43 protein-coding genes and 2 pseudogenes are annotated in these 49,192 nt (G+C 61.4%); 14 read left to right on the top strand and 31 right to left on the bottom strand.

What is annotated here, in order from left to right; all coding sequences use genetic code 11:
* From DIE08_RS32640 to DIE08_RS35835, 13 genes and pseudogenes are all read right to left on the bottom strand, one after another.
* On the bottom strand, window positions 1-164 hold a 164-nt coding region (locus tag DIE08_RS32640; protein ID WP_124905849.1), incomplete at its 3' end, for an FAD-dependent oxidoreductase.
* Window positions 165-254: 90 nt separating this feature from the next.
* Window positions 255-482 carry a hypothetical protein gene (locus DIE08_RS32635; protein ID WP_124905847.1) on the bottom strand — a complete coding sequence of 76 codons (228 nt, stop codon included), beginning with the start codon at window positions 480-482 and terminating at the stop codon, window positions 255-257.
* A gap of 65 nt (window positions 483-547) precedes the next feature.
* Window positions 548-2,005: an NAD(P)(+) transhydrogenase (Re/Si-specific) subunit beta gene (locus DIE08_RS32630; protein WP_124905845.1), complete on the bottom strand. Its 1,458-nt coding sequence runs from the start codon at window positions 2,003-2,005 to the stop codon at window positions 548-550.
* 5 nt (window positions 2,006-2,010) lie between these two features.
* The gene (locus DIE08_RS32625; protein WP_059623733.1) at window positions 2,011-2,328 is read right to left on the bottom strand and encodes an NAD(P) transhydrogenase subunit alpha; all 318 of its coding nucleotides are present in this window, start codon (window positions 2,326-2,328) and stop codon (window positions 2,011-2,013) included.
* An 8-nt stretch (window positions 2,329-2,336) separates the two neighbouring features.
* Window positions 2,337-3,497, bottom strand: coding sequence for a Re/Si-specific NAD(P)(+) transhydrogenase subunit alpha (locus DIE08_RS32620; RefSeq protein WP_124905843.1), 1,161 nt, complete (start codon window positions 3,495-3,497; stop codon window positions 2,337-2,339).
* Window positions 3,498-3,682: 185 nt separating this feature from the next.
* Entirely contained in the window at window positions 3,683-4,888 is a 1,206-nt protein-coding gene (gene pcaF / locus DIE08_RS32615; protein WP_124905841.1) for a 3-oxoadipyl-CoA thiolase, read from the bottom strand.
* 306 nt (window positions 4,889-5,194) lie between these two features.
* A pseudogene (locus tag DIE08_RS32610) lies at window positions 5,195-6,406 on the bottom strand (ABC transporter substrate-binding protein).
* An 86-nt stretch (window positions 6,407-6,492) separates the two neighbouring features.
* Window positions 6,493-8,010 (bottom strand): 3-hydroxyacyl-CoA dehydrogenase, encoded by a 1,518-nt coding sequence (locus DIE08_RS32605; RefSeq protein ID WP_409360426.1) that lies wholly within the window; start codon window positions 8,008-8,010, stop codon window positions 6,493-6,495.
* 537 nt (window positions 8,011-8,547) lie between these two features.
* Window positions 8,548-9,495: an electron transfer flavoprotein subunit alpha/FixB family protein gene (locus tag DIE08_RS32595; protein WP_124905859.1), complete on the bottom strand. Its 948-nt coding sequence runs from the start codon at window positions 9,493-9,495 to the stop codon at window positions 8,548-8,550.
* A gap of 31 nt (window positions 9,496-9,526) precedes the next feature.
* Window positions 9,527-10,276 carry an electron transfer flavoprotein subunit beta/FixA family protein gene (locus tag DIE08_RS32590; RefSeq protein WP_124905837.1) on the bottom strand — a complete coding sequence of 250 codons (750 nt, stop codon included), beginning with the start codon at window positions 10,274-10,276 and terminating at the stop codon, window positions 9,527-9,529.
* Between the two features lie 66 nt (window positions 10,277-10,342).
* Window positions 10,343-12,418 carry an acetate--CoA ligase family protein gene (locus DIE08_RS32585; RefSeq protein WP_124905835.1) on the bottom strand — a complete coding sequence of 692 codons (2,076 nt, stop codon included), beginning with the start codon at window positions 12,416-12,418 and terminating at the stop codon, window positions 10,343-10,345.
* Between the two features lie 30 nt (window positions 12,419-12,448).
* A complete protein-coding gene (locus tag DIE08_RS32580) occupies window positions 12,449-13,237 on the bottom strand; it encodes an enoyl-CoA hydratase/isomerase family protein (protein WP_124905833.1) in 789 nt (262 codons plus the stop codon).
* Between the two features lie 10 nt (window positions 13,238-13,247).
* Window positions 13,248-13,670: a hypothetical protein gene (locus DIE08_RS35835; RefSeq protein WP_185715935.1), complete on the bottom strand. Its 423-nt coding sequence runs from the start codon at window positions 13,668-13,670 to the stop codon at window positions 13,248-13,250.
* Window positions 13,671-13,701: 31 nt separating this feature from the next.
* On the opposite strand from DIE08_RS35835, the gene DIE08_RS32575 reads away from it, so the two are divergent.
* From DIE08_RS32575 to DIE08_RS32545, 7 genes are all read left to right on the top strand, one after another.
* Complete coding sequence (locus tag DIE08_RS32575; protein WP_170296374.1) at window positions 13,702-14,688, top strand: NADPH:quinone oxidoreductase family protein; 987 nt, start codon at window positions 13,702-13,704, stop codon at window positions 14,686-14,688.
* Window positions 14,689-14,814: 126 nt separating this feature from the next.
* A complete protein-coding gene (locus tag DIE08_RS32570; protein ID WP_124905829.1) occupies window positions 14,815-15,609 on the top strand; it encodes an enoyl-CoA hydratase/isomerase family protein in 795 nt (264 codons plus the stop codon).
* 507 nt (window positions 15,610-16,116) lie between these two features.
* Window positions 16,117-16,896, top strand: coding sequence for an enoyl-CoA hydratase-related protein (locus DIE08_RS32565; protein ID WP_124905827.1), 780 nt, complete (start codon window positions 16,117-16,119; stop codon window positions 16,894-16,896).
* A gap of 27 nt (window positions 16,897-16,923) precedes the next feature.
* Window positions 16,924-18,594, top strand: a complete 1,671-nt coding sequence (locus DIE08_RS32560) for a class I adenylate-forming enzyme family protein (RefSeq protein ID WP_124905825.1) — start codon at window positions 16,924-16,926, stop codon at window positions 18,592-18,594.
* Window positions 18,595-18,714: 120 nt separating this feature from the next.
* Window positions 18,715-19,458 (top strand): SDR family NAD(P)-dependent oxidoreductase, encoded by a 744-nt coding sequence (locus DIE08_RS32555; protein ID WP_124905823.1) that lies wholly within the window; start codon window positions 18,715-18,717, stop codon window positions 19,456-19,458.
* A 428-nt stretch (window positions 19,459-19,886) separates the two neighbouring features.
* Entirely contained in the window at window positions 19,887-21,065 is a 1,179-nt protein-coding gene (locus tag DIE08_RS32550) for a porin (protein ID WP_124905821.1), read from the top strand.
* A gap of 458 nt (window positions 21,066-21,523) precedes the next feature.
* Entirely contained in the window at window positions 21,524-23,785 is a 2,262-nt protein-coding gene (locus DIE08_RS32545; RefSeq protein WP_124905819.1) for a beta-glucosidase, read from the top strand.
* Window positions 23,786-23,879: 94 nt separating this feature from the next.
* On the opposite strand, the gene DIE08_RS32540 is transcribed toward DIE08_RS32545, so the two are convergent.
* The 4 genes from DIE08_RS32540 to DIE08_RS32525 all read right to left on the bottom strand — a co-directional run bounded on the left by DIE08_RS32540 (window position 23,880) and on the right by DIE08_RS32525 (window position 27,582).
* Window positions 23,880-25,058 (bottom strand): thiolase C-terminal domain-containing protein, encoded by a 1,179-nt coding sequence (locus tag DIE08_RS32540; protein ID WP_124905817.1) that lies wholly within the window; start codon window positions 25,056-25,058, stop codon window positions 23,880-23,882.
* Between the two features lie 10 nt (window positions 25,059-25,068).
* Window positions 25,069-25,482, bottom strand: a complete 414-nt coding sequence (locus DIE08_RS32535) for a Zn-ribbon domain-containing OB-fold protein (protein ID WP_124905815.1) — start codon at window positions 25,480-25,482, stop codon at window positions 25,069-25,071.
* A 38-nt stretch (window positions 25,483-25,520) separates the two neighbouring features.
* Window positions 25,521-26,999 carry an NAD-dependent succinate-semialdehyde dehydrogenase gene (locus DIE08_RS32530; RefSeq protein ID WP_203249548.1) on the bottom strand — a complete coding sequence of 493 codons (1,479 nt, stop codon included), beginning with the start codon at window positions 26,997-26,999 and terminating at the stop codon, window positions 25,521-25,523.
* A 94-nt stretch (window positions 27,000-27,093) separates the two neighbouring features.
* Window positions 27,094-27,582 (bottom strand): MaoC/PaaZ C-terminal domain-containing protein, encoded by a 489-nt coding sequence (locus DIE08_RS32525; RefSeq protein ID WP_124905813.1) that lies wholly within the window; start codon window positions 27,580-27,582, stop codon window positions 27,094-27,096.
* A gap of 272 nt (window positions 27,583-27,854) precedes the next feature.
* Between DIE08_RS32525 and DIE08_RS32520 the strand changes: the two genes are divergently transcribed.
* Both DIE08_RS32520 and mdtD read left to right on the top strand, forming a co-directional pair.
* Entirely contained in the window at window positions 27,855-28,451 is a 597-nt protein-coding gene (locus DIE08_RS32520; protein WP_170296373.1) for a DUF2889 domain-containing protein, read from the top strand.
* Between the two features lie 131 nt (window positions 28,452-28,582).
* Window positions 28,583-29,977 (top strand): multidrug transporter subunit MdtD, encoded by a 1,395-nt coding sequence (gene mdtD, locus DIE08_RS32515; protein WP_203249547.1) that lies wholly within the window; start codon window positions 28,583-28,585, stop codon window positions 29,975-29,977.
* 70 nt (window positions 29,978-30,047) lie between these two features.
* On the opposite strand, the gene DIE08_RS32510 is transcribed toward mdtD, so the two are convergent.
* From DIE08_RS32510 to DIE08_RS32475, 8 genes are all read right to left on the bottom strand, one after another.
* Entirely contained in the window at window positions 30,048-31,169 is a 1,122-nt protein-coding gene (locus DIE08_RS32510; RefSeq protein WP_124905807.1) for a CaiB/BaiF CoA-transferase family protein, read from the bottom strand.
* Entirely contained in the window at window positions 31,166-31,849 is a 684-nt protein-coding gene (locus tag DIE08_RS32505; RefSeq protein ID WP_124905805.1) for a 3-hydroxyacyl-CoA dehydrogenase family protein, read from the bottom strand. The genes DIE08_RS32510 and DIE08_RS32505 overlap by 4 nt, the downstream gene beginning before the upstream one ends.
* A gap of 2 nt (window positions 31,850-31,851) precedes the next feature.
* A complete protein-coding gene (locus DIE08_RS32500; protein ID WP_124905803.1) occupies window positions 31,852-32,727 on the bottom strand; it encodes a 3-hydroxyacyl-CoA dehydrogenase family protein in 876 nt (291 codons plus the stop codon).
* Between the two features lie 9 nt (window positions 32,728-32,736).
* Window positions 32,737-33,987, bottom strand: a complete 1,251-nt coding sequence (locus DIE08_RS32495; RefSeq protein ID WP_239007393.1) for an acyl-CoA dehydrogenase family protein — start codon at window positions 33,985-33,987, stop codon at window positions 32,737-32,739.
* 7 nt (window positions 33,988-33,994) lie between these two features.
* A complete protein-coding gene (locus DIE08_RS32490; protein ID WP_124905801.1) occupies window positions 33,995-34,765 on the bottom strand; it encodes an enoyl-CoA hydratase/isomerase family protein in 771 nt (256 codons plus the stop codon).
* 225 nt (window positions 34,766-34,990) lie between these two features.
* On the bottom strand, window positions 34,991-36,541 hold the full coding sequence (locus tag DIE08_RS32485; protein WP_124905799.1) for a tripartite tricarboxylate transporter permease: 1,551 nt from the start codon (window positions 36,539-36,541) through the stop codon (window positions 34,991-34,993).
* Complete coding sequence (locus DIE08_RS32480; RefSeq protein ID WP_124905797.1) at window positions 36,538-37,005, bottom strand: tripartite tricarboxylate transporter TctB family protein; 468 nt, start codon at window positions 37,003-37,005, stop codon at window positions 36,538-36,540. Before DIE08_RS32480 ends, DIE08_RS32485 begins: the two co-directional genes overlap by 4 nt.
* 219 nt (window positions 37,006-37,224) lie before the next feature.
* Window positions 37,225-38,454: a CaiB/BaiF CoA-transferase family protein gene (locus DIE08_RS32475; RefSeq protein ID WP_124905795.1), complete on the bottom strand. Its 1,230-nt coding sequence runs from the start codon at window positions 38,452-38,454 to the stop codon at window positions 37,225-37,227.
* Window positions 38,455-39,193: 739 nt separating this feature from the next.
* Between DIE08_RS32475 and DIE08_RS32470 the strand changes: the two genes are divergently transcribed.
* On the top strand, window positions 39,194-39,541 hold the full coding sequence (locus tag DIE08_RS32470) for a carboxymuconolactone decarboxylase family protein (RefSeq protein ID WP_124905793.1): 348 nt from the start codon (window positions 39,194-39,196) through the stop codon (window positions 39,539-39,541).
* Between the two features lie 393 nt (window positions 39,542-39,934).
* Here the strand turns inward: DIE08_RS32470 and DIE08_RS32465 are convergent, their stop codons facing one another.
* The gene (locus DIE08_RS32465) at window positions 39,935-40,822 is read right to left on the bottom strand and encodes a LysR family transcriptional regulator (protein WP_239007392.1); all 888 of its coding nucleotides are present in this window, start codon (window positions 40,820-40,822) and stop codon (window positions 39,935-39,937) included.
* Window positions 40,823-41,159: 337 nt separating this feature from the next.
* Entirely contained in the window at window positions 41,160-41,861 is a 702-nt protein-coding gene (locus DIE08_RS32460; protein WP_059679966.1) for a TetR/AcrR family transcriptional regulator, read from the bottom strand.
* A 167-nt stretch (window positions 41,862-42,028) separates the two neighbouring features.
* On the opposite strand from DIE08_RS32460, the gene DIE08_RS32455 reads away from it, so the two are divergent.
* Together DIE08_RS32455 and fahA are read left to right on the top strand one after the other, a co-directional pair.
* On the top strand, window positions 42,029-42,856 hold the full coding sequence (locus DIE08_RS32455; RefSeq protein WP_124905789.1) for a cyclase family protein: 828 nt from the start codon (window positions 42,029-42,031) through the stop codon (window positions 42,854-42,856).
* A gap of 13 nt (window positions 42,857-42,869) precedes the next feature.
* Window positions 42,870-44,192, top strand: coding sequence for a fumarylacetoacetase (gene fahA, locus DIE08_RS32450; protein WP_124905787.1), 1,323 nt, complete (start codon window positions 42,870-42,872; stop codon window positions 44,190-44,192).
* A 203-nt stretch (window positions 44,193-44,395) separates the two neighbouring features.
* On the opposite strand, the gene DIE08_RS32445 is transcribed toward fahA, so the two are convergent.
* On the bottom strand, window positions 44,396-45,478 hold the full coding sequence (locus DIE08_RS32445) for a porin (RefSeq protein WP_124905853.1): 1,083 nt from the start codon (window positions 45,476-45,478) through the stop codon (window positions 44,396-44,398).
* A gap of 375 nt (window positions 45,479-45,853) precedes the next feature.
* Entirely contained in the window at window positions 45,854-46,567 is a 714-nt protein-coding gene (locus DIE08_RS32440; RefSeq protein WP_244108029.1) for a hypothetical protein, read from the bottom strand.
* 175 nt (window positions 46,568-46,742) lie between these two features.
* Between DIE08_RS32440 and DIE08_RS32435 the strand changes: the two genes are divergently transcribed.
* Window positions 46,743-47,345, top strand: a complete 603-nt coding sequence (locus tag DIE08_RS32435) for a TetR/AcrR family transcriptional regulator (protein ID WP_124905785.1) — start codon at window positions 46,743-46,745, stop codon at window positions 47,343-47,345.
* A 315-nt stretch (window positions 47,346-47,660) separates the two neighbouring features.
* On the opposite strand, the pseudogene DIE08_RS32430 reads toward DIE08_RS32435, so the two are convergent.
* Together DIE08_RS32430 and DIE08_RS32425 are read right to left on the bottom strand one after the other, a co-directional pair.
* A pseudogene (locus tag DIE08_RS32430) lies at window positions 47,661-47,767 on the bottom strand (IS5/IS1182 family transposase); the annotation flags it as partial.
* Window positions 47,758-48,390, bottom strand: coding sequence for a TetR/AcrR family transcriptional regulator (locus tag DIE08_RS32425; protein WP_124905783.1), 633 nt, complete (start codon window positions 48,388-48,390; stop codon window positions 47,758-47,760). The pseudogene DIE08_RS32430 and the gene DIE08_RS32425, both read right to left, overlap by 10 nt.
* Before the next feature lie 280 nt (window positions 48,391-48,670).
* On the opposite strand from DIE08_RS32425, the gene DIE08_RS32415 reads away from it, so the two are divergent.
* The coding region (locus DIE08_RS32415) for an NAD(P)/FAD-dependent oxidoreductase (RefSeq protein WP_148096091.1) at window positions 48,671-49,192 on the top strand (522 nt) is incomplete at its 3' end.

The following is a 49,192-nucleotide window of genomic DNA, read 5'->3' as shown; positions in this document are numbered from 1 at the left end:
TCGAGCACGCACACGCCGATCTCGGTGCCTTTCTCGGCGGCCAGCTGCTTGAGCCGGATCGCCGCCGACAGCCCGGCCGGGCCGCCGCCGACGATCACGACGTCGTATTCCATGGATTCGCGCTGTTGCGCTGCGTCACTATGCACGACAGCTGAATTTGTCATCGATCTCTCTGAATAAACGGTCGAACTGCGCGCAGGCGAGACGGCGCCCCATGCGACGCGTAACCCGGAATCGCAGACCGCCGTCTCGCGTCATCCGTCGAACTGCTCGAGGACATGCAGAAGGTCTGTCTTGCTCGGGCGCGTGCCCCAATTGCTTGCACCGGCGCTCGTGGCCACGATCATCCATGACTGGGGCGGAAAAAATTCGTGCGACAGCACGCCGTTCGACGATATGCGAAGTCGTCCCGAGCCTTCGTGAAATTCGGCCGTCAGCGACGTGTTGCCGACATGCCTTTGTACCAGCGTCGAACCAAACATTTTCCCCTCCCCGATCACTCGGACACGGACGCGGACCGGAGCGTGGTCCGTGTCCGTCGGCCCGTTTAGTCGATGGCCTTCACCATGTCCTCGACGACCTTCTTCGCGTCGCCGAAAACCATCATCGTCTTGTCCATATAGAACAACTCATTGTCGAGCCCCGCATATCCGGCAGCCATCGAACGTTTGTTGACGATGACCGTCCGCGCCTTGTATGCATCGAGTATCGGCATACCGTAGATCGGACTGCCCTTTTCCAGCGCGACCGGGTTCACCACGTCGTTGGCACCGAGCACGATCGCGACGTCGGCCTGCGAGAATTCGCCGTTGATCTCCTCCATCTCGAACACCTGGTCATACGGCACCTCGGCTTCCGCGAGCAGCACGTTCATGTGACCGGGCATGCGCCCCGCGACCGGATGAATCGCGTACTTCACCGTCACACCCTTTTCCGTGAGTTTCTGAGACAGCTCGTTGATCGCATGTTGCGCACGCGCGACCGCCAAGCCATATCCCGGAACGATGATCACGGATTCCGCGTTCGACAGCATGTATGCGGCGTCGTCCGCGCTGCCGCTCTTGACCGGACGCTGTTCCTTGGCCCCGCCGGCAGCGGCATTGGCCTCGCCGCCGAACCCGCCCAAAATCACGTTGAAGAACGACCGGTTCATCGCCTTGCACATGATGTAGGACAGAATCGCACCGGAGCTGCCCACCAACGAGCCGGCAATGATCAGCATCGGATTGCTGAGCGAAAAGCCGATGCCCGCGGCTGCCCAGCCGGAGTAGCTGTTCAGCATCGACACCACCACCGGCATGTCCGCGCCGCCGATCGGGATGATGATCAACACGCCCATCACGAACGCGAACGCCAGCATCAACAGAAACACGGACCAGCTTTCGGTCGCCATGAACGTCAGGCCGAGCGCGATCGTGGTTAGTCCCAGCACGAGGTTCAGAAAATGCTGCCCCTTGAACTGGACCGGCGCGCCCCGGAATACGCGCAGCGTGTACTTACCGCTGAGCTTGCCGAACGCGATCACCGATCCGCTGAACGTGATCGCGCCAATCGCCGCTCCGAGGAAAAGCTCGAGCCGGTTGCCGGTCGGGATCGACGGGTGCGCGAGACCGTCTAGCCCCGCGCCCGCAGCCAACGGCGCAGGCGTAATGCCGAACGCCCAAGGCTCCGTCACCGCGGCCACCGCGATGAAGACGGCTGCCAAGCCGATCATGCTGTGCATGAACGCCACCAGCTCCGGCATCTTGGTCATTTCCACGCGATACGCCATCACGGCGCCGACGGTTCCCCCCAGGAGCAGACCGAGCAGCACGAGCCCGAGTCCGGTCGGCGTGGCGGCGAGCTTCACGATCAGAGCCGCGGTGGTGAGTACTGCGATTGCCATGCCCGTCATGCCGAATGCGTTTCCGCGAATGGCCGTCGTCGGGTGAGACAGCCCCTTCAGCGCCTGAATGAAACAGATGCTGGCCAGCAAATACAACAAGGTAACGAGGTTCATGCTCATGATCGTTACGCCCCCGCCTTTTCAGTCGTCTTTCTTTCTTTCTTCCTGAACATTTCCAGCATCCGTCGCGTGACGAGGAAGCCCCCGAACACGTTGACCGCCGCGAGCGCAACCGCGAGCACGCCAGCGGTTCTGCCGAGACCGCTCGATGTCAGTCCCGCCGCGAGCATTGCACCGACGATGACGATCGCCGAGATCGCGTTCGTCACGGCCATCAAGGGCGTATGCAGTGCGGGCGTCACATTCCAGACGACGTGATAGCCGACATAGATGGCCAAGGCAAAGATGATCAGGTTGGTGATGATGTGGCTGACAGCTTCCATGGCAATTCTCAGTTCGTGGTCGAAGCTTCCGCCGTTGACCGGACGGGAGCAGGTTGATCGCGCATGACCATTCCGTCCCGGGCAACCAGGCAGGCGGTAACGATGTCATCCTCGAGATCGATCGTCACGCCGCCGCCCTTCGGCAGAATCAGTTTCAGGAAATCGAGTACGTTGCGCGCATACAGGTTGCTGGCGTCCGTGGCGACCAGAGCAGGCAGGTTCGTTTCGCCGACGATCGTCACCCCGTGCCGAACCGCAGTGCTGCCCGGCTCGGTCAGCGGGCAATTGCCACCCTGGGCCGCCGCGAGATCCACTATGACGGAACCCGGCTTCATCGATTCCACCATCGCCTCGGTCACCAGCACCGGTGCGGGCCGCCCGGGAATCAGCGCCGTGGTGATGACGATATCGGCGGCCGCGACACGCCTGGCCACTTCGACCTGCTGACGCTGCAGCCACGAGGCCGGCATCGGCCTCGCGTATCCGCCGACACCCTCCGCGGCCTCTTTTTCTTCAGCCGTTTCGTAGGGCACGTCGATGAACTTCGCCCCCAGAGACTCCACCTGCTCCTTGACGCTCGGACGCACGTCGCTCGCTTCGATGACAGCGCCCAAGCGTTTTGCCGTCGCGATGGCCTGCAACCCGGCAACCCCGACACCGAGAATCACGACGCGCGCCGCCTTCACGGTCCCCGCTGCCGTCATCAACATCGGGAAGATGCGCCGATATCGATCGGCGGCGATCATGACGGCCTTGTAGCCGGCGATATTCGCCTGGCTCGACAGCACATCCAGGCTTTGCGCGCGCGTCGTTCGCGGTGCGGCCTCGAGCGCGAACGCCGTGATGCCCGCCTTGGCGAGCCGTTCGAGACCGGCTGCATCAAACGGATTGAGCATCCCGACCAGCGCGGCCCCCATGCCGAAAGCGGCGAGTTCGCTGTCGAGCGGCGACCTGACTTTCAGCACGACCTCGCAGCCGAGCGCAGTCGCCTGATCCACGATCTCGGCGCCGGCGGCCCGATAAGCGTCGTCGGTATAGCTGGCCCCCAGCCCCGCACCCGAAGCCACGCGCACCGTGTGTCCCTGATCCTGCAGTTTCCCGGCCGTCTCCGGGGTAACGGCGACGCGGGCTTCGCCCGGCGTTGTTTCGACGGGCACACCTATCAGCATGACTTCTGCTCCTTGAGAAAAATGATCGTTTGTTGCCGCGCACCGGATACGCGGACCAACGCTCGATGTCACGCCGGCGATGAACCAACGATGAGCGGCGCGTGTGTTACATGAACGCCGAGCGGCCGGCTCGCGAAATGAACTCGCCGGTTTCAGCAGAATTCATTACGCGTATCCGATCGCACTCAGACGCGCTCCAGGATCAATGCGATGCCCTGGCCCACCCCGATGCACATCGTGCACAATGCGTAGCGACCGCTCGTGGCGTGCAACTGATTGATTGCCGTCGTCACGAGACGCGCGCCTGATGCACCGAGCGGATGACCGAGTGCTATCGCCCCGCCGTTGGGGTTGACCCGGAGATCATCGTCCTTCAGACCCAGCAGGCGCAACACGGCCAGCCCCTGTGCGGCAAATGCCTCGTTGAGTTCGATCACGTCGATCTCGTCGAGCCGCAATCCGGCCAGTGTCAGCACCTTCTCCGTCGCCGGCGCCGGACCGATACCCATCACGCGCGGCGGCACACCCGCGGTTGCCATCGCGACCACCCGCGCACGCGGCGTGAGACTGTGTTGGGCGATTGCGCGCTCGTTGGACAGCAGCAACGCACAGGCTCCGTCGTTGACGCCGCTCGCGTTGCCGGCCGTCACGCTGCCGTCAGGCCGCACGACACCCTTGAGCTTCGCAAGGGCTTCGAACGACGTCTCGCGAGGATGCTCGTCCTGCTTCACGACCAGCGGCTCGCCTTTTTTCTGCGGGATGTAGACAGGCGTGATCTCGCTATCGAAGAACCCACGCTTTTGCGCGGCCAGCGCTTTCGTCTGCGAAGCCAGTGCCATCCGATCCTGAGCGTCGCGCCCGATCTTGTAGTCGACCGCGACGTTCTCCGCCGTTTCAGGCATCGCATCGACGCCGTACTGCTCCTTCATCAGCCTGTTGACGAATCGCCAGCCGATCGTCGTGTCGTAGACCGCATTCGCACGGCTGAAAGCCGACTCCGCCTTCGGCATGACGAAGGGCGCGCGACTCATGCTTTCCACGCCGCCCGCAATCATCAACGCCGTTTCGCCGGACTTGATCGCGCGCGCCGCGCTGCCCACCGCATCAAGGCCCGAGCCGCACAGTCGATTGATCGTTGCGCCCGGTACGCCGAGCGGCAGGCCGGCGAGCAAGCTCGCCATGCGCGCGACGTTGCGGTTGTCCTCACCGGCCTGATTCGCACAGCCGAGCAGCACGTCGCCGACCGCCTCCCAGTCGACGCCAGGATTGCGCACCATCAGCGCCCTGATCGGAATCGCGGCCAAATCGTCGGCGCGCACGGAAGAAAGCGAGCCGCCATAGCGGCCGAATGGCGTACGGATTGCATCGCAAATATAGGCTTGTGTACTCATGACGTGGCGTCGCATCGAGAAGTTGAAATCGCACTCTTATTGCAATGAACATGCCAGTCACGCCCGGATTCGGCTTTCGCGTTCCAATGCGGTCGGCGCAGACATGCGTAACGGGCTTTCACCGACGTGCGACGCCCGCTCCTCGCGCCACGACATGATCACGTTCACGCGACAGCGATGCATCGTTGTATGCGGTCTCTACACCAGATGTCGTTTTGACAGACATGTCCCGAGTCGAGTCCGACACGATGTGCGGTGCGGCATCCTGATCGGCATGCCCGGCACGCGCCTGCAACGTACGCTCGCTCAATGTGTGGTGAATAGGCACCCGCTCTGCTGGAGCGTCTGGAACGCCGTTTCCTTCGGGATCACCGATCGAATCTTCAGCAGGTCCCACTCGCCTTTCGATTCCGACGGCTTCTTCGCCTCGGCCAGATACATGTCGTGCACCATCAGGCCGTTTGCCAGAATACGGCCGTCCCGGGCAAAGAAATCGTTGATCGGCATCGCCTTCATATTTGCCATGACCGCATCGCTGTCCACCGTTCCCGCCGCCTGAACGGCCTGGAGATAGTGAGTCATGGCGGAGTACATGCCCGCCTGGACCATCGTGGGCATCTTGCCGGTCTCGGCGTTGAATGCCTTCGCGAACGCGCGCGTCCGATCGTTGTAGTCCCAGTAGAACGCGGTGGTGAACTGAAGACCCTGAGCCGTCTTCAGACCGATGCCCTTCAGATCGCCGTCGAAAATCAGCAGCGGTGCAACGATCTGCTTGCCGGTCATCATGCCGAACTAGGCGGCCTGACGGATCGCATTTTGCGTGTCGCGCCCCGCGTTCGCGAGCCCGATGACCTGGGCCTTCGACGACTGGGCCTGCATCAGGAAAGACGCGAAGTCCGATGTCGCCAGAGGGTGGTCGACACTTCCCACGACCTGTCCGCCCATCGACTTGACGACCTGCGTGGCCTGCGACTGCAACGAATGACCGAATGCGTAGTCGGCCGTGATGAAGAACCAGCGCTTACCACCTTCCGATACCACCGCACGGGCCGTCCCGTTCGCGAGCGCATAGGTGTCGTACACATAGTGCACGCCGTACGGGGAACACTGCTTGCCGGTCAGATCCGTCGTTGCCGAGCCGGCAAAGATCGTCACCTTGCGCTTTTCCATGCCAAGCTTCTGCAGCGCGAGCGCCGAGGCAGAATCGGTCGATTCGATCACCATCGACACGTTATCCCTGTCGTACCATTGCCGCGCGCGCGTCGCCGTAATATCGACCTTGTTCTGGTAGTCTGCAGACAGCACTTCGACCGGTCTGCCGAGCACCTTGCCTCCGAAATCGCGCACGGCCATCTTGACCGCCGCCACCCCACCCGTTCCGCCGATGCCCGAGTAGACACCGGACATATCGACAATCACGCCGACCTTCAGCGGCTCTCCCGATGAAGCCGCAAAGGCGCCCGGTATCGCCACGGCGACGGCGAGCGTCCACGTCAGCGCAAATCGCAGTTTCATCATCAGTCTCCTCCCGTTGTATTTCCGGCTGCCCGACGCACGGTACGCGGAACGGCCGGAGCAGTCCGTCGTCCGTCAATCGATGTTCGTCAGGCAGCGGCCCGCTCCGGTGACGTCAACGGCAGACCGAGACGTGCACGCCGAACGAGCCACGGCGACGGTCGGTATCGCTGATCCCCGAAGGTCTCGTAAAGCCCCCTGAGGATGTCGAGCACCCGATGCGTGCCGAGCGCATCGCCCCACTCGAACGGACCCGTCGGATAACCGAGGCCGAGACGTACCGATACGTCGATATCCTCCGGTGACGCGATGCCCTGCTGGGCCATTTCGCAAGCGAGATTGACAATGCACGCCACCACTCGGGGAGCAACGAATCCAGGGGAATCCGAAATGACAAACGCGGGAATCGATTGCGTTGCAAATATTGCCTGCGCGCGATCTACCGTCAACTTTGCCGTTCCCGGGCATGTCATCAACGTCACGCCCGACGGCCCGCAGAACACGGGGTCGATACCGACGACCTTGCTCGGATCGAGCCGCAAATTCTCGATCGCGGTTGAAAGGTCCGTGTCCAGTGGTGCAATCAGCACCACGTCGGCGGCTTGCAAGTCGGCCGCACGCGTCACCTGCGACAGCAACGGCACGACCGCTTCGGGCAACGCCGCCGCCCCCTCCGTCAGCCACCACACCGCAACGTCGACCACCGGCACCGCCTGCTGCGCCGGCGCATGCGCCGCCACCGGCTTGCCGTCATAGCTGTAAAACCCTTGTCCTGCCTTGCGGCCCAACAGACCCGCGTGAAGGCGTGTGCGTGCGAGCATCACCGGTCGGTAGCGATCGTCGCCGTAGTACTGCGCATGAATCGATTCCATCACTGGAACGGATACGTCGAGTCCGGTCAGATCCAGCAGCTCGAACGGCCCCATGCGGAACCCTGCGCACTGGCGCAGGATCGCATCCAGCACCGAGTGCTCGGCGTTTTTTTCCGCGAGCAGCTTCAGCCCTTCGGTGACGAAGGCACGGCCCGCATGGTTGACCACGAAACCCGGCGAATCCGGCACAACGATCGGCCGATGTCCGATGCGCCGCGACAGCTCGACCAGCGCATCGATCGCTTCTGTTGCCGTTCGGGGCGCCTGCACGATCTCGACCAGTCGCATCCGCGTGACGGGATTGAAGAAGTGCCACCCGGCCACGCGAGATGGCTGCACACAACCGGATGCGATCGACGTCACGCTCAACGACGACGTGTTGGTCGCCAGAATGCACGACGGCGACACGATCGACTCCAGATCCCGCAACAGCCGCTGCTTGATATCGAGGTTCTCGACGATCGCTTCCACGACCAAATCACACCCGTCCATTTCTGTCAGACTGGTTGCCGCGGTGATCCGCCGCAACGCGGCGTCCGCGTCGCGCTGCTCGATCCGCCCATGTTCGACCGACCGCACCAGATCGTTGCGTATCGCCGAAACGGCCCGTGTCACTGCGCCGTCATTCACATCGAACAAATTCACGTCGCAGCCGGCCACCGCGCAAACTTGTGCGATACCGCGCCCCATCGCGCCTGCGCCTACTACGCCAACGCTATTCAGAGATTGTTCCAATCTCGATCTCCCATTCAATTTGCGCTTCATTCAATCGACAAACATCAGTCATCCGGAAGTGTTTCGTGTGCCGCCGACGCGCTAAACGCGTGCGAGATTTTTTCCTGGTTCGTGTACGTCAAAGAGAAACTGGCCGGCATAGGGCGATCCGCCGATCGCCGCCCGCCTTCTGTCGGGGGGAAAACGTGCCACGAACCGTCGTCATGACGAAAGAACACGAGCGACAAGGGCCCGGACGGGCAATCGACGTCGATTCGCACGCAACGCCACCGGCTTTCATCCGATCGACCGATACGCGAGAGACGAAAACGCCCGGCAACTCCGCTGCCCAACCATTTTCCGATTGCTGCTCGCAGAGAACGTTTCGGTACAGTCATCTCGGTTCCTCCACGCGGTGGGTGACGCGACCGCATATCGCGGCATTGCGTGGCTCGTGATAGGTGCGTTGGCCTGAACGATGGCCGGTGGCAGCGCCGCCTGTTCATGAAGCAAGGCCGCGTTGCGTCACCAAAATTCGACGTTACGATATTGCGCGCTTCAGCCCAGTTCGCCGACGAGTTCCGGCACGAGCGCGAACAGATCGCCGACGAGGCCGTAATCTGCCATGCTGAAGATCGGTGCTTCCGGATCCTTGTTGATCGCGACGATCACCTTCGAATCCTTCATGCCGGCCAGGTGCTGGATCGCACCCGAGATGCCGACCGCGATGTACAGCTGCGGCGCAACGATCTTGCCGGTCTGGCCGACCTGATAGTCGTTCGGCACGTAGCCGGCGTCGACTGCCGCGCGCGATGCGCCCAGCGCTGCCGACAGCTTGTCGGCCAGCGGCTCCAGCACCTTCGTGTAGTTTTCACCGCTGCCCAGACCACGGCCGCCCGACACGATGATGCTCGCCGACGTCAGCTCCGGACGATCCAGCTTCGTCACTTCACGGCTCACGAACTGCGACTTGCCTGCATCGGCCGCCGCTTCGATCTTCTCGACCAACGCGCTGCCGCCTTCCGCCGCCACCGGATCGAAACCCGTTGCACGCACCGTGATCACCTTGATCGGATCGCTCGACTGAACCGTCGCGATCGCGTTGCCTGCGTAGATCGGACGCTCGAACGTGTCGGCCGAATCGACCGCCGTGATGTCCGAAATCTGTGCAACGTCCAGCTTCGCGGCGATGCGCGGCGCGATGTTCTTGCCGTAGGCGGTTGCCGGCGCGAGGATGTGCGAGTAGTCCTTCGCGATGTTCAGCGCGGTCGCTTCGACGTTTTCCGCCAGGCCCGCTTCGAGCTGCGGCGCGTCGGCCAGCAACACCTTCGACACGCCTGCAATCTTGCCTGCGGCATCGGCCGCGCCCTGCGCGTTGTGCCCCGCGACCAGGACGTGAATGTCACCGCCAATCTTCGCTGCCGCCGCCACCGTGTTCAGCGTCGCGGCCTTGATCGACCCGTTGTCGTGTTCTGCAATCACCAGAGTCGTCTCGTGCTCTGCCATCACCAGAATCGTCATTTCTTTTCGCTCCCTCTTACAGCACCTTGGCTTCGGTCTTCAGCTTCTCGACCAGCGTCTTCACGTCCGGCACCTTCACGCCGGCCGCGCGCTTCGGCGGCTCGGCCACCTTCAGCGTCTTCAGACGCGGCGTGACGTCCACGCCCAGGTCTTCCGGCTTCACCGTTTCCAGCGGCTTCTTCTTCGCCTTCATGATGTTCGGCAGCGTCACGTAGCGCGGCTCGTTCAGGCGCAGGTCCGTGGTGACCACCGCCGGCAGCGTCATCGACAGCGTTTCCGCGCCGCCGTCGACTTCGCGTGCGACCGTAGCACGGCCGTCGGCGATCGTGACCTTCGACGCGAACGTGCCTTGCGGCAGGTTGGCCAGCGCGGCCAGCATCTGGCCCGTCTGGTTCGAATCGTCATCGATCGCCTGCTTGCCGAGGATTACCAGCTGCGGCTGTTCCTTGTCGACCAGCGCCTTCAGGATCTTCGCCACCGCCAGCGGCTCGACGCTGTCGTTCGATTCGACGAGGATCGCGCGATCCGCGCCGATCGCCAGCGCCGTGCGCAGCGTTTCCTGCGCTTGCGTCACACCGACCGACACCGCGATCACTTCGGTCGCCACACCCGCTTCCTTCAGGCGCACCGCTTCTTCCACCGCGATTTCGTCGAACGGGTTCATCGACATCTTCACATTCGCAATGTCGACGCCCGTGTTGTCCGACTTCACGCGGACCTTCACGTTGTAATCGACCACTCTTTTCACTGGCACCAGGATTTTCATTCTCTAACCCAAACGTCACGAACCCAAACAGCCGGACGCGGTATCGTCGGCGCGCCCAGCGTTCCTTCACTGCACGGTCACCAGCGCATCGACCGCACCCAGCCCCCGTCCGCGAGCCCTCACGATCACCGGATTGATCTCGAACTCCCGGACCGCCGGGCTCGCGAGGAACATGTCCCCAAACCGCACGGCGGCCTCGACCAGCGCGTCCAGGTCCGCCGCGGGCTTTCCTCGAAATCCCTCCAGAAGGGTCCATAGCTTGAGCTTCCGAAGTGCCTGACGGACCTGATCAGCCGTCACCGGCAACGCCAGATGCGACATGTCGCGGTACAGTTCCACCGCAACGCCACCGGTTCCGATCGAAATGATCGGTCCAAAATCCGTCTGTCTCATGCACGACACCACGATTTCGACGCCGTCACTGATCATCTCCTGCACCAGTACCCCCATATCCGGCCTGCCCACCTGCTCGCGAAACTCGCGAGCACAGGCATCGATGCCCTCCGCGGTTTGAACGCGCAGCTTCACCAGGCCGAGCTCGGTCTTGTGCGCACAGTCCGACGGAAGCACCTTTACCACCAGCGGATACGCCATTCCGGCACATGCGTCCGAAGCGCGGTCCTCCGGCCCAAGCACGACCCACTTCGCCGGCGTCATCCCGCTCTCCGCGCAGAACCGCATCGTCTCCGCCCAATCCTGCGGCGCCGCCCGGCCCGCCAACGGTGTCCGCGCCTGCACTTTCGGCAATGACAACATCCGCTGGCGTTTGTACAGCAGCGACAGCGCCTTCATCGCATGCGAAGGATCGGCGACCAGCAGCACACCGGCCTCCCGGAACGATCGGCGCGTCTCGTGATCCGGCAGCTCTCCGATAAAGCTCACCACCACCGGCATGGACTGCCCCACCTTCTTGAACACCTCGGCGTTCGGCTCGAGATACCGGCGACCGCTACTGGCAAACTGCACGATCAGCGCCTCCGCCCTCGGCTCCGCCTCGATCGCGAAGCACGTGTCACGGAACAGCGTCGCCACGCTCTGGATCTGCCCCGTCAAATCCACCGGATTGGCCGTGCGCGCGAACGCGGGAAGAACCCGTTCCAGTTCTTGCGCCGTCCGCTGACCGAACTCCGCCATCGGAATACCGTATTCGCTGCTGTGATCCGCCAGCAGCGCGCCTGCGCCACCCGACGAACTCAGCACCGCGAGCCCGCCCTGCGGATCGCCGCTCACGCGCGGTTGCGGCAGATAAGCCAGCACTTCCACCGCCGACATCGCATCAATCAGGCTGTCGACCGTGATCACCCCCGCCTGCTCCAACACGTCCGCATAGACGGCATGCGCCGAAGCAATTTTCCCGGTATGGGACGCCGTCGCCTGCTGGCCGATCTCCGAGCGGCCGGCCTTCAAGGCAACGATCTGCACGCCTCGTTCGCGCGCACGCTCGGCGATCCCGACGATCCGGCCGGCTTCCTCGAGTCCTTCGATGTAGAGCGCCACCACGCGTACGTCGTCCTGCTCGACGATGTGCTCGAGCACGTCGAGCGCATCGGCGCAGGTTTCATTGCCGACGCTGACGATATAAGAGCACCCGATGCCGTTGCTCTGCAGAAAATTGCCGATCGCCCCGGCGAGCGCGCCACTCTGGCTGACGACCGCGATTGGCGCGTGCTTGAGCGTCTCAAGATTCATTGCGGCTGATCCGAACGTCATCATGACGCGCCGACGAACCGACCACACGCCTTGACAGTTGGCACCAATCACCGCCACGCCGTGCTCTCGCGCCACTTCGGCCAGGCGCTGCGCATGTGCCCTCCCCGCTTCCGTCTCTTCGAATCCGGAACTGAACACGATCGCGCTGCGTATCCCTTTCTGGCCGCACTCCGCAATGACGCCGGGTACTGTGTGAGCCGGCGTGATCACCAGCGCAACGTCTGGCACTTCCGGCAGCGCCGCCACCGACGGATACGCCTTCAGCCCTTCAACCTCCGCGTGGTTCTGGCTCACCGGATACACGGCGCCGTCGAATCCGTGCTTCAGCAGCACACGCACCAGCGAATTGCGCGGACTTCCCTGCTGCGGCGACGCACCCACGATCGCCACGCTGCGCGGTTCAATAAACTTTTCGAATGCCTGTCTGTCCATAATCCGTTTTTTCTCGAGTCGACAGCGCTGTCAGCGCCCAATGAATTGAGGTGTGCGCTTCTCCCGGAACGCATTCACCGCTTCCTGATGGTCCTCGCTGGTGCGCACGATCGGCAAATTCGCCGCCACCAGTTCGTGGGCCGTCTGAAGATCCTTGTCCAGGCCAAACCGCATCACTCGCTTGATCAACTGCACGGCAAGCGGCGGCCCGTCCGCGATGCGGCGCGCGAACGCGTACGTCCCGCCCATCAACTCCGCATCCGGAAATACCTTGTTCACCAGACCAATGCGTTCCGCATCGCCGGCCTCCACCCAATCCGCCGTCCAGAACATTTCGAGCGCCTTCGACATCCCGACGATACGGGGCAGCAGATACGCTCCGCCGACGCCCGGAATCAGCCCCATGCGCACGTAGGTCTCGGCAAAGCGCGCGCTCTGCGCCGCAAAACGGATGTCGCATGCAAGGGCGATGTCCAGGCCACCGCCCGTCGCCAGGCCGTTCAACGCGGCAATCACCGGCTTGTCGAGTTCGGCGATCTTGCGTGGCAGACGCTGTACGCCGTCGGCTACGCGCGCCTTGATATTCGCCGGTGTCTGCGCCGCCGACGCGGAAAAGGTCTCGATATCACCGCCAGTCGTGAACGCACGCCCGGTGCCCGTCATCACGACAACCCGAATGTCCGGATTCGCGCGGCATTCCTCGAGCGCCTCGAGCCAGGTATCCTGCATCGCCTCGGTAAAGGCGTTGAGCTTGTCCGGGCGATTGAGCGTGATCGTTGCAATGCCACGGTCGACTTCGAATTTCAGTTCTTCCGACATCTCGTCATCCTCACTTCTCCGCTTGTTCCGAATGCTTCAGCACGGCGTCCTTGCGGATGTCGCGCGACTCCGTCTTTTCATGATGGCGATCCGCCGGCTTGTATCTCAACACATCCTCGGCGATCAGAATCTTCTGCACGTTCATCTCAGCAACATGCATGCCATCGATCCATCCGGTGCATTTCGGGACCGTTTTCGCCCGCCGGACCGTGCGCTGCCGGCCAAGACGACGACTCGCGCCTTGTCGGTCGTGTCCATCGGGCGGACGGCGCACCTCGAAGTGTCCGCGGCACGGACACGAACTGAATGTCGCGAACGATCCAGCGACATGCCGTGCGGGCTCGCGCGTCGTTTTTCCCCGCGAGGACGATGGCACGCGCATTGCAATCAACACACGCGCCCCGACGAACGCATCCGGCACCTCGGAGTTCACGCCGCCGTATCGAGCAACTGGAGGAACATGCATGCGCGCGATTCAGATCAAGACGCACGGTTTGGCTGAAACTCACGCGATCGAGGCGCTTCCCGACCTCGAACCGGGACATCACGAGGTCGTTATTGACGTCAAAACCGCCGAGGTCAATTATCCGGACCTGCTCGTGATTTCCGGCCGATATCAGACTCGTCCGCCATTGCCGTTCATACCCGGGAAGGAAGCGGCGGGCATCGTGCGCGTCGTCGGACCCGGCGTGACGCGGTTCAAGCCCGGAGATCGCGTGCTCATCCATGTGGAATGGGGCGCCTTCGCGACGCAGGCGCTCGCGCACGAGGATCAATGCCTGCCGCTCCCCGACGGCATGGCGTTCGTCGAGTCCGCCGGCCTCGGCCTTCCAGCTCAAACGGCATGGTTCGCGCTGATGGAACGAGGCCGCTGGCCTGGCGACACCGTGCTCGTCAATGGCGCCACGGGCGCGGTCGGCCATGCCGCCGTACAGATCGCCAGTTCGATGGGCGCCACGGTTCTCGCAGGCGTGCATTCACCCGAGCGTGCAAGCGCCATGCTGTACGACGTGTCGTGCCGCATGGTCGATCTGAGCGCCTCCGATCTGCGCAACAGCCTGCGCGATCAGGTTCATCTGGCGACACGGGGCCGGGGCGTGGACATCGTGATCGACATGCTCGGCGGCGATATCTTCGATGCGTCGCTTCGCGCGCTCGCCTGGGATGGCCGAATCGTTACGGTCGGCTTTGCCGCCGGAAGGATTCCCGAAGTCCGGGCCGGCTACCTGCTGGTGAAGAACGCCACGGTAAGTGGGCTGCAATGGACGGATTACCGCGATCGACAGCCATGGAAGGTCGCGCAGGCGCACACCGTCATGGCCTCCATGTGGGCCAAACGGACATTGCGCGCCAACATCATGCAGACGGTTCCGTTGAACCGATTCTCCGAAGCCCTCCATCTGATCGACACGCGTCGCGCGACGGGGCGCATCGTGCTGACGATGGACTGAATGCCAACGCAACGAACGGATCGCGCGGGTGGCATCGAGCGCCGACCATGTCAAGCAACGGAGATTGGCATGGCGATTGCATCGTATGCACCATCACTCATTGAAGCCGCATCCAGGAGACATCGCATGACCCAGCAGTTGGTGAACACCTCGGTCGAAGGTTCCGTCCTCGTCATCAGGCTCTGCAGCCCGGGCGACCGCAATGCCCTGACGAACGAACTGCGCGAACAGCTCGGCGACGCCGTCGAACACGCGCAGAACAATCGCGCAGTGCGCGCCGTGTATCTCACCGGCGAAGGTCCGACGTTCTGCTCCGGCGGAAACCTCAACCTGCTGAAGAACGGGTCCGCCCCATGGACCGTCCACCGGCGCTTTCGCGGCATGAGCAGGTGGCTTACCCCGCTGATCACGCTCGACAAGCCGGTCGTTGTCGGCGTCCGGGGCCAGGCAGTGGGAGGAGGATTCGGTCTGGCGCTGACGGGCGATCTGCTGATCGCCGGACAGGGGGCGAAGTTCATCCCCGGATTCTTCCGCATCGGCGTGGTGCCGGACATCGGCACGATGTATCACCTGCCGCGACTGGTCGGCATGGCAGCCGCGAAGCGGCTGCTGTACAGCGGCGCCACGCTGTCCGCGCAGGAGGCGCTCGAGCTAGGACTGGTCGCGCAAGTGGTGCCCGACGCACAAGTTGATGAAGTCGGTCTCGCGCAAGCCGTGCGCCTCGCGAACGGTCCCGCCGAGGTCATGGGACTGGCCAAGAACCTGATGGCGCGGAGTTTCGAAACGAGTCTTCAGGACATGCTCGCGTTCGAAGGATTTGGGCAAATTCTCGCCATGTCGAGTCCCGAGTTTCATGAAGGACTCGGCGCTGCCCTCGAGGGCCGCCCCGCTGACTTCAGCCGAGCCGCGTCGGATCGATAAGTCGCTGCAAGTCGCTCCTGATGCGACCATGCGGCCGGCGCGCGGCCCCGGGCGTCGGCACTTGCCGCCGACACGGTTGCCGTGATTATTGCCCGCCCTACAGGCGGGTTCTTTTTTGCCCGCGCCGCCATGCGATGCCGGCATGACGCACGCTCGCCCCGGTACGTCGGTACGTCGGCACATCGGCAATCGGCACTTCGCAGCGCATCGCGAACGGAGATGTCTGCACGGAAATCACCTGAGCGCGGTCAGTCGCTGTAGTCGCCGCAGACACTCGCCGCCGACTCTGCCATTTCCGGATGCCGAGTCTACGGAGACGTGGCGGTCTCCAACCGCTCCGCGGTTTGGCACGAAGCTTGCAGAACATGCACCGTGACGATATTCGCGATGGTCGCGCCGGCCCTTCCCGTGCCAGCCGCCAGACTTTGATCGCGCTGTTTCGGTCTGCCGCTGTCGTCCGGAAATATTTAACTTCGCGCACTACGCATCCAACTGAAAGGACAGTCCATGCAATTCGAAGAAATCATCTATCAGGAAGATGGCCCGATCGGCACCATTACGCTGAATCGCCCGCAAGACGGCAATATGTTCACGCCACGCATGTGCCACGAGATTCGCGATTGCATCAACGAAATCCGCCGGGAGACGCGCACCCGCGTCATCGTGATCACCGGAGCCGGCGACAAGTTTTTCTGTACCGGAGGCCGTAAGGAAGGCATGGAAGATTCGCTGCTTTATGCAGGCGTCCTGCCGACTCTGGAAATGTACGAGAGCATCGACCGACTGCAGAAGCCCGTGATCGCGTCAGTCAACGGCTTCGCCGTAGGCGGAGGCCAGGTGCTGCAAGTCGTTTGCGATATCACGATCGCAAAGGAAAGTGCCGTATTTCGGCAGGTCGGTCCGATGGTCGGCAGTTTCGACGGCGGCTATGGAACCTGGTATCTCGAAGATCTGATCGGGAAAAAGCGGGCGAAGGAAATGTGGTACCGCAATCCCAAATTGACCGCACGAGAAGCACTCGAATGGGGGTTGATCAATCACGTGGTTCCCGACGATGAACTCAAGGATGCAACACGCAAGCTGGCGCTCGAAATCGCGGATCGAGGAGCGTTTGCGCTCGCGTCGATCAAAGCCGCGTTCAACGCGCGCCACGGCGGCGTGTCGGGTCTGTCGCGCATGGCGCACGACCTGCTGCTGCGCGGATACCTCGACTCGGACGAACACGCGGAACTGGCTGACGCATTTGCCAATCGCCGGGCGCCCGACGCAACGCACTTCGGTCATTGAAGCATACGACTCGTGGAGTTCCCGACCATGTCGCATCTTCTTACCCTGCACGATCCGGCAACGGCCCGCAAGCACTACCTGACCGGGATCTGGCAAACCGACACGCTTTACTCGCTCGCGAGACGCCACGCCACCGAGCGCGGGGCAGCCTTCGCGGTACGAGACAGCACCAGACGCCTGACGTGGAGCGCGCTCGTCGCATGGGCTGACGCCGTTGCTGCCGATCTCCACGACAGTGGACTTCGCAGCGGCGATCGGGTATCTGTCTGGCTGCCGAACCGAGTCGAAATGGCAGTCATCATGCTTGCGTGCTCGCGCAACGGTTACGTCTGCAATCCTTCGTTGCATCAGAACTATACCGTTGCCGAAATTCTTTCGATGCTCGATCGCATCGGATGCCGCGCGTTGTTTGCCCAGCCAGGCTGGGGGGCCGATGCAGACAGCGCCGACGTATTCTCGGGCGCCGCTGCATTGAGCCACATGAAACGGGTGTACGCGCTGCCTTCGTTGCGTGCGGCCGATCCGTGCGCGCAGCCCGGGACACAATCGTTGCCAATTCCGGGACACATATCGCAGATTCCGCTTCCGCCTCCCAGCCAGAATCCGGACCAAGTGGTTTATCTGGCCTTTACCAGCGGCACGACCGGCACGCCCAAAGGGGTGATGCACAGCGATAACACGCTGCTCGCCAATGGACGTGCGCTGGTATCCGATTGGAAGCAAACCAGCGATACCGTGCTGCTCACGCTGAGTCCGCTGAGTCATCACGTCGGCACGGTCGCATTCGAACAAACCCTCGTTGCAGGATGCGAACTGGTCATTTTCGACCCGACTGCCGGTATTGCCCCGCTGGACTGGATCATATCCACTGAAGCCACCTACGTGATGGGCGTCCCCACACACGCGATAGACCTGCTTCAGGAAATCGACCGGCGCGGCATCACCCGGCTCGGCTCGGTCAAGGTCTTCTATATGGCCGGGAGCCTGATTCCGAGCGAGACCGCCCGAAAGCTGCTCGCCCTCGGCGCAACGCCGCAAAACGTCTACGGCATGACCGAAAACGGCTCCCATCAGTACACCAAGCCTGGTGATTCGGTGGAAGTCATTACCGCGACATGCGGAAAAGCGTGCGACGGATACGAAGTGCGCCTGTGGCAACCCGACAATCCCGACCTCGAGGCCGCTCCCGGCGAAGTCGGCGAAATCGGCGGGCGCGGCGGCGTGCTGATGCTCGGCTACTTCAACAATCAGGCAGCGACCGAATCATCGTTCAACAGCAGCGGCTGGTTCATGAGCGGGGACCTGGGGCGCTTCGACGATGACGGCAACCTCGAAATCGTCGGACGCAAGAAAGATCTCATCATTCGCGGCGGGCACAACATCCATCCGTCGCATATCGAGGAGTTTGCTCATCGTCACCCCGCCGTCAAGAAAGCCGCGGCATTCGGCGTGCCGGACACGCGCCTCGGAGAGAAAGTCTGCCTCGCGATCATCGGTGACGGTGCTCCGCCCAGCGCCGACGAATTACTCGCGCATCTGGCTCGGGAAGGTTTGTCGAAGTTCGACATGCCCGAGTACTTCATCGTGCTGCCGGGGTTTCCGCTGACGCCGAGCGGCAAGATCCTGAAACGCGAGTTGGTCCAGTGGGTACGGGACGGCCGCATCGAACCGGCTCCCGTACGGTTTCGCGTCGCCTGACTCACTTCCGATCCGCAATTCCACAGGTGCCGCGGGCTGGAAAGCCAGCAGGCACGCCGGTGGTCGCGTACGACTGCCGGACTGCCCGGGCACCGCAATCGTTCCCCTGGAGTAGTGTTGATGACTCGTGATTGCATAGTCGTAACAGGCGCAAGCCGCGGCATCGGTGCCGCGATCTCGCGCGCCCTCGCCGAGCAAGGCCACCATGTCGCGTGTCTGTCGCGATCGGGAGCCCTGCCGTCCTTTACCGACGTCCGGCCCGACGTGTCCGCACGCTGGCTGCCGCGCACCGCGGACGTCACGCGCCCGAACGATCTCAAGGCAGTATTGCGCGATCTCGTCGAGGAGGGATGGCGAATCGTCGGCCTTGTCAACAATGCGGGCTTCCATATCGACGCACTGTCGGCGGAGCTTCCCCTCGATCAATGGCATCAGGTGATGGACATGAATGCGACGTCCGTCGTCGTTGCGTGTCAGGCCGCGTACCCCCACCTCGTCGCCGCGGGCGACACGCTGATCGTGAACATTGGCTCGTTTTTCGACAAGCTCGGCGTCAAACGCAATCTGGCGTACTGCGCGAGCAAGGCAGCCGTCGGCGCTATCACGCGCTGCCTGGCCGTCGAATGGGCCAGCAAAGGGATCCGTGTCATCAACGTCGCCCCCGGCTACATCCAGACGGATCTGAACGCGGACATGATCACGTCAGGCCCGCTGGCTACGTATCTCGAAAAGCGGATTCCACGTGGCCGTCCGGGCAGCGCCGAAGAAGTCGGCGCACTCGTCGCGACGCTCTTTACGCACGGCGCCGCGTTCTTGACCGGAGAAACGATTTACGTTGACGGCGGCCAGGGAATCGCGCACTGACGGACAGGCGCGTCGCGCAAGATCGCCCAACTGTTTTCCTCGAGCACAGCGTTGTCGGAATCAAAAACACGCGCAAACACGCCAGCACGGCGAACAATGGAGCGGCGCGCTCTTCGTTGAGGCGGGACCATACCTTCCCGCACGAGACGGACAAGCCGCTTCTCTGGCACAGACGTTGCGTTATCCGTAACAGCTGACACGCATGACTGAATGCGTTCGGCAAACCAATCAAATACAAGAACCCATCCATTGGAGACAACCGTGACGACCAGCCTTTCCGCGCAATCGAGTCGATCCCTATCGACACATTGCGATCCTTCATCGCTCGAACCCGTTCACCCCAGAGGTGGCATCGAGCGCTAGCCCAACCTCCGCGTCATTCCGACCCGCGATTCCACTCGTCATACAATTATTCAGTACATCGAATTATGAAAAAGACATTCAAACGACAACTTCTCTGTGCCGCCGTCGTCGGCGCATTTTCAGCCGCAGCACACGCTCAAAGCAATGTCACTCTGTACGGCGTAATCGATGAAGGCATCATGTATCAGAACAACAACGCAGGCGGCAAGCGAGTCTTCCTCGACTCGCTGAGCGGTATTTTCGGCAGCCGATGGGGGATGATCGGACGTGAAGACCTGGGTGGCGGGTTGAAAGCGATCTTCACGATCGAATCCGGCATCAACCTGAACAACGGTGCGTTCGGCCAAGGGGGCACCGCATTTGGCCGTCAGGCGTTCGTCGGTCTGAGCAGCGACCGCCTCGGCAGCCTCACGCTCGGCCGCCAGTACGACATGATCTACTACTATCCCCTGCCGCTGACTGCGGCCAGCCTGATCGGCGGCCCTGCCGCAGTGCACCCGGGAGATATCGACAACGGTGCGAACACGGTGCGCATCAACAACGCCATTCGCTATATGAGCCCGAACTTCAACGGCCTGAAATTCGGCGGCGAATACAGCGTAGGCGGCGTTGCGGGGAATTTCACCGCCAACAGCGGGTATTCCCTGGGAGCGTCCTATCAATATGGCCCGTTCCAGATCGGCGCTGGCTTCGAATACTTCAAGAATCCGACCGCGGCGACCGCCGGCTCCGGATTCTTCACCGATAACGCGAGCGGTGCCTCCCCGCTGGCGCTTTCCCTCAACAAGGGATACAAGAGCGCGCAAGCGTATCAGACGGCCATGATCGCCGCCAACTACAATGTCGGCGCATTGACGCTCGCGGCCTCCTACTCGAACGTTCAATACGGGCAACTCGGCAGCGGGTTCGTGAGCAGCTCCGCGCGTTTCAACAACTTCGATGTGGGCGCGCAGTATCAATTCGCCCCCACCTTTTTCGCCGGCGTTGCCTATGACTATCTGAGCGGTCGAGCCGTGCATACGGCAGCGGGCACGACTGTGGGCGGGCAACACTACAATCAGGTCGCCATCCTGGCGGACTACCTGCTGTCCAAACGAACCGATATTTACGGCACGGTGGGCTGGCAGCGCGCGTCCGGGACCTCGTCGACGGGGGCGCCTGCCGTTGCCGACATCGACAACCTCGGTGATTCGTCGAACAATCATCAATTCCTGATCCGCGCATCGCTGCGGCATAGATTCTAACCTCGCATCCGGATTGCACGCGGCCGCCTCGAGAGAAGCCGTGCCGCGTGCAATTTTTCGAATATTTCCGTTTCGCGTCTTTTTCATGAATGGGACAATCATTTTCCATTCGTGACTGGCTGTCCGCCGATACCCGCTCAACGTTGCGTGGCTCGTAGTAGACCACTCCCTCCTCCGACGCCCCAAGCCACCTCCGTAGGCATCCGCTCTTCTCTCCGTGGCACACGAATTCCCAAAGATGTCCTTACCGAAATCAGTCGCGTAATTTTTTGTGCCCTCGTAAACGACACAAATAAAATCAACAACCACAAACCTTAATCTTTAAACATCCACATAATGTTTTTTAAAAACTACGTTTTCAACGTTGCTTGACTAGATCCACACACCAATATAACGTCATCAGCGTTACGGCCGTAACAGAAATATCTATTTTAGAGATTCCATTGGGAGACATTTCATTGAATACCTCGATACGATATCTGGCTGTCGCCAGTGTGTCGCCGCTCATCGTCGCGCTTGCGTCGTGCGGCTCCGATACCAACTCCGACTCCTCGGCCAACAATACGAATGTCGATTCCCGAGCCGCTGCATACGTCGCTCAAATGACCACCGACGAGAAGATCCAGCTTGTACATGGAATCGGGATGCCCGGCGCGGACTTGGGCGGCCCGTTCCCATCGTGGGCGAATGGCGCGGGCTATATACCGGGAATCCCCAGGCTCGGTATTCCACCGATTGCGAGTGCCGACTCTGCAGGTGGAGTGAACGTTGCCAATTCCGGCGCGACGGCGTTGCCCGCCCCCATCGCACTCGCTGCAAGTTGGGATCCTCCACTCGCGACCACGTACGGCGCGCGCATCGCGACCGAACTCCGCGCGCTCGGTTACGCCGAAGGTCTGGGCGGTGGCGTCAATCTCGCTCGCGAACCGCGTAATGGCCGAACATTCGAGTACATGGGGGAAGACCCGGTGCTCGCGGGTGCAATGAGCGCCGCGCGCACTTTCGGCACCCAATCAAAGAACGTGATTGCGACGATCAAGCACTTCGCAATGAACGACCAGGAAACAAATCGGATGACGAGTAATTCCGTCGTTAACGAGCGCACAATGCGCGAAACCGAACTGCTGGCGTTCGAGATCGGCATCAAGGAAGGCAAACCGGGTAACGTGATGTGCTCGTACAACCTCGTCAATGGTATCTATGCGTGCGAGAACCCGTATTTGTTGACCACCGTCCTGAAGAATGAGTGGGGCTTCCAGGGGGTGGTTCAGTCCGACTGGACCGGGACGCATAGCACGGTCGCCGCAGCAATGGCCGGCCTCGACGAAGAGCAACCCGGTGACGCGGGAGCCGATTGGAACGAGGTTCCCGGGTTCACGATCATTTCGTACTTCAGCACGAAGCTGAAGGCCGCGATCGCGGCGGGCACCGTTCCGATGTCGCGACTGAACGATATGGTCTTGCGCAAGGTTCGAACGCTGATCACGACTGGCGTGATGGACGACCCACCCAGCCCCGGCGTTACGATCGATCAGGCGGCCGGCAATACCGATGCGCTGTCGATCGCGCGTCAGTCATTCGTCTTGCTGAAGAACGGCACGCCGCCGGGTAGCAATCAACCAGTGCTTCCACTCCTCGGATCCGCACTTTCCTCGGTCGTCGTGATCGGAGGACACGCGGACGTGGGAGTCATTTCGGGTGGTGGCTCGGGCGCCGTGCCTGCAGCAAACGGCAATGCGGTAACAAGCTGTCAATCGACCAGCTTTTTCCCGCCCGATTGTGCGATCTGGTACAAATCGTCGCCGCTCGCCGCGATCAAGGAAAAAGCACCGAATGCCACCGTCGCCTATCTCGATGGCACGGACGCAACCGCTGCCGCGAACGCGGCTGCGCAGGCCGACGTGGCAATCGTTTTCGCGACACGATTCGAAACGGAGGGACGCGACCTCTCGACTCTCGCACTGCCCGATGCGAATGCCGATCCATTCAATCAGCATTACGATCAGAACGCGCTGATCACTGCAGTCGCGTCGAAAGCGAAGCGCGTCATAGTCGTGCTCGAAAACGGCAGTGCCGTCCTGATGCCATGGCTGGCGAGCGTGCATGGCGTACTCGAGACCTGGTACCCGGGCGTGGAAGGTGGCCAAGCTATTGCCGACGTGCTGTTTGGCGATGCAAATCCGTCAGGCAAGCTGCCGATCACGTTTGCGCAGCAAGACTCTGATCTCCCGCAGCCATCGATCGATCCGAACAACCTGAACGTCAATTATGGCGAAGGCCTGCTCATTGGCTACCACTGGTACGACGCAAAAAATATCCGGCCGTTGTTTCCATTCGGTTTCGGATTGTCGTACACAACGTTCGCGTACTCCGGGATGACTGCTCAGCGCGACGGTTCGGACAACGTGACCGTCACGCTGACCATCACAAACACCGGCGCTCGCGCAGGCGCTGAAGTCGCGCAAATCTATGCGTCGCTTCCGGCCATCCTCCACGAACCGCCGCAACGCCTCGTCGGATGGAAGAAAGTGATGCTGCAGCCTGGCCAGGCTCAGCAGATCAGCGTCGTCATTCCAGCTCAACGCTTCGCGACGTGGAATACCGACGCGCATGCATGGCAGGTCAATCCCGGAAGTTACATACTGACCGCCGCCGGATCGTCCCGCGATCCGAACGCCCAGAAGCAGGCTCTCGACCTGACCGCAATGCAACCGCTGTAACGACGATCGACCGTGTGTCCGAGAGTACCGGAATGCTCCGTCTCGGGCACACGGTCGCGGTATCGACCGGATTGTGGACGAGCCATGGGGAGCGTCAGCCCATTGCGTTCGCGAGAATGACCGTGCAATGGGACGACAGGATCCCCCCTTCGTTGTGCACCAGCGCGACTTCCGCCCCCTCCACCTGGCGCGGCCCGAGACCTCCCCGCAATTGGCGCACCGCCTCGACGATCCCGAAAAGACCGCCCGCCGCACCAGCATGGGCGTGGGAGAGCATACCGCCGTGCGTGTTGATCGGCAGCTTGCCACCGATGCGCGCATGCCCCTCGGCGAAGAAGGCACCGCCCTCGCCGCGCTCGCACAGGCCAAGCTCTTCCATTTCGATGATGGGAACGATCGTGAAGCAGTCGTACAGTTCAGCAAAGTCGATATCACCGGGGCCGAGGCCCGCCATCTCATACGCAATGTGTCCCGATTCCGTGGCGCCGAATTCGGTTAGACTTGGCGCACACATCAGATGCTCGTGCGTATGATATTCCCCGATCCCTTGCAGATAGATCGGCGTGGCCTTCAGATCCGCCGCGCGCTCCACCGACGTGACGATGAATGCTCCACCCGCATCCGATATCAGACAGCAATCGAGCATACCGAGCGGGTCCGCAATCGGCTTGGCCGTCAAAACCTGCTCGATCGTCAACGGCGTTTTCATGTGCGCATTCGGATGCAGCAGCGCATGCTGGCGGGTGTTGACCGCGACGTGTGCCAACTGCTCGCGCGTGGTGCCCAACTCATGCATGTACCGCTGCGCGATCATCGCGTAGAACCCGGGAATGGACGCGCCGTACGGCTGCTCGAAGTAAGGATGTCCCACCGCCATCAGCGAGGCGACTGCCGCGTCGCGCGTGAGACCAGTCGCGCGATTTTCCCCAGCGCAGATCAGAATGGTTTCGGCCTGACCCGATGCTATCGCTTCTGCCGCATGCTTGAGCATCACGGCCGGACTGGCCCCGCCCGTCACGAGCGATGCGTTGAATCGAGGCTCGATTCCCAGATATTCGCACAGGACCGAACCGAGCATGAAGTAAGGCTCGGTAAAGGAATAGGCAGTCAGTACGCCGTCAATGTCCGACTTCTTGAGACCCGCGTCATCCAACGCGCGCTTTGCGGCCTGCGCGTTCAGGCCCAGGCCAGTCATATTGGGCACCCTGCCGATTTCGGATTCGCCCACACCGACGATGGCGATTTTGTTCTTCAGCGATTCAGCTTTCTTCATACCGTCGACCTCAAGCGTTAACCCGATGGAATTGCGGGAGCATCGCGCCACCGCCGCGATCCTCGAACGTGACGCCGACCCGATCGCCTATTCGTACGGATAACGCATCATCCCCGACGATATTGGTCAGCATCCGGGGACCTTCGTCGAGATCGATCAGTGCCACGACATAAGGCGCGTGAGCGCCGAACGAGGCGAGCGGTGCGCGCCGAACGATCGTAAAGCTATGCACGCTGCCGGCCCCGCGGCTTTCAACCCATTCGAGCTGATCGGACCAGCAGCTCGGGCACAGGTGCCGGGGCATGAAGTGCATCGTTCCACACACATTGCACTTGCGAATCAGCAAGCGCCGCTCTCTCGCCGCATCCCAGTAAGGTTGCGAATCGGCATTCGCTACCGGAGCCGGCAGCGGGGATACGTCCATAATCAGTCTCCGTCAAGTTTCGTCATCAACCGGCGCGGTCAAACACGCGCCGTCTTCTGCAGCACCGTCTTGCTTACCATGTAGGCATCGAGCGATCCCGCCCCGCCTTCGCGCCCGATCCCGCTGTCCTTGACGCCGCCGAACGGCATGTCGGCGCCCGGCACGCCGAAATGATTGATCGACAACGCGCCACACTCCAGTTCACGCCTAAAGCGCTCAGCATCGTGCATCGAGTTGGTGAATGCGTAAGCGGCCAGGCCGATCGACAGGCTGTTCGCGATCGTCAAGCCGTCGCTCACGTTCTTCATCGGAACGCATACCCCAAGCGGGCCGAACGGCTCGGTACTCATCGCCTTTGCATGCCTGGGCACGTCCGCCAGCACAGTTGGCGCGTAAAAGTGACCGCGTTCGCCGACTCGGTGCCCGCCCGCGGCAATACGCGCACCAGCAGTTGCGGCGTCGGCGACAAGCGATTCCATCGCGGCAAGCCGACGCGCGTTGATCACCGGCCCCATCTGAACGTTCGGCTCGAATCCATCGCCAACGCGAATTTCGTCGGCCGCTTTGGCGAACGCAGCCACGAAGTCGGCATACACGCCTTCATGCACGATGAAGCGAGAAGGCGATGCGCAGATCTGGCCAGCCATGCGCATCTTCGCTGCAACTGCGATCCGCGCGATCCGGGCCGCATCGACGTCGTCGCAAACGAGAACCGGTGCATGTCCGCCCAACTCCATCAGTACCGGTTTCATCGCGGCGCCGGCAAGCTGGGAAAGCTGCATGCCGACCTGCACTGAGCCGGTCAGCGTGATCATTCGGATCGCAGGCGACGCGATCAGGATCGAGGAAATTTCGGCGGGATCACCGAACACGAGATTGAGCACACCGAACGGCAGGCCCGCATCGATAAAGCATTGAACGAATGCGCACGCAGCGCCGGGTGTTTCCTCGGCAGCCTTGATGACGATCGAGCAACCCGCCGCCAACGCCCCGCTGATCTTCCGTGATGGAGAACTGATCGGCACATTCCACGGCGTGAATGCCGCTACCGGCCCGATGGGCTGCCTGACGACCATCCGCAGCATGTCTGGCTCAGACGGCGCGATGGTTCCATAGGCACGCAGCAGCTGAGCCGCATCCCATTCGAGGAACGTGTGTGCGCGCTCGACTTCCGCGCGTGCGTCCGCGATGGGTTTGCCCTGCTCCAGCGTGATGATCGATGCGATTGCGTCGACGCGCTCACGCAGCAAATCAGCGACGCGCAGCAGCAATGCCGCACGCTCGTCAGGCGCCGTATCCCGCCAGATCCCAAACGCTCGATGCGCCGCGCTCAATGCGCGTTCGAGATCCTCTCGCGTCGCGCGCGGCACGGGACCCAGCACACTTTCATCGCTCGGATTTTCGACAGCATGGCAGACGGCGCGATCGTAAATCCACTCGCCGTCGATATGTAGCCCGATGCGAGGATACATTCGACGGGCCATGGTTTGATGCGCGTTCGGCGTCAAGTCCGACATCTCACACTCCTTCATTTGGTCCGCCCGCGATCGGCGGCGCCCACGGGCATTCCCTGCTGCCGAATGTCGTCAGGCCGGATGCGCTAGGCGCAATTCAGGCCGCGCTCGACGCCTGCTCGCTGCCGTCTTTCGGCCGACGGCGATAAAGCAAAGTCACTTCCATCTGCTGCACGACGGCCCCGTCCTGTCGCACGAAGCGACGATCCATCTTGACGGTCCCGCGGTCCGGTTTACTGGATTCCTTGCGTTCGATCACGGTCATTTGCCCATGCAGCGTATCGCCATGCTTGACTGGCGCGAGCATCCGCCATTGGTCCACCTGAAGCAGCGCGAGCAACGTGCCGTCGTTGATGCCGCTCGCATATTGCAGCCCCCCCATGATTCCGTAGATGAGCGGACCATGAGCGATCGGCTCGCCGAACTGGGTCGTCTTGCAGTACTCCCAATTTGTGTGGACTTCGTTGAAATCGCCCGTCAGGCAGGCGAAATTCACGATGTCGGTCGACGTAATCGTGCGAGCCGGCGTTTCAATGACCTTGCCTACTTCGAAATCCTCCCAGTACAACCCTCGTCTGGTCGACATTGCCGATCTCCTTGCGTGATGAATATCGCTGACGAGCAAGCAATCATCATGCCTTCCCGATATCGTCGAGCGCGCCGAGCTCCACAGGGCCGGCGGCGTCCACGCGCGGTCTGCAGTGTCATATCCGACGACACCGTGTCGTTGTCGTTGACACTGACCGTCGCGTTCGCGAGTGAATGCGCCGTGCGGACACCGGCTGCTGTAGCGAAGTCGCTATGGCACGACGCTTGCTGACGTTCCGGAAGACATGGTCGATCCAACCGTGTCGGTCGTTGCCGTTCACTTCCGGGAGAATCTCAGTGCCATTATCCGAACCGCGCAGTCGCCGCGAACTCCATCACCGCGCGATCGATATGAGGACGTACGCGCGCGATGACGGTCTCTATGAAGTCGAAGCTCATCTCGTCGATACCAAGCCGTTCGATTTCCAGCATTCCGGGCGCCCGGATCCGCTACCGGCCGGCGCGCCGCTGCACGACCTTCGGGTTCGCGTCACCGTCGACGATCAATACGTGATTCACCGCGTCGAGGCGGCGTCGGACGCGACGCCGTTCGCGCTATGCAGGGAAGCCGAGACGACGTTGAACGTGCTCGTCGGACAGCGTATCGGCAAGGGGTGGTCATCCGTCGTCAAGGACAGCCTGCGGGGAGCGGCGAGTTGCACGCATCTGAGAGAAGTCCTGATTCCGCTCGCGACGACCCTGATGCAAGGCGTTCGCGGCGTGAGGGGTGTGCCGAGCCAATTCGTCGACGCGAATGGCAAACCGACGATCCTGAACAGTTGCTACGCCTATGCGGATCATCGCGATGTCGTGAAGCAGCGGTGGCCTCAACACTTCAAACCAACGACGCAGTCCACTGCCGACTGAAGCGCGCCGTCACCACGATAGCGATTGCGCCAGCCATCCCCCCCTCCACCTTCAGCAGATCATCAATCATGGGCGGCACTCTCCCCCCGCAACAACGCAATCGCTCGACGAGCAGCGCACATGAACGCCGAATGACGATCACGCTTTGGCTGGTCGCCGCCGGATTCTTCATGCAGACGCTCGATACCACGATCGTCAACACCGCGCTGCCCGGCATGGCACGAAGCCTCGGCGAAGCACCGCTTCATATGCAATCGGTGGTCATCGCCTATTCGCTCACCATGGCCCTGATGATTCCGATTTCCGGATGTCTGGCGGACCGGTTCGGCACGCGGCGGGTATTTTTCTCCGCGATCGTCATCTTCACGCTCGGATCGCTGTTGTGCGCAAACGCGCAAACGCTGTGGCAGCTGGTGCTGTTTCGCGTCGTACAGGGCGCAGGAGGGGCGATGCTATTGCCGATCGGACGGCTCGCCGTCATTCGTTCGTTCTCGCGCGAACGCTACCTGCCTGCCCTCACGTTCATCGCGATACCTGGCCTAGTCGGACCGCTGGTCGGTCCGATGCTCGGGGGCTGGCTCACAGAAGCCGCGTCCTGGCACTGGATATTCCTGATCAACGTACCGATCGGCGTGCTCGGGTGTGCCGCGACAGCGATCTACATGCCGGGAGAACCGCTGCCCACCGCTGGCCGATTCGACGTCCCCGGTTATCTGATGCTCGCCGTCTCGATGCTGTCGATCACGCTTGCGCTCGACGGAGTAGCCGAATTCGGGCTCACGCACCGCGCAGTGATCGGCCTTGTCGCGCTGACATTCGCCGGCATCGGCATGTACTGCTTCCATGCGAGGCGCATTCCGGATCCGCTGTTTCCGCTGAAGCTGTTCGACATCCGCACGTTCAGGATCGGCCTATCGGGGAATGTGCTGGCGAGAATAGGCGCAGGTGCCATGCCCTATCTGCTGCCGCTCCTGCTCCAGGTCAGCCTGGGATACGCTCCGTTTCACGCCGGCATGATGATGCTCCCGATCGCGGCGGCCGGCATGGCATGCAGACCGCCGGCCGTTCGGCTGATCACATCTTACGGCTATCGCAAGGTTCTCCTGATCAATACGCTGGCGATGGGTTTGTCAATGTCGTGCTTCGCATTGATATCGCCGTCGCAACCGGCATGGCTGCATGTCGCGCAGTTTGCCATGTTCGGCGCGGTCAATGCGACTCAGTTCACCGCGATGAACGCGGTTACGCTGCGGGACCTGGGAACGGTCGGCGCAAGCAGCGGCAACAGCCTCTTCTCGCTGGCGCAAATGCTGTCAATGAGCCTCGGCGTGACGATTGCGGGCGCCTTGCTCGACCAGTTCACTGAGATGTTCGGCCACCAAACACATTTCCAGACGCTCACCGCCTTTCACGCCACATTTGCATGCATCGGTCTCGTCACTGCGTCGGCCGCACTGATCTTTGCGCGGTTGACGCCTGAAGCGCGCGTGGTCTCCGTTCACGCCGGCGCCGCCGAGGAGGCATGATCAGGTGCGGCGAGCCGGAGCAGCAGGGGCGCGCGGCCCCCGAGGTCACACGGCATATCGCCGTCGTTGCTTACTCGTCACGTCCGGCACTGCCGACGCTCGCGCGCAGTGCCGGGGCGTCGCTACTCGAAGCGTCGCCGCGAAATGCCTCGACGATCGGCACTGGGAGCGCATCGATCACTTGCCCGCCCGGCATCCGAACTTTGCGATCGAACAGTCGCCGGCCGGCAAAATGCGGATCCGTGACCGCATGCTCGAGCGAGACGACACGCACGGTGCACGTGTCGGTCCCTGCGAAACGTTCGAGCCATGTATCGGCAGTCTGGCCGGCAATCAGTTGCGCCACCCGCTGCTTGACGCCGGGCTCGTCGCCATTCTTCGTCGCCAGTTCCGGTGCGCCGATCACCTCGGTGAAGTTTCTCCAGAATTTTTCCTCGAGCGGAGCGGCGGCAAGATACTGGGCATCTAGCGTCTTGTAAATCTGGTACCGTGCGGTGCCGCCGGTCACCAGCTCTCCCCCCGGCGTGGGCCAGCCGTTGCCCGTCGTTCCGTTGCCCAGCGCCCAGTACATGAACGTGAACAGGTTGTCTGCCATCGAGATGTCCAGCCGGCAGCCCTTTCCGGTCGCATCGCGTTGCTTCAGCGCCAGCAGAATATTGATGACCGCGGGGTATGCTCCGCCGCCGATGTCGGCGATCAGCGCCGGCGGCAACACGGGCGCGCCGTCCGGATCGCAGGACAGCGCCAGCATGCCGGTTTCCGCGAGATAGTTGAGGTCATGAGCAGCGACGCCCGCCTTCGGTCCGCTTTGGCCGTAGCCCGTGATCGAGCAGTAAATGACGCGCGGATTTCGTTCCGCCACTTGCTCGTAACCGAGACCGAGACGCGCCATGACACCCGGTCGAAACTGCTCGACCAGTACATCCGCATCGTCGATCAGCGCCAGAACCGCCTCTCGACCGGCGACGCTCTTCAGATCGAGCGCCACCGAGCGCTTGCCGCGGTTCAGCATACCGAAGTTGACGCTGTCGGTCCCGGCCTTCGGAACGTACGAGCGCATCTCATCGCCACCGGCCGGTCTTTCGACCTTGACGACGTCCGCGCCCGCTTCGGCCAGCAGCAGCGTGCATAGCGGGCCAGGCAACAGCGTGCTCAAATCGACAACCTTGACACCCTTCAGAGGCTGATTCATCGCTCGCCGCCTTCCGCACGCTGATGTGCGACCTGGGCCCGCCGCGCCGGCGCATACGCACTGTCGCCCAACGCTTCATAAAGCGCCCGCGTCACGCTGTGGTGATGATTCAGACCGGTACGCTCGAGCAGCGCGATCGGCCCCTCCGGATAACCGAGCCCGAGGCGCAGCGTCGTATCGAGATCAGATGCGGTTGCCAGCTTCTCGTCGAGACGGCGCAGCGCCGCGTTGTAATACGGCCGCACGAGCCGATCGACGATCCGGCCTGGAAAATCACCACAAAGGGCGACTACGAAGCAGGCGTCCTCGAACACCTGCTTCGCCTGGGCGAGCGCCGATTCGTCGGGCTGAGCCGGCTTGACGAGCTCGATCAACCGGCTCGGCTCGGCATCGCCCAGTCGAAAGCGCGCAAAGCCGAACACGTTCGGCGCTGCGCCGCCACGCTGATCGGCCGACGCGGAATCACCGGTATGAACCGCGAGGCACTCGTGACCGAGCTCCACCAGAACGAAAGGCACATCTGCGGGGTTCCAGCCGCCGTCGATGTCATGCGAGAATGCCGTCCCGGCCTTCGAGCCGATGTAAACGCGTGCCGCGGCGTCATCGCGCGCCGCTTCCACAAATGCGTGACCGCCCTGAAAGGAACGGCTCTCGCCGCTCTGGATAATGCGATAGCTCATCGTCATGCTCCGAACATCTTCGTGTCGTTATACGTGTGGAAGCCTTGCCCCGCCTTCTTGCCGAGGCGACCTGCCGCGATCATCCGTCTGACGAGCGGCGGACACGCGGCGCGCGCTTCGTGCGTGAGTCCGTGCATCGCTTCGCAAAGCAGACGCTGCGTATCCAGGCCGACCAGGTCGAGCAACTCGAGCGGACCCATCGGATAGCCGAGCGCGGTCTTGATTGCCTTGTCGATGTCGGCCGGCTCCGCCACGCCCTGCTCGACGAGCCGGATCGCGTCGTTGTTGAACGGAATCAGGAAGTAGTTGAGGATGAAGCCGGGCGTGTCCTGGGTCCGGACCGGGCGCTGACCCAGCGCTTCGGCAAAAGCCCATGCGCGCTCGAACGATTCATCGCTCGTGTTCATCCCGGGCGACATTTCGATCAGCTTCATCAGTTGGGCCGGCAAGCAGAAATGCATGCCCACGAAGCGATCGGGCCGGCCCGAGCCGCCCGCGATCTCGGTAATCGAGATTGTCGATGTGTTTGATGCGAACAGCGTATGTGCCGGGCACACCTTGTCCAGGGTACTGAACAGTTGGTGCTTGACGGCCAGATCCTCGAACACCGCCTCGATCACGACGTCGCAATCGGCGAGGTCGTCGAGCTTTGTCGTCCCGTGCCAGCGGGACATAATTTCCGGCACCGCGTCGGCAGGAAGCTTGCCACGCTCTGCCGATTTCCTCAGAAAGCTTTCGGCCTGGCCGCGCGCGCGCTCGAGCGCCTCTTGCCTGGTGTCATACACGCGCGTCACGAACCCCGCCCGGGCCGCGACGATCGCGATACCCGTGCCCATCGTTCCGCCACCTGCGATTCCAACTGTCTTGATTTGCGCCATGCGCGTCTCCTATTTGAGAATGAAGCTGCGACCGATCAGTTGGCGATGAACCTGATTGGTTCCCTCCCAGATCTGCGTGATCTTCGCGTCGCGCATCAGCCTTTCGACGCGATAATCCGAGCAATATCCGTAGCCGCCAAGCAGTTGGACCGCATCCGTCGTGATACGCATTGCTGCGTCCGATGCGCGCATCTTGAGCATCGACGCTTCGATCCCGAAATCCGTTTCCCCGGCGTCGACCATTCCGGCCACCTGCCAAAGCCACGATTCGCACAGCGCGAGCTCCGATGCAAGATCCGCCACCATGAATTGAATGCCCTGGAACTCGATCACCTTGCGGCCCGATTGCTTGCGCTCGTTGATATACGCCACGGCATCCTCGAAGGCACCGCGCGCGATGCCGAGCGCATGCGCCGCAACGCTAGGTCGGGAGCGGTTCAGCGAACCCAGCAGAATGCGCAATCCGTCGCCAGGTTCTCCCACCAGATTCGTACGAGGTACGCGACAATTGTCGAACGACAGCGTCGCCGTCCCCGACGCGCGCGTTCCCATCTTGTCTTCGACGCCGATCACGCTGAGGCCGGGCGTCCCCTTCTCGAGGATCAGCACCGAGATCGCGCGTTTCGGATCGTCGATGCCGTCCCACTTTCCGAACAGCAGATACAGGTCGGCGACATCCCCGTTGGTAATGAATGTCTTGCCGCCGTTGATCACGATCTCGCCGCCATTCTCGCGAAACGTCGTCCGCATACCGGTCGCGTCGGAGCCGGCACCGGGCTCGGTAATCGCCAGCGATGCGAGCGCACCGCCCGCCACCGCCGGCAGAAAGCGCTGCTTTTGCCCTTCGCTGCCGTACTCGATCAGCGGCTTGATCGCGTGGAAATTCGTTGCCCAGATAATGCCGGTCGCCGCGCATGCCTTTGCGATCTCCCGCACGCAGAGCGCGTAGCACGTGAACGACAGTTGCGCACCGCCGTACGCATCCGGGATGAACATGGCATTCAGGCCAAGTTCATTGATCGCGTCAATGTTCTGCTGCGGAAACGTACCGGTACGGTCGTACTCGGCCGCATAAGGCGCAATCCGATCCCGCGCGAGCGCGCGCACGCTGTCCACGATCATCCGCTCGTCGTCGTTCAGGCGAATGCGAGAATCGATTCTCTCCAGTATGTTCATTCCATGTTCCGATTCGATTGGCAACCATCGACGAGCCGATATCGGCGACGGCACTCTACCGGCCGTCGGCACGCCGTCGTTCATACCCGCGTCAAGCGTCCTTGAATACCGGAGATCGCTTTTCGATGAAGGCGCGCATACCTTCGGCCGCGTCTTGCGTGCGGTATGCGAGCGTCGACAAATCCGCTTCCATGCGGAGTCCTTCGCCGAGATCGACGTCAGCGGCACGGCGCACGGCTTCACGCGCCAACAGCGACGAGCACGTGCTGAAGCCGATATAGCGCTGCGCATACTCGGCCCCGAGCGCCCGCGGATCGCCATCCTCGACGATGCAGTTCACGAGGCCAATACGCTCCGCCTCCTCTGCACCAACGGTTCGCCCGGACATGATGATGTCGAGCGCCCGCGCTTGGCCCACTAGGCGAGGCAGACGTTGCGTGCCGCCGTAACCGGGAATCAGGCCGAGTTTGATTTCCGGCAAGCCGACCTTCGCCTTTACCGTGGCGATGCGGAACGTACATGCCATTGCAAGTTCGAGACCACCGCCGAACGCATAGCCGTGAATGACGGCAATCGACGGAATGCGCAAACGGTCGAGCTTCGCGAACGTCGCCTGGCCAAACAATGCGCCGTCCCGCTCCGCGATAAGATCCCGTCCCATCAATTCACGAATGTCCGCGCCCGCGCAAAATGCCTTGTCGCCGTGGCCGGTGATCACCAGCGCGCGTGCATCCGATGCGGACACGCGATCGAGGGCATCGGACAATTCCTGCAGGACTTCGAAGCTCAGTGCATTGAGTGCCTCCGGTCGGTTCAGCGTGATATACGCAATCGGACCTTCGACACTGATTTGAATCGGCATGACATTCTCCTGACCACTCTTGAATGGCGACGTTTCGCCGGTCGACCATGAATAAGCAAACATCGCGCCAACGCTGGAGTTTGCCTATATCTACGCTTAAACGGTCAGAAGTGTCCGCGCCAAAGACAGCGTGTTGCCCACCGCGACAACTGCAGGTTGACCGGTATGCCATTCATGCGAGACCGCCGACACCAGCCACGCGGCGCGGCGGTACGACCGTCCGGACTATTCAGCCCCTGCGCCCTCGATCGAGCGCAAATCGTCCGACGGTCTGGCCTGTCCCTGGTTTCTGGTCGCACGCCATGCGAAGAACAATTGCGCCATCAGCAACACGACGCAGGTGCCCATGAATGCAGCGCTGATCGGACGTTCGAAGAACACAAGCGCGTCGCCCCGGGACAGCAGTAGCGATCGCCTAAAATTCTCTTCTACCATCGGGCCCAGCACGTACCCGAGCAGAATGGTCGAGACGGGGAACTCGAGCGCCAGCAGCACCGCGCCTATCAGGCCGAATACCAATACCTCGCCCACCTCGAACAGACTGTTGTTCGTGCTGTAGACCCCCACGGCGATAAAGAACAGCGCCGCCGGGTACATGTACCGGTACGGCACCTGAAGCACCTTTACCCAGATGCCAATCATCGGTACATTCAGGATCAGCAACAGAACGTTGCCGATCCAGAAACTCGCGATCAACCCCCAGAACAGATCGGCATGCTCCGTGATCAACTGCGGTCCCGGCTGATATCCCTGGATCAACAACGCGCCAAGCAGCAGTGCCATCACCGCATCTCCCGGGATACCGAGGCTCATCGTCGGGATGAAATCGACTTGGGTCTTCGAATGCGTCGACGCCTCGGGGCTCGCCACACCCTCGATCGCGCCATGTCCGAACCGCTCCGGCGTTTTCGATATCTTGCGTTCGAGCGCGTATGCGATGAACGTCGTGATCGTCGGGCCGGTGCCGGGAATCGCGCCGAACAGCGTGCCCACGAGCGTGCCGCGCACCATCGGCATGAACGAACGTTTCAGTTCCGCGCGCGACGGCCGCATGTCGCGCAGACGTACCTTCGCGTTCGTGCCGACGAAGTGCACGCGGTTAACGTTACGGAGAAAATCGGCCACACCGAACAGCCCCATTGCCAGTGCAACGAGTTCGAGATGGTTGGACAGATCGACCAAACCGAACGTGAATCGTTCGACCCCGGTGTTGACGTCCGTTCCGACGATGCCGAACAAGAGGCCGAGCGTCGTCATCGCGATTCCCTTGAGCGCAGAGCCGCGAGCCATCGTCGATCCGGCGATCAATCCGAGCAGCATGATCGAGAAGATCTCGGCCGGTCCGAATTCGAATGCGACTTTCACCAGCAGCGGAGACGCGACGATCATCACGACGATGCCGATCGATGCGGCGAAAAATGACGAGATCATCGTTATGCCGAGCGCCGTGCCGCCCTTTCCCTGCTGCGTCAGCGGATAGCCGTCGATGCAGGTCACAGCGTGCGGAGGGTGAGATGGCAGATTCAGCAGAATCGCGCCTATTGCGCCACCGTACTGGGATCCGTAAAAGATCCCGGCCAGCATCAGCAATGCCGGCACGGCATGCATCGTGTAGGTCAACGGCAACAGCATTGCGATCGTCGACAGCGCCCCCATGCCGGGGAGCACGCCGATCAGATTTCCGACCAGCACACCGAAGAACGACCACATCAGATTCTGCGGCAGCATCGCGACCGAGAAGCCGTACCAGAGATCATGAAGCGTTTGCCAAATCATGCGCCACCCCACGTGAATAGCGGAAGTTGGACCTTCAGCGCCCATCCGAATACGACGACGCCGACGACGACCATCGCAAGTGCAAGCACGGTCGCGGAACGCCACGAATTGTTCCGGTCACCGAGTGCCGATATGAAGACGGTCGCGAAAGTCGCGGCAATCAGCCCCAAATATGCCGCGAATACAACGAACGCGACGAGGCCTGCGCAAATGAGCATCCATGCTTTCCACTCTGGCCTGTGCCCGCTGCGCCGCTCATCGGGACCGGCCTTCACCCCCTTGATACCGATCGCAATGCCGGTCAGCGCAAGAACCACGCCGAGCACCAGCGGAAAATAACCGGGCCCCATGCGGGTCAATGTCCCGACGCTATAGGAAACGGAATGGACGGCGACCCATAGCCCGATACCCGTCATCAGCAAGCCACCCCAAACGTCCTTGTTCAAGCCGCGTGCGTGCGCCATGCCGCCTCCCTGTGTGCCTCGTGACGGATTCGGTGAACTTCTCCGTATCGAGCCGGCTGCCGTTCGCACGCGCGGGCTGCATCCACGACGCATGAACGGTGAAATGAAGATGTCGATGTCATGTCTCCTCCATCGGACTTATATGAATGGTTCCGAGGCTCGGTCGCAGTCACGCAAATCACGCGCCACCTTGCCAATGACACGGACTGCCGGTAGGGATCACACGATGCCATCCTCCTTCAGCTGTCGAACGGTGTCGCTTTCGATGTCGAGCCACGCACGCAGCACGTCCTGGCTATCCTCGCCAAGGCGAGGTGGCGGCTTGCGAAACGTATGTGCGTTTCCGTCGACATGGATGCCCAGTCCGACCTGCGGAATCTGCGCTTCACCGCGTGGGACCACATAAAAGAATCCGCGGCGCCGCAGTTCGGGATCGGCTGCCACTTCGTCGATCCGATTGATCGGACCGGCCGGGATACGGGCTTCGCGGAAGATGCCGAGCCAGTGATCGCGACGCTTCGTGCCGATGATGGACTGAATCTTCTCGACGATCTCGTCACGCAAACGACGGCGGTCGCTGTTGCTCGCGTAGCAGGCAGCCTGTCCGAATTCCGGCTCGCCTACCGCGCGCCAGAATCGCTTCCAGATGCCATCATTGCCCAGACCGATCGTGAGCGGCGCGTCGGCAGCCTGAAAAACCTGGTAGACGGCGATGACGCTGTCTCGCCCCCCCAAACGGCGAGGCGCCTCGCCGGAACCGAGATAGGGAACAATTCGCGGCGTCATGAAACGAGTCATGCTCTCGATCATCGAGACATCAATACAATGTCCGTGTCCGGTACGATTGCGATCGACGAGCGCTGCGAGCACCGCGAGCGCCGCATCGCTGCCGGCAAGCAGGTCGGCGGCCGGCGTACCGATTTTTTGCGGACCGCTTTCCGCCTCGCCGGTCAGATCCATCACGCCGCTATAACCTTCGGCGATCAGGTCGTAGCACGGCATGTCGCTGCGTTCGCCATCAAGACCGAAACCCGATACCGAAGCATGGATAAGCCGCGGGTTGACCTGTCGGAGACTCGCGTAGTCGATACCCAGCTTGCGTTGAATTGGCGAAGTCCTGTTGACAACCACGACATCGGCGCTTGCAACCATCCGTTTGAGCAACTCGAGTCCCTGGGGTTTGCTGTAATCGAGCGTTAGGCTGTGCTTGTTGCGGTTCACGCTGAGATACCAAAGCGACTCGCCATCAAGAAACGGGGGGCCCCAAGCGCGCACGTCGTCACCTTGGCCAGGCGGCTCAATCTTGACGACCGTCGCACCGAAATCCGCGAGCAGCAGCGTGGCGTACGGTCCCGCAACGGACGAAGTGAGGTCCAGCACGCGCACCCCGTCGAGTAGTTTCAAAGGGGTTTTCTCGCAGAGAGTGGGCAATGGGTCGAATGCGTTCATGTTTTTCGTCAGGAAAATTGGTAGCAGCAGCATTCGCACGGCAAGTCCCGTGCCATACGGCCGCTGATCGTCTTCCCAAACCCGTTTGCAAGATAACCGCCCCGTGCGGCTAGCAAGCGCCCCCCCCGACTCGCATGTGTGTCGTCGGCATGGTCAGCATGTCGACGAAGCGTATAAACATGTCGTCGAGGCAGACACGCCGCCGATGCTCCCTGAAAATCTCGTTGAGTCGCGACGTCGACAACGGCATTACGCGATCTTTATGATCGAATGAAACGCGTTCTACCGTGCAGATGGTTCGCAACACCTAAAATGCGTCGGAGAAATGGAGTTTCGCCGTCGGCATGGGTGCGATGGCGAATAGCGGGAAATACACGCCAATTCATGCGGCGGCGGGCATCGTTGGCTTCGCGGATTAACGATCAGTGAAAGGGGCGCGGAAACGCTTCTTTTGCATTGCGAATCCGCCAACTGCCGGCTCAAGGGTATCCGTCTGCAGCGAAATGTGGCACCGATCCGGTCGTGCGATCTTGCCGTGCACATGGTTCAGACGCGCGCTCGCTGCGAAACGGTTTCGACCGTGCATAGCTTTGCACGCAGCCGAAGCGGACCACATCACCACAAACATGCGTGGCATGGAATCTGCATCGCCGAACGCCCCTCCAGCGCTTGGCGTGCCGGTCGCGGATTCGCGAAGCCGTCGAGTGTAGAGATATGTGACATTCAACTAAAACCCGCCATGAACACATTCGATCGCAAACCGTCGTCTCAACGCCTTGTTGAAGCCAATCCCGACGCCATGTCGCACTACAGAAAGATGCGTGGCCAACTGTTTCCGCCCGTGGATGTCGACGAAACAACCTGCGAAATCATGCTCGCGATGCAATTGGCGGTATTGGGCCGCGAGATCCCTTTCAAGGTTCATGCATTGCGCGCGTTGTCGCGCGGCGTGACCAAGGCGCAGCTCGAAGGTTTGCTGCTGTGCGGAATGGGGGTGTCGCTGGTTGCGTTCGAAGCGGCCCAGGCCCTGATCTGGCTGGATGAGGCCTGCGCCGAAACTGATACTCCCCAACCCGCCCAGACCTGACGAACGCGCGATCCCTTCTCGGTACGAGCTGCTCATATGCCATCGGGGTCGGCCGCAGAACAGCCGCGGCGGCTTCCGTGAGCGCGCCCGCTATGAAGCGGCCGGCCATGCCGAATAGACTTCCGGCGACGTAGCACGCACGGATGGTGTGAAATGGTCGTTGCGGTGCCGCCAGATCGCGTGCGCGTGAACAGGCTCCCTATCTGCCGAATGCTTTCTGCCTCTTCGAGATTCATGATCAGGTCCGACAACGACTCGGCAATCTCAGCGCCGATCGTACTCCCCACCAGATCGCGATACTTGTTTTCGATATCGGCATGGGCCCCGTCGCGCCGGTATGGACAAGCGTCAGCGACTCGGAGCCAAGAGTCATGTGTTCGTCACCGGCACCGCTTACAATCCAAGCGGTTGAAGTTCGCGGACAAGATCGATCAATAAGCGCAGGCCTGTCGGCATCTGACGTCTGCTCGAATAGTAAATGTAGAAACCCGGTTCTGAAGGCGCCCAGTCGTTCAGCACGAGACGCAGCCGCCCCTCCCTGACATACGTCGCGACGAACGGTTCGGGAAAGTACATCAGCCCCGCTCCGCCGAGTACTGCGACGAGTCCGGTTTCAGCATGATCGACCGTCAACGACGACGGTACCGCCACTTCGAGCCTCTCATCGCCGCGTTTGAATTCCCATCGGTAAATTCGATCGTCACCAAGGCGATTGCTAATGCAACGATGCTCTAGCAGATCATTGGGGTGATTGGGGATACCGAAGCGGCCAAGATAATCGGGCGCCCCTGCAACGACCCAACGTATATTGGCCGAAAGGCGCTGCGCGATCATGTCCTCCGGCACCGTTCCGCCGTAGCGAATACCCGCGTCAAAGCCCCCCTCCGTCACGTCGACCAAACGATTGCTCGCGACGATATCCAGTTCCACGTCAGGATAGCGCTCGACAAATGTCGGCAGGACCGGTGCTAACAGCAACGTCGAAGCCTCGACGGCCGCATTGACCCGAATGCGGCCTGTAGGCGCATCTCGGAAGCGATTCAGGGTCTCCAGAGCCGTGTCGATCGCCTCGAATGGCATACCGATCGACGCTGCCAACGCATCTCCCGCAGCGGTTAGCGTGACGCTCTTCGTCGTACGGTTTAGTAGACGGACGCCCAGTCTAGCTTCGAGCCCCTTCAATGCATGGCTCAGTGTCGAGGCGCTTACTCCGAGCTCTATCGCCGCACGACTAAAGCTCCTTTGTCGAGCAATAGCCAGGAAATAGATCAGATCAGCCATATCAGATCGATTTATTTGCATGTCAAGAATTCCCGGTTAAAGATCTCTCTGATTTCGCGAGCATTTCGCTCAATGAACTGCATCACGCAAGAACCCCATCGATCTCGCCCTACTGTCGCTTGCCGCAGCGTAGCCTAGGCTCGCCTAGTCTCGTAGTTTACGCGGCGAGTTCTGGTGGCGCTGCCGATAAATCGCGCGTTAGCGGTACTGCTGTCACGGTTCACGGAAACGTCGAACGCCAACAGTCGGATCCTAAATGACTCCAGCCGTGTCATCGAAGCGTTGAGGACCGAGACACCATCTGGAATGCAAGTGGCGTTCGACGACGAGGTGCCGCCTAAGCGGCTGGTGCACGCGCGTCAGAGGTTGCGCCAGCGCGAATCCCGGCGGAAATGAAAGTCACCAGATGCTCGGCCTTGCGCTTCAGGGCGCCGGCCTTGATCTTGCCGCCCGAGATACGCTCGATGCGACTGTCGAACGCGCTCATCACCAACGCGCCCACCGCGAACAAGTAGGCCCAGTGCGCATAGTTGGCGCTATGGCCTGGCAGCGTTCTCCTGATTTCCTTGATGAATTCCGCCGCAAACGGATCGAAATATTGAGCAACGATGCCGCGCTCGGCCTCGCGTGGATCGGAAGCTTCGCGCGCAACGAGTTTGGCATACGCAAGTCCGGACTCGGTATTCTGGATTTGCATCACCGGGAGCACGAAGGCTCGCACGATATGCTCAAGCGGGTCTTCACCTTCGGCGACTGGTTCACGAAGCAAAGCCAACCGGGTGTCGAGCACCGTCTTGCGGCGCTCGAACAGGGCGCGGTACAGGCCCATCTTCGTCTCGAAGTGATACACGATCAGCGGCAGCCCAACCTCTGCCGCCGACGCAATATCCCGCATCGAAACGCCATCGAAACCGCCTTCGGCGAACAGCCGCTCTGCCACGTCGAGCACCCGCTCGCGCTTGCTCGTCTCGACCGCCTGTTGCGCTCCCTTCCCGCGCCGGACGCCGGTCGCCCGTCCCGTGACTTCCTTCGATTGCATGGTGTCTCCGCTGTCCTGTGACTCGATTACCGCGAATGCCATTCCGTTCATTACGCGCCGCCAGTTTACACCAACACAATACTGACTGTACGATCGTACAGTCTGCATAACATGAACGGTGCTATGCGGCGTAGGTGGCAAGTCCCCCAAACCAGGAGCAACCGCACATGACACGACGCTTCGTCGATCTTTCGATCTATCTGGAAAACGACGTCATTTCCGATCCACCGGGTTACGGCCCCAAGATTCAGTATCTGACGCACCGGAATACGGCCAAAGCCGTTACGGCCTTCTTTCCCGGCCTACAGGAAACCGACCTGCCTGACAACGAAGGCTGGGCCATCGAACACATTCAGTTGAGCACACACAACGGTACTCATCTGGATGCGCCGTACCACTTCCACAGCACGATGAACGATTCGAAGGGCGAGCGGGAGCGTTCGACAACCATCGACGAAGTCCCGCTCGACTGGTGCTTCCAACCCGGCGTGAAGCTTGATTTCACCGGCTTCGACGATGGCTACGTCGTGACCGCTACTGACGTCGAATTCGAGCTTGCGCGCATCGGCCACGATCTCAAGCCGCTTGATATCGTCGTCATCAACACGCGTGCAGGCAAGCGCTATGGACAACCCGACTATGTTTCCTCGGGTTGCGGCATGGGCTTCGACGCAACCATGTACCTGCTCGAGCGAGGGGTTCGCCTGACTGGCACCGACGCGTGGAGTTGGGACGCACCATTCGTACATACCGCAAAAAAATATTCCGAAACGCGTGATGCATCGCTGATCTGGGAAGGACACAAGGCCGGCCGCAAGATCGGCTATTGCCATCTGGAAAAACTCCACAATCTCGAGGTGCTGCCACCTCACGGCTTCTTCATCTCGTGCTTCCCGCACAAAATCCGGGGTGCCTCCGCTGGCTGGACTCGCGCAGTCGCGATCTTCGACGACGCCCTCAATGCAACAGCTTGCGACCTGCATCGAACCGTATAGGCGAGGAGCCTCAATGGAACTGAATCACACACACGACGTCACTCAACGCAGCTGGCTCGAAGCGGCCAACGTGGCGGGGACCGACTTTCCGTTGCAGAATTTGCCAATCGGCGTGTTTCGCCGCCGAGGCGGCGGCGAGACTTGGCGCGGCGGGATCGCGATCGGCGACCAGATCGTTGACCTCGCTGCGCTACAGCAGGTGGGCTGCATGGACGGTCTGGCAGTCGAGGCCGCGCGAGCGGCAACAGCAACCACGCTGAATGCACTGCTCGATATGGGGCCGGCTGCCTGGCAGGCACTGCGCCACTCACTCTTCGAACTGCTTCGGGCCGGTAGTCCGCATGAGTCGGGCGTACGGAAGACGCTGGTATCACAAGCGGAAGCCGAGTACGCCGTACCCGTGCGCATCGGCGACTACACCGATTTCTACACCTCTCTCGATCATGCGGTGAACTGCAGCCGCCCGCTCGGCATGGCGATCAGCCCGAATTTCGACTGGTTACCCATCGCTTATCATGGCCGCGTGTCGTCGATTGGCGTCAGCGGTCAGCAGGTCTACCGGCCAAAGGGACAATATCGCCCGAATCCGTCCGCCTCTCCCGTTCACGATGCATGTCGCCGGCTCGATTACGAGCTGGAACTGGGCGCAGTGATCGGGGTCGGCAATCCACGCGGTACTTCAATCCCGCTGCGTGAGGCTCAACGGCACATTTTCGGGCTCTGCCTGCTGAACGATTGGTCCGCGCGCGACATCCAGTCGTGGGAAATGCAGCCGCTCGGGCCATTCCTCGCGAAAAATTTCGCGACGACGATATCGCCCTGGCTGGTAACCCTCGAAGCATTGTTGCCTTACCGCACCACGTGGTCACGCGTCGCCGAACGCCCGCAGCCACTCGATTACCTGTCTTCAGGCGACAACAGCACGGCCGGGGCGTTCGACATCCAGCTCGAGGTGTCGATCCTCAGCGCGCGTCAGCTCACGCAAGGGCTGCAACCGCGTACGTTGACGCGCACCAGTTTCCGGCACCAGTACTGGACGCTGGGGCAGATGATCGCGCACCACACAATGGGGGGCTGCAACCTCCAGCCGGGTGACCTGCTGGGAAGCGGCACCATCTCCGGCCCGTCATCGGGCGAAGCCGGTGCGTTGATCGAACTCACGGCAGGCGGCGCGCAACCCGTGGATATCGGCAATGGTGAAAGCCGAACGTTCCTCGACGACGGCGATACCGTCATTTTCCGGGGCTGGTGCGAACGCGATGGTTTTGCACGAATCGGTTTCGGCACCAACCACGGAACCGTTTTGCAGGTGCCGGCCGCGGAAAGCGCTCATTGACCGCACGTCATTTCGCAACCGGCCACTGATTCAATGCGAGGGTCACGTTCGTGGTCCTCGCGCTTTGAAGCACCGATCCCGTGGACTCGCGGTGTCCGCGCATCGTGCTTGAACACCGCCCCCCAATGCCAGGAAGCATCCGTGAAATCGCCGCCAGCAAATAACGCTGGCGGCGATTTCACGGCATATGTTTCTCGGGTGCGCTAGAAGAGGTGACGAACGCCAACGACGATGCCCACACTGCTACCGGTTGGCTCATACAGCGCACCATTCACGGTGAACCCGGTGTGCATCAACCCGTGGTTGTTCACGCATGCCGCGGAGCCGTACAAGGTCGTTCGTTTCGACAGAAAGTAGTCCAGCCCGGCAGACGCCAGCAAAGAATGATTCGCTGAGTCGTTGCTGTCCCGCATGTACCAAACGCCTACGTCGGTGGACAGTGTCGGCGTGATCAGATATTCGCCGCCCGCAGCGTACACTTTCTCATTGAAGGAACCGGCGATCTTGTAGCTTGTGTACGATCCCTTGAAGGTTGCGCCTCCCCACCTATAGCTCGCGCCGATCGTTCGACCGCTGAATTCGATCGTTGACGGGAATGGCGTAGAAATGCTGGCTGACCCGCCGGGATTTCCACTGAACAGGGCCGCGTTCACGACCAGATCTTTCCATTCGTATCTCACGCGAGCCGCAAATTGGCGCCCCGCCTGAAATCCCTTTGGATCGCCACCCAGTGCAAGCAATGCACTCGCCTGTATGCCGGCGATTGTCGGGCTCGTATAGGACACGGCATTGGCGACGAAAATTCCGGTCGCAAAAAAGTTGCCCATGTAAATGCCGGCCTGACTCCCGAAGAACGACGCATGCCGCGCGTCCGTATCGACGATCGCAAGTCCGAACGGCGAGTATTGCAGGCCGGCCTTGACGGTACCGAAGTGTCCGGAGAGACCAACGAAGGCTTGCCGCCCGAAGAGATTCCCGTTCGAGTTGCCCAGCGCCCCGTTGTTCGTAGTAAAGCCGCTTTCCAGTGTAAAGATCGCCTTTGTACCTGCTCCCAAATCCTCGGCACCGGTGATACCGAAGTGAGAACCCGAGATCCCGCCATCCGTTGCTGATACCTGATGCGGGCCGCTCGCCCCCGCTCCAGCGTCGAAGGTGCGGCTCGTGTACATCACGCCGGAGTCCACGACACCATACAGTGTGACGTTACTTTGCGCATGCACTTTTGGCGGTAAGCCCAGTACTGCGATCGAGATAGGGATCAGCAGCATCGGGCGGATTTTTTGCATCTCGCTCACGTTTTAATGTCTCCTCCAGTTATCCAGGACTACAAAATAATTGATTAAGAGTCTGCCTCTATGCGGCGCTCGACGTATGGCGATCAAATGAAACCGGACCGATGGCCGTTTTGGCTTCTGTCCTCGGAGTCTTGCCAGGCGTGCACGCCGGGGCGTTGGTTTTTCTTGAACCTCCGCCGGTCCGGGATTGATGTCCCTCGCGACATTGCCACGGGCTCGAATCGAAAATTTGAGCGCACATCGGCCGCAATCGGTCCACGGCTTCGATGACGTGGCAAAGCAGTAGCGTGTTTCCGCTGCTTGACGCTCCGCACAAGCGGCCCGCGCCGCACTTGCCTGCGCGAAGTACGCGAACCGACGGGCCGGTTATGTATTCACGGAAAGCGCCAACGGCATCAAGTCGTTTGCTTGCGTCCGCGAAAGGGCATAGAGCTCGAACCAGTTGCACCACTCGACCATCAGGTGGTCCGAGTGGCCATGAATGAGTTCTTCGGGCGCGGTCGATGGCCAGAAGATCTCCAACCGTGCATCGAACCCCGGAAGCGTGTCCCTGAATTGGTGCAGCAAGTAACCAACGGTCTTGCCATCGGGCGTCTCGACGCGCCCCATCATCCGATGCGGCATATCGGGCGCCAGTTCGATCGGGATTCCATTCCAGTCATCCAGATGGCGGAGCTTCAGGAGGGCCGGCGACTTTGTATGGCCGGGTACTTCCAGAATGCCGACACGCCCGTCCGAGAGTGGTAGCGCACCGAGATGCTCAGGGTGGGCCCGGAGCATTGCCGGGCTGTTCGGCCCGCCATACCCCGCCCAGAACCAACTCACGAATTCTGCGCTGGTGCCCACCGCGACGTGCGCTTCGGCAACCGACGAACTGAAGCAACCACTCGCACGCAGCGACCAATCCTTCTCGTTCGATTCGTGCTCCGCGATCTCCTTCGCGAACAGGCTGACCATGCCGTCCGCCCCCAGTTTCTCCATGAGCAAGGCCATCATGTAGCGCGCCCTTTTAACTTCCATTCTGAGGATGTCCTCGCAAGCCACCTCTGTACCTGACTTGAAAAACGTCACTGCTTTCACTTGAACCTCCGTAGCGCGGGTGAACGAGTTGCCATGTTTCCCGACTCGCACCACTAACGCAAGTAAACTTGCGTTAGTGTTTACCGCATGCCTGTCGACCGTCGAGTGGTCGTAGTCGCGGCCGGACTGCCGTGACGAGGCAGGCAGTCGATGAAACGATGTGTAAAATCTGCTCATGCCAAAGTCAGCCGAACAAGAATCGCCGTCGCCACGTCGCCGCCTTGGCGGCCGCAGCGCACGTGTCCGTGAAGCCGTGATCTCCGCAACAATTGCCCAATTGCAGGCAGCCGGTTTCGAGGGGCTCAACATCGGTGCCATCGCAGCGCTCGCGGGCGTGCATGAGAGTTCGATCTATCGCCGCTGGAAGAGCAAGGAAGGGCTGATGATGGAGGCCGTCTTCGAGCTTTTTGCCGAGCACATCGCGATACCTGATCGGGGTTCACTTCACGCGGATCTCGTCGCGCTGCTGTCTGCCACCGCGCAGTACTTGCGAACGGCCGTGGGCAGGTCTGCCATCCAGTTTGTGCTGGCCATGTACAACGATGCGGCCGTAACGAGCGAACTGCGCAGGTTGTGGACGAACCGCTTTTCGGCGGTTCAGCAGATTTTCGATCGCGCCGCAAAAATGGGCGAGTGGCCGCAGGGGGTGGATCCAATGCCCCTGCTTCATTGCCTGATCGGCGCCGTTTATCTACGCACACTGATCCTGCACGAGCGCGTCACGACCGATCAGATTCGAGAACTGACGCGTTGGATGCTTCGCGAACGAGACGCCTGAGCATCCGGCAAATCTAAGAGATCAGACCATCGGGGCCGGTCAAGCGCTCGAAGAAACTCCGTCCAGTGCGATTGGAGCAGCCGATCGTGACATGGTCATAAGGTTCCATCTCGAAATAAGTCGGCTTATCTGGCTGGCGCGTTCATTCGGACGTCACGATCGGTACACGACCGCAAAGGGCGGTTCTGGGACGACGCGAACGACTCTGAACGACCCTTCTCTGTCGTTCCACTCAGGCCGCAGTAGCGACCGCTATCGTGTGTAAAGCGGCCTCTGCCTGCCCGCGCGGGCGGCTTTTGCGTTCAGGCAATGAGCCTAGCCCGTCAGTCGTCCACGCATCATCCAGAGGTTGCTCGGGGCGAACAGCGTATGCAATTGCTGCGTGTTCTTCATCGGCCGCGATAGCGCACCTTCAGATGCCACCGTGCGCGGCGATGAACATGGCGACGGCCGACCGGCAATAGGATTCGATTTCGTTGTCGTCCTCTGCTCTCGCCTCATTGAAGCGTGCAATAAGCAGGAGATCGGATCCTTTGAAAAGCGCGGCAAACAAGCGGGCGGACTGGAGAGCATCGGGTACGTTCAGCATCCCTTTCGCGTGCAACTGACGCAACACGGCCTCGATGTGGGCGATGACACGGGCGGGCCCGGCTTCGTAATGGAGCTTGCTTAACGCCTTTTGATTCGTCTTGTCGGCCAAAACCATGGCTTCGACACTGCGGACGTCCGGGCTCAACAGCGTGCGAAGCAGGGAGGCCCCGACCGCCACCAGCTGATCTTCGGCCGAACCGTCAACACCTTCAGAAAGGGCCTGCGGTGCAAATTGATCGCAGCGTGCCACCATGGCCGCGCTGAACAGCGCCTCCTTGTTCTCGAAGTGCCGATAGATGCTCAGCTTGGATATCTTCGCCCGCTGCGCGACCTTGTCCATGGTCGTCGCTTGAAAACCCAATTCCACGAAGAGTTCGCACGCCGCGTCGACGATCGTTTGGCGAAGCGCCTCGTTGGCGGGCCGACCGCGCCGGCCCTGGCTATTTTCGGTCACGACAATTCCAGTACTTGACAGTATTAAAATACGTGCATTAGGATACCATCCAGTATCTCAATGTGCAAGCCAAGGGCAGGTTTCACCCGGTTGTCCAGATCCAGTTTCCCCGGGCAGCCCGGCGATATCGAGCGGCATTGTCGAGCCGGCCAATACAGCATGGGCAACTTTTTCGCCAATGCCGAAGCCCTGCTCGCTGACCGTCTCAAGCGCGTATCGCCGGACGATATTACACCCCACGCTCGGCCCACCCTCCCTCCACAACACGGAGCCCATCACCATGAATGACGTCATCATCATCGGTGGCAGCTTTGCCGGCCTCGCCGCCGCCCTGCAGCTTGGCCGTGCTCGCCGCAAGGTCACTGTTCTCGATACCGGCCGGCCGCGCAACCGCTTTGCAGGCCACTCGCATGGCCTGCTTGGCCACGATCACAAGCCGCCGCTGGACATCCTGGTCGAGGCGCGGCAGCAACTGGCGCGCTATCCGACGATCAGTCTCGTCAATGCCCGGGCCGAGAGCGTGTCTGGTGCCATCGACGATTTCTGCGTCGTCACTGACGATCACGAAAGCCTGAGGGCGCGCCGCTTGATCCTGAGCTATGGCGTCGCCGACCAGATGCCTGAAGTTCCGGGCTTTGCCGAAAGCTGGGGCACGTCCATCGTGCCCTGCCCCTATTGCGACGGCTTTGAAGTCGCCGGCCAGCATTGGGGCCTCGTCTGGTCCAGCCCGCAGTCGTACCAGTCTGCCAAGTTGTTCCGCGATTGGACTGACAAGTTGACTGTCTTCGCCGATGGGCATGAC

Source organism: Burkholderia sp. Bp9004 (assembly GCF_003858025.1).
GTDB classification, from domain to species: Bacteria; Pseudomonadota; Gammaproteobacteria; order Burkholderiales; family Burkholderiaceae; genus Burkholderia; species Burkholderia diffusa.
This window is presented reverse-complemented; position numbering and strand designations above follow the sequence as displayed.

Excerpts from the sequence above, each read along its gene's own strand:
- DIE08_RS32495 (WP_239007393.1), bottom strand. The coding sequence starts at position 33,987 with ATGAACGACGGCGTGCCGACGGCCGGTAGAGTGCCGTCGCCGATATCG.
- DIE08_RS32500 (WP_124905803.1), bottom strand. The coding sequence starts at position 32,727 with ATGGCGCAAATCAAGACAGTTGGAATCGCAGGTGGCGGAACGATGGGC.
- DIE08_RS32470 (WP_124905793.1), top strand. The coding sequence starts at position 39,194 with ATGAACACATTCGATCGCAAACCGTCGTCTCAACGCCTTGTTGAAGCC.
- DIE08_RS32475 (WP_124905795.1), bottom strand. The coding sequence starts at position 38,454 with ATGAACGCATTCGACCCATTGCCCACTCTCTGCGAGAAAACCCCTTTG.
- DIE08_RS32550 (WP_124905821.1), top strand. The coding sequence starts at position 19,887 with ATGAAAAAGACATTCAAACGACAACTTCTCTGTGCCGCCGTCGTCGGC.
- DIE08_RS32510 (WP_124905807.1), bottom strand. The coding sequence starts at position 31,169 with ATGAATCAGCCTCTGAAGGGTGTCAAGGTTGTCGATTTGAGCACGCTG.
- fahA (WP_124905787.1), top strand. The coding sequence starts at position 42,870 with ATGGAACTGAATCACACACACGACGTCACTCAACGCAGCTGGCTCGAA.
- DIE08_RS32525 (WP_124905813.1), bottom strand. The coding sequence starts at position 27,582 with ATGTCGACCAGACGAGGGTTGTACTGGGAGGATTTCGAAGTAGGCAAG.
- DIE08_RS32560 (WP_124905825.1), top strand. The coding sequence starts at position 16,924 with ATGTCGCATCTTCTTACCCTGCACGATCCGGCAACGGCCCGCAAGCAC.
- DIE08_RS32620 (WP_124905843.1), bottom strand. The coding sequence starts at position 3,497 with ATGCTGATAGGTGTGCCCGTCGAAACAACGCCGGGCGAAGCCCGCGTC.
- DIE08_RS32505 (WP_124905805.1), bottom strand. The coding sequence starts at position 31,849 with ATGAGCTATCGCATTATCCAGAGCGGCGAGAGCCGTTCCTTTCAGGGC.
- DIE08_RS32595 (WP_124905859.1), bottom strand. The coding sequence starts at position 9,495 with ATGGCAGAGCACGAGACGACTCTGGTGATTGCAGAACACGACAACGGG.
- DIE08_RS32625 (WP_059623733.1), bottom strand. The coding sequence starts at position 2,328 with ATGGAAGCTGTCAGCCACATCATCACCAACCTGATCATCTTTGCCTTG.
- DIE08_RS32445 (WP_124905853.1), bottom strand. The coding sequence starts at position 45,478 with ATGCAAAAAATCCGCCCGATGCTGCTGATCCCTATCTCGATCGCAGTA.
- DIE08_RS32635 (WP_124905847.1), bottom strand. The coding sequence starts at position 482 with ATGTTTGGTTCGACGCTGGTACAAAGGCATGTCGGCAACACGTCGCTG.
- DIE08_RS32535 (WP_124905815.1), bottom strand. The coding sequence starts at position 25,482 with ATGGACGTATCCCCGCTGCCGGCTCCGGTAGCGAATGCCGATTCGCAA.
- DIE08_RS32590 (WP_124905837.1), bottom strand. The coding sequence starts at position 10,276 with ATGAAAATCCTGGTGCCAGTGAAAAGAGTGGTCGATTACAACGTGAAG.
- DIE08_RS32565 (WP_124905827.1), top strand. The coding sequence starts at position 16,117 with ATGCAATTCGAAGAAATCATCTATCAGGAAGATGGCCCGATCGGCACC.
- DIE08_RS32460 (WP_059679966.1), bottom strand. The coding sequence starts at position 41,861 with ATGCAATCGAAGGAAGTCACGGGACGGGCGACCGGCGTCCGGCGCGGG.
- DIE08_RS32530 (WP_203249548.1), bottom strand. The coding sequence starts at position 26,999 with ATGTCGGACTTGACGCCGAACGCGCATCAAACCATGGCCCGTCGAATG.
- DIE08_RS32465 (WP_239007392.1), bottom strand. The coding sequence starts at position 40,822 with ATGGCTGATCTGATCTATTTCCTGGCTATTGCTCGACAAAGGAGCTTT.
- DIE08_RS32490 (WP_124905801.1), bottom strand. The coding sequence starts at position 34,765 with ATGCCGATTCAAATCAGTGTCGAAGGTCCGATTGCGTATATCACGCTG.
- DIE08_RS32455 (WP_124905789.1), top strand. The coding sequence starts at position 42,029 with ATGACACGACGCTTCGTCGATCTTTCGATCTATCTGGAAAACGACGTC.
- DIE08_RS32570 (WP_124905829.1), top strand. The coding sequence starts at position 14,815 with ATGACCCAGCAGTTGGTGAACACCTCGGTCGAAGGTTCCGTCCTCGTC.
- pcaF (WP_124905841.1), bottom strand. The coding sequence starts at position 4,888 with ATGAGTACACAAGCCTATATTTGCGATGCAATCCGTACGCCATTCGGC.
- DIE08_RS32630 (WP_124905845.1), bottom strand. The coding sequence starts at position 2,005 with ATGAGCATGAACCTCGTTACCTTGTTGTATTTGCTGGCCAGCATCTGT.
- DIE08_RS32435 (WP_124905785.1), top strand. The coding sequence starts at position 46,743 with ATGCCAAAGTCAGCCGAACAAGAATCGCCGTCGCCACGTCGCCGCCTT.
- DIE08_RS32575 (WP_170296374.1), top strand. The coding sequence starts at position 13,702 with ATGCGCGCGATTCAGATCAAGACGCACGGTTTGGCTGAAACTCACGCG.
- DIE08_RS32540 (WP_124905817.1), bottom strand. The coding sequence starts at position 25,058 with ATGAAGAAAGCTGAATCGCTGAAGAACAAAATCGCCATCGTCGGTGTG.
- DIE08_RS32555 (WP_124905823.1), top strand. The coding sequence starts at position 18,715 with ATGACTCGTGATTGCATAGTCGTAACAGGCGCAAGCCGCGGCATCGGT.
- DIE08_RS32580 (WP_124905833.1), bottom strand. The coding sequence starts at position 13,237 with ATGTCGGAAGAACTGAAATTCGAAGTCGACCGTGGCATTGCAACGATC.
- DIE08_RS32480 (WP_124905797.1), bottom strand. The coding sequence starts at position 37,005 with ATGGCGCACGCACGCGGCTTGAACAAGGACGTTTGGGGTGGCTTGCTG.
- DIE08_RS32585 (WP_124905835.1), bottom strand. The coding sequence starts at position 12,418 with ATGGACAGACAGGCATTCGAAAAGTTTATTGAACCGCGCAGCGTGGCG.
- mdtD (WP_203249547.1), top strand. The coding sequence starts at position 28,583 with ATGACGATCACGCTTTGGCTGGTCGCCGCCGGATTCTTCATGCAGACG.
- DIE08_RS32485 (WP_124905799.1), bottom strand. The coding sequence starts at position 36,541 with ATGATTTGGCAAACGCTTCATGATCTCTGGTACGGCTTCTCGGTCGCG.